Source organism: Bradyrhizobium sp. HKCCYLRH3061, assembly GCF_051168015.1.
Taxonomy (GTDB): domain Bacteria; phylum Pseudomonadota; class Alphaproteobacteria; order Rhizobiales; family Xanthobacteraceae; genus Bradyrhizobium.
On sequence record NZ_JBNPUE010000010.1, the window covers coordinates 1 to 54,946 of the forward strand.

The 54,946-nt window shown below is 66.1% G+C and carries 58 protein-coding genes and 1 riboswitch (1 of these 59 cut by a window edge); of the genes, 23 read left to right on the plus strand and 35 right to left on the minus strand.

The genetic code is table 11. The features are described from left to right. Positions 1-97 precede the first annotated feature (97 nt). The 3 genes from ACQR2C_RS17315 to metX are packed head-to-tail and all read right to left on the minus strand — an operon-like array spanning position 98 to position 2,427. Positions 98-433, minus strand: coding sequence for a GIY-YIG nuclease family protein (locus ACQR2C_RS17315; RefSeq protein WP_434881692.1), 336 nt, complete (start codon positions 431-433; stop codon positions 98-100). 59 nt (positions 434-492) lie between these two features. Beyond that, entirely contained in the window at positions 493-1,155 is a 663-nt protein-coding gene (metW, locus tag ACQR2C_RS17320; protein ID WP_316183684.1) for a methionine biosynthesis protein MetW, read from the minus strand. A 3-nt stretch (positions 1,156-1,158) separates the two neighbouring features. Then, a complete protein-coding gene (gene metX, locus ACQR2C_RS17325) occupies positions 1,159-2,427 on the minus strand; it encodes a homoserine O-acetyltransferase MetX (protein ID WP_434881693.1) in 1,269 nt (422 codons plus the stop codon). 82 nt (positions 2,428-2,509) lie between these two features. Next, positions 2,510-2,589, minus strand: a riboswitch (SAM riboswitch). A 195-nt stretch (positions 2,590-2,784) separates the two neighbouring features. On the opposite strand from metX, the gene ACQR2C_RS17330 reads away from it, so the two are divergent. The 3 genes from ACQR2C_RS17330 to ACQR2C_RS17340 are packed head-to-tail and all read left to right on the plus strand — an operon-like array spanning position 2,785 to position 5,685. Further along, entirely contained in the window at positions 2,785-3,618 is an 834-nt protein-coding gene (locus ACQR2C_RS17330; RefSeq protein WP_434837980.1) for a chorismate mutase, read from the plus strand. A gap of 37 nt (positions 3,619-3,655) precedes the next feature. Beyond that, positions 3,656-4,753, plus strand: coding sequence for a histidinol-phosphate transaminase (hisC, locus tag ACQR2C_RS17335; RefSeq protein ID WP_434881694.1), 1,098 nt, complete (start codon positions 3,656-3,658; stop codon positions 4,751-4,753). Then, positions 4,750-5,685, plus strand: a complete 936-nt coding sequence (locus ACQR2C_RS17340) for a prephenate/arogenate dehydrogenase family protein (protein WP_316183686.1) — start codon at positions 4,750-4,752, stop codon at positions 5,683-5,685. Before hisC ends, ACQR2C_RS17340 begins: the two co-directional genes overlap by 4 nt. A gap of 2 nt (positions 5,686-5,687) precedes the next feature. Here the strand turns inward: ACQR2C_RS17340 and ACQR2C_RS17345 are convergent, their stop codons facing one another. Next, complete coding sequence (locus tag ACQR2C_RS17345; RefSeq protein WP_434881695.1) at positions 5,688-6,872, minus strand: DUF2125 domain-containing protein; 1,185 nt, start codon at positions 6,870-6,872, stop codon at positions 5,688-5,690. 99 nt (positions 6,873-6,971) lie between these two features. Between ACQR2C_RS17345 and ACQR2C_RS17350 the strand changes: the two genes are divergently transcribed. Further along, on the plus strand, positions 6,972-7,568 hold the full coding sequence (locus tag ACQR2C_RS17350) for a gamma-glutamylcyclotransferase (protein WP_434881696.1): 597 nt from the start codon (positions 6,972-6,974) through the stop codon (positions 7,566-7,568). A gap of 3 nt (positions 7,569-7,571) precedes the next feature. Here ACQR2C_RS17350 and ACQR2C_RS17355 read toward each other — a convergent pair whose 3' ends face one another. From ACQR2C_RS17355 to ftsE, 4 genes are all read right to left on the minus strand, one after another. Further along, entirely contained in the window at positions 7,572-8,339 is a 768-nt protein-coding gene (locus ACQR2C_RS17355) for a lysophospholipid acyltransferase family protein (protein ID WP_434881697.1), read from the minus strand. 12 nt (positions 8,340-8,351) lie between these two features. Next, entirely contained in the window at positions 8,352-9,065 is a 714-nt protein-coding gene (locus tag ACQR2C_RS17360; RefSeq protein ID WP_434873097.1) for a YdcF family protein, read from the minus strand. A 255-nt stretch (positions 9,066-9,320) separates the two neighbouring features. After that, positions 9,321-10,289, minus strand: coding sequence for a cell division protein FtsX (locus ACQR2C_RS17365; protein ID WP_315805714.1), 969 nt, complete (start codon positions 10,287-10,289; stop codon positions 9,321-9,323). Then, on the minus strand, positions 10,282-10,941 hold the full coding sequence (gene ftsE / locus ACQR2C_RS17370; protein ID WP_315805713.1) for a cell division ATP-binding protein FtsE: 660 nt from the start codon (positions 10,939-10,941) through the stop codon (positions 10,282-10,284). The genes ACQR2C_RS17365 and ftsE overlap by 8 nt, the downstream gene beginning before the upstream one ends. A 214-nt stretch (positions 10,942-11,155) precedes the next feature. On the opposite strand from ftsE, the gene ACQR2C_RS17375 reads away from it, so the two are divergent. Further along, the gene (locus ACQR2C_RS17375) at positions 11,156-12,010 is read left to right on the plus strand and encodes an MJ0042-type zinc finger domain-containing protein (RefSeq protein ID WP_434881797.1); all 855 of its coding nucleotides are present in this window, start codon (positions 11,156-11,158) and stop codon (positions 12,008-12,010) included. Between the two features lie 54 nt (positions 12,011-12,064). After that, a complete protein-coding gene (locus ACQR2C_RS17380; RefSeq protein ID WP_315805711.1) occupies positions 12,065-12,445 on the plus strand; it encodes a response regulator in 381 nt (126 codons plus the stop codon). 832 nt (positions 12,446-13,277) lie between these two features. On the opposite strand, the gene ACQR2C_RS17385 is transcribed toward ACQR2C_RS17380, so the two are convergent. Beyond that, a complete protein-coding gene (locus ACQR2C_RS17385) occupies positions 13,278-14,147 on the minus strand; it encodes a LysR family transcriptional regulator (RefSeq protein WP_434881698.1) in 870 nt (289 codons plus the stop codon). A gap of 456 nt (positions 14,148-14,603) precedes the next feature. On the opposite strand from ACQR2C_RS17385, the gene ACQR2C_RS17390 reads away from it, so the two are divergent. From ACQR2C_RS17390 to ACQR2C_RS17410, 5 genes are all read left to right on the plus strand, one after another. Next, entirely contained in the window at positions 14,604-15,680 is a 1,077-nt protein-coding gene (locus ACQR2C_RS17390; RefSeq protein WP_434864167.1) for an LLM class flavin-dependent oxidoreductase, read from the plus strand. Further along, positions 15,677-16,189, plus strand: coding sequence for a flavin reductase family protein (locus ACQR2C_RS17395; protein ID WP_434848140.1), 513 nt, complete (start codon positions 15,677-15,679; stop codon positions 16,187-16,189). Before ACQR2C_RS17390 ends, ACQR2C_RS17395 begins: the two co-directional genes overlap by 4 nt. Positions 16,190-16,206: 17 nt before the next feature. Continuing rightward, on the plus strand, positions 16,207-17,697 hold the full coding sequence (locus tag ACQR2C_RS17400; protein ID WP_434881699.1) for a sodium:solute symporter family transporter: 1,491 nt from the start codon (positions 16,207-16,209) through the stop codon (positions 17,695-17,697). 61 nt (positions 17,698-17,758) lie between these two features. Next, positions 17,759-18,049 carry a hypothetical protein gene (locus ACQR2C_RS17405; RefSeq protein ID WP_315805706.1) on the plus strand — a complete coding sequence of 97 codons (291 nt, stop codon included), beginning with the start codon at positions 17,759-17,761 and terminating at the stop codon, positions 18,047-18,049. Positions 18,050-18,110: 61 nt separating this feature from the next. Beyond that, positions 18,111-19,439, plus strand: coding sequence for an LLM class flavin-dependent oxidoreductase (locus tag ACQR2C_RS17410; RefSeq protein WP_434881700.1), 1,329 nt, complete (start codon positions 18,111-18,113; stop codon positions 19,437-19,439). Positions 19,440-19,547: 108 nt separating this feature from the next. On the opposite strand, the gene ACQR2C_RS17415 is transcribed toward ACQR2C_RS17410, so the two are convergent. The 7 genes from ACQR2C_RS17415 to ACQR2C_RS17445 all read right to left on the minus strand — a co-directional run bounded on the left by ACQR2C_RS17415 (position 19,548) and on the right by ACQR2C_RS17445 (position 26,063). After that, a complete protein-coding gene (locus tag ACQR2C_RS17415) occupies positions 19,548-20,717 on the minus strand; it encodes a mandelate racemase/muconate lactonizing enzyme family protein (protein WP_434881701.1) in 1,170 nt (389 codons plus the stop codon). Positions 20,718-20,751: 34 nt separating this feature from the next. Then, positions 20,752-21,459, minus strand: coding sequence for an SDR family NAD(P)-dependent oxidoreductase (locus ACQR2C_RS17420; protein ID WP_434881702.1), 708 nt, complete (start codon positions 21,457-21,459; stop codon positions 20,752-20,754). After that, positions 21,456-22,526, minus strand: a complete 1,071-nt coding sequence (locus ACQR2C_RS17425; RefSeq protein ID WP_434874378.1) for an ABC transporter substrate-binding protein — start codon at positions 22,524-22,526, stop codon at positions 21,456-21,458. Before ACQR2C_RS17425 ends, ACQR2C_RS17420 begins: the two co-directional genes overlap by 4 nt. Positions 22,527-22,547: 21 nt before the next feature. Beyond that, complete coding sequence (locus ACQR2C_RS17430) at positions 22,548-23,387, minus strand: ABC transporter permease (protein WP_316218854.1); 840 nt, start codon at positions 23,385-23,387, stop codon at positions 22,548-22,550. After that, complete coding sequence (locus tag ACQR2C_RS17435) at positions 23,380-24,207, minus strand: ABC transporter ATP-binding protein (protein ID WP_315805700.1); 828 nt, start codon at positions 24,205-24,207, stop codon at positions 23,380-23,382. The genes ACQR2C_RS17430 and ACQR2C_RS17435 overlap by 8 nt, the downstream gene beginning before the upstream one ends. Before the next feature lie 70 nt (positions 24,208-24,277). After that, positions 24,278-25,222 carry a dihydrodipicolinate synthase family protein gene (locus ACQR2C_RS17440; protein ID WP_315805699.1) on the minus strand — a complete coding sequence of 315 codons (945 nt, stop codon included), beginning with the start codon at positions 25,220-25,222 and terminating at the stop codon, positions 24,278-24,280. A gap of 25 nt (positions 25,223-25,247) precedes the next feature. After that, positions 25,248-26,063, minus strand: coding sequence for an IclR family transcriptional regulator (locus ACQR2C_RS17445; RefSeq protein ID WP_315805698.1), 816 nt, complete (start codon positions 26,061-26,063; stop codon positions 25,248-25,250). A gap of 219 nt (positions 26,064-26,282) precedes the next feature. Between ACQR2C_RS17445 and greA the strand changes: the two genes are divergently transcribed. Both greA and ACQR2C_RS17455 read left to right on the plus strand, forming a co-directional pair. Further along, positions 26,283-26,765 (plus strand): transcription elongation factor GreA, encoded by a 483-nt coding sequence (greA, locus tag ACQR2C_RS17450; protein ID WP_434881703.1) that lies wholly within the window; start codon positions 26,283-26,285, stop codon positions 26,763-26,765. Positions 26,766-26,794: 29 nt separating this feature from the next. Further along, the gene (locus ACQR2C_RS17455) at positions 26,795-27,259 is read left to right on the plus strand and encodes a metallophosphoesterase family protein (RefSeq protein ID WP_316181256.1); all 465 of its coding nucleotides are present in this window, start codon (positions 26,795-26,797) and stop codon (positions 27,257-27,259) included. Between the two features lie 57 nt (positions 27,260-27,316). On the opposite strand, the gene ACQR2C_RS17460 is transcribed toward ACQR2C_RS17455, so the two are convergent. Beyond that, positions 27,317-29,665: a phosphocholine-specific phospholipase C gene (locus ACQR2C_RS17460; protein ID WP_316181255.1), complete on the minus strand. Its 2,349-nt coding sequence runs from the start codon at positions 29,663-29,665 to the stop codon at positions 27,317-27,319. A gap of 199 nt (positions 29,666-29,864) precedes the next feature. On the opposite strand from ACQR2C_RS17460, the gene ACQR2C_RS17465 reads away from it, so the two are divergent. Further along, positions 29,865-30,707, plus strand: coding sequence for a MurR/RpiR family transcriptional regulator (locus ACQR2C_RS17465; protein WP_434881704.1), 843 nt, complete (start codon positions 29,865-29,867; stop codon positions 30,705-30,707). 21 nt (positions 30,708-30,728) lie between these two features. Here ACQR2C_RS17465 and ACQR2C_RS17470 read toward each other — a convergent pair whose 3' ends face one another. Continuing rightward, the gene (locus ACQR2C_RS17470) at positions 30,729-33,344 is read right to left on the minus strand and encodes a TIGR02302 family protein (RefSeq protein WP_434881705.1); all 2,616 of its coding nucleotides are present in this window, start codon (positions 33,342-33,344) and stop codon (positions 30,729-30,731) included. 834 nt (positions 33,345-34,178) lie between these two features. Here ACQR2C_RS17470 and ACQR2C_RS17475 point away from each other — a divergent pair. Next, positions 34,179-34,421: a DUF1902 domain-containing protein gene (locus ACQR2C_RS17475; RefSeq protein ID WP_434881706.1), complete on the plus strand. Its 243-nt coding sequence runs from the start codon at positions 34,179-34,181 to the stop codon at positions 34,419-34,421. Further along, positions 34,418-34,612 (plus strand): type II toxin-antitoxin system HicA family toxin, encoded by a 195-nt coding sequence (locus ACQR2C_RS17480; protein WP_434881707.1) that lies wholly within the window; start codon positions 34,418-34,420, stop codon positions 34,610-34,612. Before ACQR2C_RS17475 ends, ACQR2C_RS17480 begins: the two co-directional genes overlap by 4 nt. Before the next feature lie 220 nt (positions 34,613-34,832). Here ACQR2C_RS17480 and ACQR2C_RS17485 read toward each other — a convergent pair whose 3' ends face one another. The 9 genes from ACQR2C_RS17485 to argH all read right to left on the minus strand — a co-directional run bounded on the left by ACQR2C_RS17485 (position 34,833) and on the right by argH (position 42,630). Next, on the minus strand, positions 34,833-35,615 hold the full coding sequence (locus ACQR2C_RS17485) for a GIY-YIG nuclease family protein (protein ID WP_434881708.1): 783 nt from the start codon (positions 35,613-35,615) through the stop codon (positions 34,833-34,835). A 283-nt stretch (positions 35,616-35,898) separates the two neighbouring features. Further along, entirely contained in the window at positions 35,899-36,588 is a 690-nt protein-coding gene (locus ACQR2C_RS17490; RefSeq protein ID WP_434881709.1) for a DUF6602 domain-containing protein, read from the minus strand. Between the two features lie 346 nt (positions 36,589-36,934). After that, complete coding sequence (gene argC / locus ACQR2C_RS17495; RefSeq protein WP_434881710.1) at positions 36,935-37,909, minus strand: N-acetyl-gamma-glutamyl-phosphate reductase; 975 nt, start codon at positions 37,907-37,909, stop codon at positions 36,935-36,937. Positions 37,910-37,959: 50 nt separating this feature from the next. Further along, the gene (locus ACQR2C_RS17500) at positions 37,960-38,253 is read right to left on the minus strand and encodes a hypothetical protein (protein WP_434881711.1); all 294 of its coding nucleotides are present in this window, start codon (positions 38,251-38,253) and stop codon (positions 37,960-37,962) included. A gap of 135 nt (positions 38,254-38,388) precedes the next feature. Then, positions 38,389-38,712 carry an addiction module antidote protein gene (locus ACQR2C_RS17505; protein ID WP_434864156.1) on the minus strand — a complete coding sequence of 108 codons (324 nt, stop codon included), beginning with the start codon at positions 38,710-38,712 and terminating at the stop codon, positions 38,389-38,391. Positions 38,713-38,714: 2 nt separating this feature from the next. Beyond that, on the minus strand, positions 38,715-39,011 hold the full coding sequence (locus ACQR2C_RS17510) for a type II toxin-antitoxin system RelE/ParE family toxin (protein WP_434881712.1): 297 nt from the start codon (positions 39,009-39,011) through the stop codon (positions 38,715-38,717). Positions 39,012-39,285: 274 nt separating this feature from the next. Then, on the minus strand, positions 39,286-40,551 hold the full coding sequence (lysA, locus tag ACQR2C_RS17515) for a diaminopimelate decarboxylase (protein WP_434881713.1): 1,266 nt from the start codon (positions 40,549-40,551) through the stop codon (positions 39,286-39,288). Positions 40,552-40,862: 311 nt separating this feature from the next. Then, complete coding sequence (lptM, locus tag ACQR2C_RS17520) at positions 40,863-41,156, minus strand: LPS translocon maturation chaperone LptM (RefSeq protein WP_434848155.1); 294 nt, start codon at positions 41,154-41,156, stop codon at positions 40,863-40,865. An 82-nt stretch (positions 41,157-41,238) separates the two neighbouring features. Next, on the minus strand, positions 41,239-42,630 hold the full coding sequence (gene argH / locus ACQR2C_RS17525; RefSeq protein WP_434881714.1) for an argininosuccinate lyase: 1,392 nt from the start codon (positions 42,628-42,630) through the stop codon (positions 41,239-41,241). Between the two features lie 98 nt (positions 42,631-42,728). Between argH and tlpA the strand changes: the two genes are divergently transcribed. Beyond that, positions 42,729-43,418 carry a thiol:disulfide interchange protein TlpA gene (tlpA, locus tag ACQR2C_RS17530; RefSeq protein WP_434881715.1) on the plus strand — a complete coding sequence of 230 codons (690 nt, stop codon included), beginning with the start codon at positions 42,729-42,731 and terminating at the stop codon, positions 43,416-43,418. 10 nt (positions 43,419-43,428) lie between these two features. Here the strand turns inward: tlpA and ACQR2C_RS17535 are convergent, their stop codons facing one another. The 6 genes from ACQR2C_RS17535 to ACQR2C_RS17560 all read right to left on the minus strand — a co-directional run bounded on the left by ACQR2C_RS17535 (position 43,429) and on the right by ACQR2C_RS17560 (position 47,305). Continuing rightward, positions 43,429-43,626 (minus strand): putative motility protein, encoded by a 198-nt coding sequence (locus ACQR2C_RS17535; protein ID WP_315718145.1) that lies wholly within the window; start codon positions 43,624-43,626, stop codon positions 43,429-43,431. 77 nt (positions 43,627-43,703) lie between these two features. After that, on the minus strand, positions 43,704-44,582 hold the full coding sequence (locus ACQR2C_RS17540) for a 3-hydroxybutyryl-CoA dehydrogenase (protein ID WP_315718147.1): 879 nt from the start codon (positions 44,580-44,582) through the stop codon (positions 43,704-43,706). 99 nt (positions 44,583-44,681) lie between these two features. Beyond that, entirely contained in the window at positions 44,682-45,626 is a 945-nt protein-coding gene (locus ACQR2C_RS17545) for an electron transfer flavoprotein subunit alpha/FixB family protein (RefSeq protein ID WP_316237107.1), read from the minus strand. After that, positions 45,626-46,375 carry an electron transfer flavoprotein subunit beta/FixA family protein gene (locus tag ACQR2C_RS17550; protein WP_316237108.1) on the minus strand — a complete coding sequence of 250 codons (750 nt, stop codon included), beginning with the start codon at positions 46,373-46,375 and terminating at the stop codon, positions 45,626-45,628. The genes ACQR2C_RS17545 and ACQR2C_RS17550 overlap by 1 nt, the downstream gene beginning before the upstream one ends. Positions 46,376-46,492: 117 nt before the next feature. Beyond that, on the minus strand, positions 46,493-47,065 hold the full coding sequence (locus tag ACQR2C_RS17555; protein ID WP_315805679.1) for a cob(I)yrinic acid a,c-diamide adenosyltransferase: 573 nt from the start codon (positions 47,063-47,065) through the stop codon (positions 46,493-46,495). Between the two features lie 45 nt (positions 47,066-47,110). Further along, positions 47,111-47,305, minus strand: a complete 195-nt coding sequence (locus ACQR2C_RS17560) for a twin transmembrane helix small protein (protein WP_015664263.1) — start codon at positions 47,303-47,305, stop codon at positions 47,111-47,113. Between the two features lie 130 nt (positions 47,306-47,435). Between ACQR2C_RS17560 and ACQR2C_RS17565 the strand changes: the two genes are divergently transcribed. Continuing rightward, the gene (locus ACQR2C_RS17565; protein ID WP_316217986.1) at positions 47,436-48,329 is read left to right on the plus strand and encodes a YihY/virulence factor BrkB family protein; all 894 of its coding nucleotides are present in this window, start codon (positions 47,436-47,438) and stop codon (positions 48,327-48,329) included. Here the strand turns inward: ACQR2C_RS17565 and ACQR2C_RS17570 are convergent. Both ACQR2C_RS17570 and gluQRS read right to left on the minus strand, forming a co-directional pair. Next, positions 48,256-49,398 (minus strand): ATP-binding protein, encoded by a 1,143-nt coding sequence (locus ACQR2C_RS17570; protein WP_409998000.1) that lies wholly within the window; start codon positions 49,396-49,398, stop codon positions 48,256-48,258. The two genes, ACQR2C_RS17565 and ACQR2C_RS17570, sit on opposite strands and share 74 nt — an antisense overlap. Positions 49,399-49,955: 557 nt before the next feature. Further along, a complete protein-coding gene (gene gluQRS, locus ACQR2C_RS17575; protein ID WP_434881716.1) occupies positions 49,956-50,828 on the minus strand; it encodes a tRNA glutamyl-Q(34) synthetase GluQRS in 873 nt (290 codons plus the stop codon). Between the two features lie 121 nt (positions 50,829-50,949). Here gluQRS and ACQR2C_RS17580 point away from each other — a divergent pair, with 121 nt between their 5' ends. The 5 genes from ACQR2C_RS17580 to ACQR2C_RS17600 form a co-directional block, all read left to right on the plus strand. Next, positions 50,950-51,603: a DNA-3-methyladenine glycosylase family protein gene (locus ACQR2C_RS17580; protein WP_434881717.1), complete on the plus strand. Its 654-nt coding sequence runs from the start codon at positions 50,950-50,952 to the stop codon at positions 51,601-51,603. Positions 51,604-51,711: 108 nt separating this feature from the next. Further along, positions 51,712-52,803: a DUF2855 family protein gene (locus tag ACQR2C_RS17585; protein ID WP_434881718.1), complete on the plus strand. Its 1,092-nt coding sequence runs from the start codon at positions 51,712-51,714 to the stop codon at positions 52,801-52,803. Between the two features lie 75 nt (positions 52,804-52,878). Continuing rightward, entirely contained in the window at positions 52,879-53,853 is a 975-nt protein-coding gene (locus ACQR2C_RS17590) for a peptidyl-alpha-hydroxyglycine alpha-amidating lyase family protein (RefSeq protein ID WP_316217991.1), read from the plus strand. A 232-nt stretch (positions 53,854-54,085) separates the two neighbouring features. Further along, positions 54,086-54,643: an HNH endonuclease gene (locus ACQR2C_RS17595; protein WP_042340571.1), complete on the plus strand. Its 558-nt coding sequence runs from the start codon at positions 54,086-54,088 to the stop codon at positions 54,641-54,643. A 240-nt stretch (positions 54,644-54,883) separates the two neighbouring features. After that, positions 54,884-54,946: the 5' end (the start) of a putative bifunctional diguanylate cyclase/phosphodiesterase gene (locus ACQR2C_RS17600; RefSeq protein WP_434881719.1), read on the plus strand. 1,899 nt of this gene lie beyond the right edge of the window; only the first 63 of its 1,962 coding nucleotides appear in the window; the start codon lies at positions 54,884-54,886; its stop codon lies beyond the right edge, outside the window.

The window sequence follows — 54,946 nt, forward strand, 5'->3', positions numbered from 1 at the left end:
CCAAAAACCCACAACAGTTGAGCCTCGCAATATGCGGAAGCTGAACCGGACAGCCGTGGGCTTGTCCCGGCCATCCACGTCGCTCCGCAAATACGATTTACATTGTGATCGTATCGAAGAGATCGTCCCAATCTGGATTAGTTGCAATGATCAGCCCGACCTTCCAGGCACGTGACCAATGCTTGATGTTGTGCTCGCGCTGGATCGCGCTCTGAATGTCGTCGAAGACTTCGAAGTAAACGAGCCGCTTCAAACCATATCGCGTAGTGAAGCCGTCGACGAGGCCAGATCGGTGCTGATACACCCGGCGCACGAGATCACTGGTCACACCGACGTACAGCGTGCCATTCGGACGATTGGTCATGAAATACACGTAGCCGCTCGCCATGTCGTCATACTGCAAGACGTGGATGGCCGGGACAAGCCCGGCCATGACGTAGGGAGAGAGCGAGGACCAAACTTCGGCAGCGCCGCGGGGCTGCGCTCGGTTCCCTACCGCCGCTCACCCCTGCTCAGCAGAAACACCCCCTGCTCGCCGAACATGTTCCAGAACCACCAGGGCATGGCGACGCGCAGGGGACGGCCGTAACTATCGAGGGCGACGGCGCGCTCCATCTTGACGCCGATCTCGTCGCAGAGCTGCACGAAGTCCTTGATGGTGCAGAAATGAATGTTCGGCGTGTCGTACCAGGTGAAGGGCAGATTGTCGGTGCGCGGCATGTGGCCACCGACCAGCAACTGCAGCCGCAGCCGCCAGAAGCCGAAATTCGGAAAGGTGACGATGGCGCGGCGGCCGATGCGCAGCAGGTTCTCCAGCACGACCTTGGGCTGCCGCGTCGCCTGCAGGGTCTGCGACAGAATCACGTAGTCGAACGCGTCGTCCGGATAATCGACGAGATCCGTATCGGCGTCGCCCTGCACGACCGCGAGCCCCTTGGCGACGCAATGGTTGACGCCCTCGCGGGACAGCTCGATGCCGCGGCCGTCGATGCCGCGGCTTTCCAGCAGTTGCAGCAGATCGCCATCGCCGCAGCCGATGTCGAGCACCTTGGAGCCGCGCTCGACCATGCCGGCGACCAGCAGATGATCAGGCCGATAGGCCAGCACCTCGCCGCCAGTGAAGCCGTTCAGCGGCAGCACACCCTGCATGCTCATGGCTCAGTCTCCCTTCGCATGGGCAAGCCCGCGCGCCTTGCCGGCGGAATCGAGAAACGCGCTGGCGATCTCGAAGAACTCGGGGACATCGAGCAGGAACGCGTCGTGGCCCCGGTCGGTCTCGATCTCGGCGAACGACACCCGCGCGCTGGAGGCGTTGAGCGCATGCACCAGCGCGCGCGACTCCGCAGTCGGAAACAGCCAGTCGCTGGTGAACGACACCACGCAAAAACGGGTCTTGATGCCGCGAAACGCCGCCGCCAGCACGCCGTCATGGTCGCCGGCGATGTCGAAATAATCCATCGCCCGCGTCAGATAGAGATAGGAGTTGGCGTCGAAGCGCTCGACGAAGGACGATCCCTGGTAGCGCAGGTAGCTCTCGACCTGGAAATCGGCGTCGAAGGAGAACGTCGGCAGCTCGCGGTCCTGCATGCGGCGGCCGAACTTGCGATGCAGCGCGGCGTCGGAGAGGTAGGTGATGTGCGCAGCCATGCGCGCCACAGCCAGGCCGCGATGCGGATGCGTGCCCTTGTCGGCGTAACGGCCGTGATCCCAGTCGGGATCGGCCATCACGGCCTGGCGGCCAAGCTCGTGGAAGGCGATGTTCTGCGCCGAGTGGCGCGTCGCGCAGGCGATCGCGAGATTGGCGAACACGCGCTGCGGATAGGCCACCGTCCATTGCAGCGCCTGCATGCCGCCCATCGAGCCGCCGACCACGGCGAACAGCGTGTCGATGCCGAGATGGTCGATCAGCATCGCCTGCGCGCGGACCATGTCGGGGATGGTGATGATCGGGAAATCGAGCCCCCACACCTTGCCGGTGGCGGGGTTCAGCGAGGCCGGCCCGGTCGAGCCCATGCAGCCGCCGATCACGTTGGAGCAGATGATGAAATAGCGGCCGGGATCGAGCGGGCGGCCGGGGCCGACCAGCGTCTCCCACCAGCCGGGCTTGCCGGTGACGGGATGGCGGTTGGCGACGTGCTGGTCGCCGGTCAGCGCGTGGCAGACCAGCACCGCGTTCGACCGGTCGGCATTGAGCTCGCCGTAGGTCTGGTAGGCGATCTGGAACGGCGACAGGTCGACGCCGCAATCGAGCCTGAGCGGCTTGTCGGCGCCGAACTGCGCCACCGGCGAGCTCGGATGATCGACCTCGTGCGAGCGCTCGTCGGGCGCGACCGTGCGCAACGCGGATGTAGGCGTCGCGGATTTGGACGTCGCAGATTTGGACGTCGCAGATTTGGACTTCGGCGTCAGACCTGTCATGTCTCTCACCCCAGCCATCCGGCCAGGGCTCCCGAACCACGTGACACATCAGGCCATGAAAAACCCGGCCTGAACTGGGGTTCGGCCGGGATCGATAACGTCCCCGGCCTGTTTAGCGAGTTTTTTAACGTGGCTGCAAGCCGGCCGGCTCAAATGACCACGGAACGGGCAGAAACTAGTCCCGCGGGCGCTATTCGTCAAGGCAAGCTGGGGTTGACCGTTGGTCGGGCGCTCTGCCGCAGGTCAGCCAAGCCTGGATGGCGCAAGGTAAACTTGCTGTTGCGCAGGTCCGCGGCATCGGAGAGAACGGCATCCGTTCCTTTGGCCGCAGGTTTTCCCGTGGCCTCGCGAAGAGTGACACGGACCATGTCGAACCCGCCGCCCGCCCCGCCCTCGCTCGCCGATCTGCGCAAGGAGATCGATGCCATCGATGAGCAGGTCCATCAGTTGCTGATGAACAGGGCCGACATCATCGACCGGCTGATCAAGGTCAAGAAGACCCAGGAGGTCGGCTCGGCGTTCAGGCCCGCGCGCGAGGCCGACATGATGCGCCGCCTGGTGCAGCGCCATCGCGGCATCCTGCCGCTCGACACCGTCGAGGGGATCTGGCGCGTCATCGTCTCGACCTTCACCTATGTGCAGGCGCCGTTCTCGGTGCATGCCGACGTGTCGGTCGGCGAATCCGCGATGCGCGATTCCGCCAGGTTCCATTTCGGATTCGTGGTGCCCTACGTGCCGCATTTCAGCGCGCAAGCCGCGGTCGAGGCCGTGGCGCGCTCGAAAGGCGATCTCGCGCTGGTGTCGACGACCTCCGGCCATACGCCGTGGTGGATCACGCTCGAGCCCGTGGGCGCGCCAAAGATCATCGCGCGGATGCCGTTCATCGAGCGCGCCGACCATCCCGCCGCGCTGCCGGTGTTCGCGGTGTCGCGCGTCGCCGACGATGCGCTGGTGCTCGAGGTCGAGACCTGGAGCATCCGCGTCTCCGGCTGGAATGCGCAGGTGTCGCGGGCGCTGTCGCCGCTCGCCGACGTCATCGCGGTGCCCGATACCGCCTTCGACGGCGCCGCACTGCTGGTATCGATCGAGTCGCCGTCGAACCTCGACAAGATCAAGGCTGCCCTGATCGCGGCGGGCGCCTCGGTACGCTCCGCCGCCCTCGTCGGCGGCCATGCGAAACGCTATACGGTTCCGAGCTGAGACGCCCCGCGCCAGTGATAATTTTCCGGAGTTGATGATGAACCGCCCCGTGCTGAACCCCGGCATCCTCGATATCGCGCCCTATACGCCGGGCAAGAGTCCCCAGCCGGAGCCGGGCCGCAAGGTTTTCAAACTGTCGGCCAATGAGACCCCGTTCGGCCCCTCGCCGAGGGCGATCGAGGCATTCAAGAGTGCGGCCACTCACCTGGAAGATTATCCGGAAGGGACTTCACGGGTGCTGCGCCAGGCGATCGGCCGCACCTACGGCCTCGATCCCGACCGCATCGTCTGCGGCGCCGGCTCCGACGAGATCCTCAATCTGCTGGCACACACCTTTCTCGGCCAAGGCGACGAGGCGATCTCGACCGCGCACGGCTTCCTGGTCTATCCGATTGCGACCATGGCCTGCGGCGCCAGGAACGTGGTTGCCGCGGAGACGGAGTATCGCACCGACGTCGACGCCATCCTTGCCGCGGTGACGCCGCGCACCAAGCTGGTCTGGCTCGCCAACCCGAACAACCCGACCGGCACCTACATCCCGTTCGACGAGGTCAAGCGGCTGCGCGCCGGCCTGCCGTCGCAGGTCGTGCTGGTGCTCGACGCCGCCTATGCCGATTACGTCTCGCGCAACGACTATGAGTTCGGGCTCGAGCTGGTCGCCACGACCGAGAACACCGTGGTCACCCATACGTTCTCGAAGATCCACGGGCTCGCGGCGCTCCGCGTCGGCTGGATGTTCGGCCCGGCGCATATCGTCGATGCGATCAACCGCATCCGCGGGCCGTTCAACGTTTCCTCGCCGGCGATGCTCGCGGCGGTCGCCGCGATCGAGGACACCGCGCATCAGCAGATGTCGAAGACGCACACGGAAACGTGGCGCAACTGGCTGACCGAGGAGATCGGCAAGCTTGGGCTGAAGGTGACGCCGAGTGTCACCAATTTCATCCTGATCCACTTCCCGACCGACAAGGGCAAGACCGCGGTCGAGGCCGACGAATTCCTGACCCGGCGCGGCCTCGTGCTGCGCGCGCTCGCCAACTACAAGCTGCCGAACGCGTTGCGCATGACGATCGGCACCGAGGAGGCCAATCGTCTAGTCGTGGAGGCTCTCAGCGAATTCATGAGGGCGACATGAGCGTCGCGGGGCGATTCGAACGCGTCGCGCTGATCGGCTTCGGCCTGATCGGCGGCTCGATCGCGCGCGCGGCGCGGCTGCAGGGCGTGGCCGGCGAGATCGTCACCACGGCGCGCTCGGAGAAGACGCGCGCGCGTGTCGCCGAGCTTGGCGTCGTCGACCGCGTCGTCGCGAGCAATGAAGAGGCGGTCAAGGACGCCGATCTCGTCATCCTCTGCATTCCCGTCGGCGCCTGCGGTCCGGTTGCGGCCGAGATCGCGCCGCATCTGAAGCCGGGCGCCGTCGTCTCCGACGTTGGCTCGGTGAAAGGCGCGATCGTGCGCGACATGGCGCCGCATCTTCCGGCGAACGTCCACTTCGTGCCGGCCCATCCGGTGGCCGGCACCGAGAATTCCGGGCCGGATTCCGGCTTCGCCGAGCTGTTCATCAACCGCTGGTGCATCCTGACGCCGCCCGACGGCGTCGATGCCGGCGCGATCGATCGTCTGCGTGCGTTCTGGACGGCGCTCGGCGCCAAGGTCGAGATCATGACGCCGGACCATCACGACCGCGTGCTCGCGATCACCAGCCACCTGCCGCATCTGATCGCCTACACCATCGTCGGCACCGCCGACGAGCTGGCGCAGGTGACCGAGTCCGAAGTGATCAAATTCTCCGCCGGCGGCTTCCGCGACTTCACCCGCATCGCCGCCTCCGATCCGACGATGTGGCGCGACATCTTCCTGAGCAACAAGGATGCCGTGCTCGACATGCTCGGCACCTTCACCGAGGACCTGTCGAAGCTGACGCGGGCGATCCGGCGCGGCGACGGCGAGGCGCTGTTCGATCACTTCACCCGCACGCGCGCGATCCGCCGCGGCATCGTCGATATCGGCCAGGATTCGGCGGCGCCGGATTTCGGCCGGCCGCTGCCGCAGTTGAAGAAGAGCTGAGGTCAGAACAGCGGCGGGACACGGGCGACCTTGAACGGACCGAGCACGACGACGCCGTCGGAGAACCGCAGCGGGAAGGTCCGCGCCTTGCGGCCTTCGAGGGTGGCCTCCTTGCCGAGCGCATTGATGCCGAGTGCGACGCCGACATTGGCGTTCTGCTTGACGATCTTGCCGAGGCCAGGAATGGCGCGGTCGAGCGCACCGAGCAGGTTGTTGACGTCCTGCGACTTCACACCGGGCGCCACGCGGTCGAGCGTTCCCTGCGGCACGCCGTTCTCGAGCATCTTGTCGAGGCCGAGCGCCGGGATGACCTTTTCGATCCCGGCGACCGTCATCTGCACCTCGCCATCGATGTTGCCGTTGGCGGTCAGGCTGAGCGTGCCCGAGGCAACGGCGAGCAACTCGCCCTGCTGGATGCGCGATTGGACGATCTCGACATGACCGCCGGCGGCCTGGATCTCGCGAAACCGCTCCGGCCAGGGTTTGGGCCGGAAGTCCTTGAGCCCGGTGACGCGGGCCTGGATGTCGGCATTGAACGGTTCGGCCAGCAGCGGATGACCGCCCTGGATGCTGCCGTTTTCGATCTGCAGCGCAGTCTCCAGCACCGGATGATCGGACGGCGTGCCGTCGGCGAGACGGCCGTGCAATTCGGCATGATCGGCGCGCGCTGCGGGCACGGCGGTGTTGCCCTCGATGCGGTCGATGGTCGGTTGTTCGAACACGAGGTCGGCGCGCTGCGGCGGCCCCGGGAGGCCGCGGACGCTGGCCTCGCCGACGCGCCAGTTCACGGAGAACGACGCCGGTCCACGACCATCGGCAATCGTCGCGGGTCCCTTGAACTCCGCGATGATCCGCTTCGGGTCCCAAACCTGGGCGACGACGAGGATCTCGTCGAGCTTCGCATTCATCAAGGGCGTACCGGCCGCCTGCGAAAACAGCGCCACGCTTGGATCCGTGCAGCGGACCTCGAGCCGGAACGGGAAGCCCGCGACCGAGCGCTTCGCGCAGTCATAGACGCGTCCCGATTTTGCTTCGCGCGCACGCCAGGCGTCGGCCTGGACATCCACTTGCGAAGCGGCGAAGAACCAGAATGCGCTCCACGCAACAGCGGCGATCAGGAGCAGGACGGGAGCGATGAAAAGCCCCCAGCGAGAGCGCCTGCGCGGCGGTTGCGGCGAACGAGACATGCAGGACACCCTTTGGGCAGCAATTTTGGCAATTCGGCGATCACGGATTGTGTATCTAAATTAACAATTCGCGAGCACCGTACTTAGGCTTCCGCATTGATGTCCGCAATGACCCTCTCCGAACCCGACCTTCCCCACGGCGACCTCTGGGTCTTTGGCTACGGCTCGCTGATGTGGCGGCCCGGATTCGCCTTTCTCGAGCAGGTGCCGGCTCGGCTGATCGGCGAGCATCGCGCGCTGTGCGTCTACTCGTTCGTCCACCGCGGAACGCCGGAGAAGCCGGGCCTCGTCCTCGGTCTCGATCGCGGCGGCGCGTGTCGCGGCATTGCGTTTCGGGTCGCAGCAGACAAGCGCGACGAGACCATCGCCTACTTGCGGGAACGTGAGCAGGTGACCTCGGTCTATCGCGAAGTGACGCGCTCGGTGTGGCTCGAGAACGAGGCGCGCGAGCGGGTGAGCGCGCTGGTCTATGTGGTCGATCGCGGCCATGTGCAATATGCCGGCCGGCTGTCGCCGCAGGAGCAGTTGCGCCATGTGCGCCAGGGTCACGGCCAGTCCGGCGCCAATCGCGACTACGTGATCTCGACCGTGAAGGCGATCGAGGCGCAGGGCTTTCGCGATACGCAGTTGCATCGGCTGGCGACGATGCTGCACGATGACGGCCACTCGCTGCATCCTGCGCCAGGCAAGACATAGCCCTCAAGCCTTCACCGGCGCCCGCACCCCGCCAAACAACTGCGCCTGTTCCGCTTGCCCCGCGGCGACGAGCCGGCCGGTCGCCTCTTCGATGACACCCTGAATCCGCGCCATGAACTCATCGCGCGGCAGGCCAGGCGGCAGCGGATCGAGAAACTCCACAACGAGCGTGCCCGGATAGCGCAGAAATGTGCGGCGTGGCCAAAACAAACCCGAATTCAGGGCCACCGGCAGGCAGGGTACGCCGCAATCCGTGTAGATCAAACCGACGCCGCCCTTGTAGTCCGGCGGTGCGCCCGCCGGGCGCCGGGTGCCTTCCGGGAAGATCACGAACTGACGGCCATGCTTCACCTCCTCCGCCGCCCGCCGCATCACCTGCTTCAACGCGCGGGCGCCGGCGCTGCGGTCGATCGCGATCATGTCCGCCTTGACGAGATACTGTCCGAACAAGGGAATCCGCAGCAGCTCGCGCTTGAGAACGAAGAACGGCGCATCGAAGAAATGCAGCAGCGAGATCGTCTCCCACATCGACTGATGCTTGGCGGCGACGATCAGCGGCCCCTTCGGGATCTTCTCGACGCCGCGATATTCGACGCGGATGTTGCAGACGACGCGCATCAACACGATGTTGCTCTGCGCCCACCAGTTGGCGACGCGCAGCAGCGCCTTGCGGGGCATCGCCAGGGTCGGCAACGCGATCAGCGCCCAGAGCACGAAGTTCGGGTAGAACAGGATGTTGAACAACAGCGAACGCAGGAAGATCGAGACCATCAGAAACCCAGTTCAATTCGCTTGCGCCGTCGTCGGTCGGCGCGACACCGAGCCGGTTGGCGGATCGACCTCGGGCGCGAGATCGAGGCCGAGATCGGCCAGCCGCAGCCGCATCTCGGCGGCGACATATTTGGCATATTCGGACAGCAGAAGTCGCACCGTCGGCGCGCTGGTCCACCACGGCTCGTCGCGCCATTTCTCGCCGACGACGGCATAGGGAATGAGATCCATGCCCGGCATCGCATGCGACAGTTCAACGATGGCCCGCGGCATGTGATAGTTCGACGTCACCACGATCAGCGACTTGAAGCCGCGCTCGCTGGCCCATCGCCGCGTCTGCGCGGCGTTGCTGCGGGTGTTGATCGCGGAATAATCCAGATCGACGCAGCAGTTGATGAACGATCGCGCCTCGGGCAGCGACCGGGTGATGTCGCTCGCCTCGTTGGTCGGGTGCACGCCGGAGATCAGCAGCCGCCGGCCATAGCCTCCCGCCAGGAGTTCCACCGCGTCCGATACGCGTGACGAGCCGCCGGTCAGGACCACGATTCCGTCCGCCTTGCGCTCGGGCTGGATCTCGGCGCCCCGCAATTGCGAAAGGAAGCCGACGAAACCGACCGCCGCGACGAAAAAACCGACCCCGAGCGTCGCCACGGCGCCCGCGACCGTCCGCCACACCGCCACGGTGAGCGGCAGCTTTCGCCTGCTATGGTCGGTCTCCGGCTCCATGCAACGCCTGGCTTGTCCTTGCCTGCCTGCGCGCGGCGCCATGCCGTCGCGCGATCCCGTCGTTCAAGTCCGGGAACGCAGGCAGGTTTCGCCGGCCTCCCGATCACGTTCGCTCGCCGCCGATCCTGGCGCGCGACCTCCGCCGTGTTCGTGACCCAGCTCACCCCGTCCTGCCTCACCCCGGCGCAGACGATTTTAGGCGGTTTTCGGGCCAAGTGAAATCCGCAACGAGACGGCTGGGGATAGAAGCCGCCATCAGTCGATGCTCGCCAGCGTCGTGAACAGGGTCCGGCGTGCGGCCCAGCCGGTCACCGCGGCGATCACCACGGCCTGCAGCGCGATCGCGACATAGCCGAGCGGGCGCAGCGAGAACGTCCCCAGCAACGCCGCGAACTGATCGCCGACGGGGGTGCCGGAGAACCAGTTGGCGATCGACTCAGAGAATCCGAATCCGAGCATCGCAAGGCCGCCGCCGATCACGCCCCCCTCCAGTCCGAGCTGCAGGAAGTGCCGCAGGAAGTGATTGGCGATGTAGCGGTCGCCGGCGCCGACGAAGTGCAGCACCTCGACGATCGGCCGGTTCGCGGCCATCGCGCCGCGGGTCGCGAACGACACCGAGATGATGGTGGCCGCGATCACCAGCACGAGAATGCCGAAGCCTGCAAACAGGGTCGCGCCGGTCATCGAGCGCATCCGCTCGATCCAGGCGCGATGGTCGTCCACGCTGGCGGTCGGCGCAACCTGGGTCACGCGGGTGCGCAGGGCGTTGAGATCGAAGCTGGTGCCGGGCTGGACGCGCGCAATGATCACGCGCGGCACCGGAAGCTCGTCGAACGACAGGCCGCTGCCGAGCCACGGCTCCAGCAGCTTGCTGGATTCCTCCTTGGTAAAGGGCCGGACCTCGACGATGCCCGACTGCCCCCGCATCGCGTCCGTCACCAGGGCAATGTCACGCTCGATGTCGCGGCCGGTCTTGGGACGGACCTGGACCGTGATCTCGCTCGCCACCTCCGACTGCCACTCGGCCGCGGACTCGCTGACCAGCAGCACGCCACCGGTCGTGATCGAGGCCAGGAAGGTCATGATCGCGACCACGGCGACCAGCGCGCGGCCCGCGATCGAGGCGCGCGGCACGATCGGCGACACGATGCGGGCCTGCGCCGGCAGTTGCGGGCGGTCGTCGCCGAGATCGACCAGAAGGCCGCGATCGTCTACGCTACTCATAGATGTGCAATCGTCCCTGATGCAGCACCAGCCGGCGGGCCTCGTATTGGTCCATCAGCGTGATGTCATGGGTTGCGATGATCACCGCCGTGCCCGAGCGGTTCAGCTCGATGAATAGCCGCAGAAGGCGGCGACCCAGTGTCGGATCGACATTGCCGGTCGGCTCGTCCGCGAGCAGCAGCTGCGGCCGCGAGATCACGGCGCGCGCGATCGCCGCGCGCTGCTTCTCGCCGCCCGACAGGATCGGCGGCAGCGCATCCATGCGCTCGCCGAGGCCGACCCATTTCAGGAGGTCGATGACCTCCTTGCGGTAGCTCGACTCGTCGCGGCCCATGACCCGAAACGGCAGCGCCACGTTCTCGTAGGTCGTCATGTGGTCGAGCAGCCGGAAATCCTGCAGCACGATGCCGATGCGCTTGCGCAGATCGGCGATCTCCTCCTTGCTGAGCAGCGAGATGTCGTAGCCGAACAGATTGACCAGGCCGCGGGTCGGCCGCAGCGACAGGAACAGCAGCTTCAGCAGCGAGGTCTTGCCGGCGCCCGACGGGCCAGTGAGAAACTGGAAGGAATGGGCCGGAACCTGGAAACTGAGGTCGCGGAGGATCTCCGGCCCCAGTCCATAGCGCAGCCCAACATTTTCGAACCGAACCAAAGCGTCAGCTCCGTTCGACCGCGTGCGCGGCAGACCCGCACGCTCCAAGCTCAGCGGTACGATGGCCCGATTGAGCGCCCGTTATGGTTTCCGGTTCGTTAACGGTCGCCGTGTACCATTGGCGCGATTGAGTTCCGAAGTTCGTCGACATGGCGGTCCTTGTAGCACGAACTGTCGGAAACAAAGCGGCAATGGCCGTTGGAGAACCGGCGCGATGTTCATCGTTTGCCCTCATTGTACGACATCTTATGCCATCGACTTGGCAACCCTGGGTATGGCCGGCCGCAGCGTACGCTGTTCCCGTTGCAAGGAGGTCTGGCTGGCGCGACCGGAGGATGCGGTCGAGGCGCCCGCCCCCATGCCTGCCATGGCGGAGGCCGGCGCGGCCGCCGCGCCGCGTGACGCCGCCGACGAGTGGGAAGCCCTCGCCCGCCAGGAAGACGACGACGAACGGACACCCGATGTGGAAAGTCCGCCGCTGGCCGCCGGCTGGCCCGAGGACGCGCTCGCCGAGCCCGAGGACGACACCGAAGAGGCCGAGCAGCCGGTGCAGAGCGGGGCTTCGCGCCTCGCCGGTCTCCGCACGCTCATCAGGCGCCCGAAATTGCCGGATGTCCCAGGCAATAGGCTGTTGAACCTGCCGGTGCTGACGGCCGCCATGGCGGCGCTCACGATTGCGCTGGTGGTGTGGCGCGCCGACGTCGTCAGGCTGCTGCCACAGACGGCGTCGTTCTACAAGCTGGTCGGGCTCGAGGTGAACCTGCGCGGCCTGAGCTTCAAGGACGTGAAGGTCGCGACCGAAACCGTCGACGGCAAGCCGGTGCTGGTGATCGAGGGGACGATCGTCAGCCTGACGAAGAAGGCGGTCGACCTGCCGCGGCTGCGCTTCAGCGTCCGTGACGCGCAGGGCACCGAGATCTACGCCTGGAACACCCTGCTCGAGCAGACCGCGCTCAAGCCCGGTGAGCGCACGACGTTCAAGTCGCGGCTCGCCTCGCCCCCTCCCGAAGGCCGCAATATCGATATACGGTTCTTCAACCGGCGCGATCTCGCCGCCGGCAGTGCATGATGGTTCCGGTCTCGTGGGTCGCCCGCGGGGCCCACGACACGGAGACGAAACGACATGTCGCGCGTGCTGATCGCCGACGACGAAGATTCGATGCGGACCTTGGTCGCGCGCGCCATTGCCATGGATGGACATGAGATCGTGACGGCGCAGGACGGTGCCGAGGCGCTCGACATCCTGACGCGCGAGGCCGGCGCCTTCGACCTGTTGCTGACCGACATCCAGATGCCCATCATGGACGGCATCGCGCTGGCACTGTCGGCAGCACGCGATTTTCCCGACCTCACCATCCTGCTGATGACCGGCTTTGCCCATCAGCGCGAGCGGGCGTCGAATCTCAGCGCAATCGCTCACGACGTCATCACCAAGCCGTTCTCGGTCGCCGACATCCGCACCGCGGTGGCCGATGCGCTGGCGTCGAAGGCGGCGAAGGCGTAGGCGCCTGCGCGAAGCGTCGCCTGCCAGACGCCGGATGGCTCGCGCATTGGGATCTGCCCTTAGCTGCGATCCGTGGTCTTCCTGCATTCCTTCGCTGCCGTCCCTGCGAACGCAGGGCCCCATAACCACCGGCGGCTGTTGAAACACGACGCTGGTCCCCCATCGTGTGCAATGACATCGTCCTGTGGCTATGGGTCCCGGGTCAGCACCACGCCGTCGCTTCGCGCCGTCGTGGCTTGCCCGGGACGACAGTTACATTTTGGCGCACGCCTGCATTCCCGCGGCGTATCTCGCCCGAGCTCTGCCGGTCGTCGTCGCCCTCATCAGGTCGGAGGGCGCAGGGAATGCCGGGTGAAGGCCTCACCCATGGCCCGCCTGCGAAAAAAATGCAGGCGGCAGGTACCACAGGTTCAGCCGAACATCCGGCATTCCCTGCGCGACGGGCTTACGCTTACTTCGCGCTCTCCCCGGGGACCGGCTTGATTGCCCCCGTCATCAACGCAGCGCGTCAAGCGCTGGCGTCGACTTGACCTCGGCACCGGGAGGTCAGGACCACACGACTTCACGTCCGCAAGCTGCCGTTCGTCCGCGTAGCAAGCTACGCTGCGGCACCTCGCGGCCATCGCCTCCCCGCCTCGCGTGTCGTGACGATCGCGCGCAACGCCCCTCCGAGTGAGGCGGGATGCGTGGGAACATCGTCCTGATTTGCCCGACGACACAAGGCCGCAACGGTGCGGCAAACTGGCTCGACGGGCAGTTCACGCAGAGCTGTCATGAGCAGATTGCCCGTCGGGCAGTCATCGCCCCTCACCGCGCAGGCGCGCGGCCGGAGCTATTCCACGTGCGCACCGAACAGCGCCACGAACCTGTCGATGTCGTGCTCACGCAGGCCGAACAGCCAATAGCGCACGGGAATCTCCGGCGTTCCGATCCGCACGAGCCGCCCCGACGCCAGCCACGGCTGCGCGGCGCGATCCGACACGAAGCCGATATGGCGGCCGCCAAGCAGCGCCGAGATCACCGCCGTGCTCGACGACAGCTTGAGGACGGGATGCGCCACACGCTCGGGCTCGACCCGGTGAGAGACGAGCGCCGCGGTCAGCGTCTGCGTCAGCTCGCCGTGCTCCCACAACAAGGGCGCCTGCTCGGCCAGCGACTTCCAGCTCAGATCGGCCGGCACGTGCTGCGCCCGCTCGGGATGAGCGCATAGCACCAGTCGGTCGGCGAACACGGCGACCTGGCGGAACTGCGGGTGGCTCGGCATGGCGCTGGTCACCCCCGCATCCGCCGTTCCCCGCATCACATAAGCCGCTACCTCGTTGACGCTGCCACGGACGAGATCGACACCGAACGCGCCGGGACCATTGTCCCGCGCCAGAAGATGCGGCATCCAGAAGTCGTAGGCACTGGCGGTGCATGCCACCAGCGCGGACGGTGAGGCGGGACGCCGGCCTTCGACACGGCGCATCGTCAGCTCGATGTCACGCAGGATCCGCTCGGCCTCGTTCAACAGCACCTGTCCGGCCTCGGTCAGCATCAGCCGGCGCCCGGAGCGGTCGAACAGCGGGACGTCGAGCTTCTCCTCCAGCTTCTTGATCGAGACGCTGACCGCCGATTGCGTGAGGCCCAGCCGCTCGGCAGCATGGGTGAAGCTGCCAAAATGAGCGGCTTCGAGGAAGATCCTCATTTGCTCGAAGGTCATGGACTCTCCTGGGCCTCGGCGACGTCCGGCTCGCCGCCGAATGCGCTCCCACGGACAAATTCGAACCAGTTCCCGAGCCGGCCTGCCGTCAAACCAGTCACTCCCATCGCTTTCGATGAATTCGTTTCATCCTCGCAGGGACCAGCATCAAAAGCGGCGCCGCATCATTCATACACTTCAGTGCGCATGAACTGAATGAATAAGTAGTTCCGATCTGCTTTCGCCGCAGGCACTTCAGGACGTTTTATCGATCAATCACGCCGCTATTTTCAGCACCGACCGCATACGCCTGCACGCGACCCGGTTTGGCAAGACGCTTGCTAATTACTTCGCACGAAGGCTTTCGAGCGAGGACAGCGAGGATATGCCGCCTGCACCTTCTGCGACACCCACCGACGAGGCACCGATCCATGATCGTGCTCCGCGCGCCTCCTTCGCAGCATGCGGGGTCGCGTGATGGAGTTCGGCATCTGGCTTCCCGTCTATGGCGGCTGGCTGCGTTCGCTGGACGCACCGACCGGCCCTGACGTTGCCGCCTGTCTCGCGATCGCCCAGCAGGCCGAAGCGCTCGGGTTCGACTTCCTTTACGCCTCGGAGAACCTGCTCAACTGCATCCATGGCCCGAGCGAGAGCGTCGCCGACGCCTGGAGCATTCTGGCGGCGATCGCCGCCGTCACCAGCAAGGTCGGGCTTTGCGGCGCCATCAAGCCCGGCTTCCGCTCGCCGTTCCTCGTCGCCCGGATGCTCGACACGCTGTCGAAGATCGCGGAGCGCAGGCTCGGCATGAATATCGTCTGCGGCTGGTGGAAGGAGGAGTTCGACCTGTCCGGCGTCGACTGGCTGGATCATGACGGACGTTACGACCGCGCCGGCGAATTCCTGCGCACGCTCTATGGCCTGTTTCAGCCGCCTGCCGAAATTGCCGGGACGGGCGCTCCGCCTGGAGAGGCGCAGCCGGTCGAGCTCAAGCAGCCACCGACCTATGGCCTTGACCAGAACGCCCTGCCGGAGGTGTGGATCGCCGGCCACTCCGGCCGCGCCATGCAGATGGCGGCGGAATGGGGCCATTGCCTGTTCCTCAATGGCATGGGCGACGAGGAGCTGAAGCGGCGCATCGAGGCGGTACGTCAGGAGGCCAACAGCTGGGGCCGGACGATCCTGATCGCAGCGAATGCCTACGTCATCGCGACCGAGACGACCGAGCAGGCAAGGCAGCGTTGGAAGACGGTCGTAGGTCGCCGCAATTCACAGACGATCGACTTCTTCCGCAAGGTGATCGGCAGCTCCGGTGCCGCCGCCTGGGCCGCGCTCGGCGAGGAACAGATGGTCGATTCCAACGCCGGCTTCGAGCTCGGCCTGATCGGTTCCTTCGAGGACATCCGCAACCGCATCCCCCAGCTGCAGGCCTTGGGCCTCGATCGCATCGTCTGTCAGTTCGACGACCCGATGCGTGACGCCGGTCCGTTCATGAAGCAGGTGATCCGCCCGCTCAGGGACAATCGCACACTCGCTTTCGAAGGTCAGATGTCATGAGCGCGCTCGAAGCCACGATCACTTCCGCCGGCGACATACGACAGGGCTTCAAGGACGTGTTCAGCCAGCTCGCATCCGGCGTCTGCATCGTGACGTTCCGGCGCGGCGGACAGCTCCATGGCTTCACGGCCACCTCGGTCACGTCGGTCTCGTTGCAGCCGCCACGGGTGTTGTTCTGCGTCGCGCAGAACAGCCAGAGTTACGCCTGCCTCGGCGTCGGTATGAGCGTTGGGATTTCCGTCCTCAGCGCCGGCCAACGGGCATTGTCCGATCGCTTCGCGAGCAAGCTCGCACCCGGCTCCTATGATGACGTGGCGACGATCGAAGGCGCCGGCCAGGCGCCGCTGATCGCGGGCGCTCTCGGACAGCTGGGCACTGCCATCGTCGATCTGATCCCGTCCGGTGACCACGCCATCGTGCTCTGCGACGTGACCTCCGCCCATGCGGGCGGCGGCGCGCCGCTGCTCTACCACGCCCGCAACTATCACACGCTTCACCAAAGTTCCTGAACCCCGGAGAAATCGCAATGGACAAATCGATCTTTGCCGCGATGCCGAGCCTGACGCCGACCCTCGGGTATGCGTCGATGATCGGACTAGGCCTGTTCTCACTCGCCCTGTCCTATGCCGTGAAGAGCTTGCTCGTTCGAAACACTCACGACTTCATCATCGCCGACCGCCGAGTCGGCTTCGGTTTCGGCGTCGGTTCGGTGATCGCCGTCTGGACCTGGGCCATGGCGGTGATGATGAGCTCGGCGATGACGTATCAATGGGGCCTCTCCGGCCTGTTCTGGTTCGTGGTGCCCAACGGCTTCGCGGTCATGGCGATGATCCCGTTCGCCCGCATCCTGCGCAAGAACATGCCGGAGGGCTACACGATCTCCGAGTTCATCGAGTACCGGTTCGGCAGATCGAAGGCCGCGACCGCAATCGTCACCGTGACGATGATCTTCGGAATCATCCTGGAGATCCTGATCAATCTCAAGGGCACCTCCGTCGTCGTCTCGACGGTGTTCGGGATCGACTGGAAGGTGGCGACCGTCGTCGGCATCATCTGCGTGCTCGCCTATTCATACTTCGGAGGCTTGTGGACGAGCGTGATGACCGGAACGCTCAACACGCTGATGATCACCGTGCCGGCCGCGATTGTCGTGGCCGCGGTGTATGCCGCGATCCCGGGCGGATCGGAAGCTGTCTTCAACGCCGCCGGCGCGGCCGATGCCCGCAACCTGTCGGTGCTGCGTCCCGATGCCGCCGCGGGCTTCGGCATCACGCTCGCGTTCGGCCTCCTCGCGGCAACGGTCTCGGACCAGACATTCTGGCAGAAGGTCTGGGCCATCAAGAGCCGCGACGTCGGCCGCGTGTTCCTCTGGTCGGGCGCGCTGTTCTATCCGATCCCGATCTGCCTGGGCATGCTCGGCCTGGTCGGCATCGCCTATGGCCTCAAGCCGGCCGATTTCGGCGGCGACATCGTCGCGGTCGGCCCCTACATCGTCTCCCATATCGGCCTCGGTCTGACTCTGGTCCTGCTTTACGTGCTCGTCATCCTCGCCGCCTGCTACTCGACCATCGACGGCGCCAGTGCCGCGCTGTCCTCGGTCGTCGCCGTCGACATCGTCAAGCGCTACTTCCCGCAGACCTCCGAGAGCAGCCTGTTCGTGATCACCAAGCTTTCGGTCCTGCTCGGCGGCATCATCGCGACCCTCATCGTGCTCTCCGGCCTCGACTTCACGACATTGGTGCTGACGACCTATGCGCTGAAGACCTCGATCCTGCTGCCGCTGGTGCTGTCCATCCTGTGGCCGAAGACCAACATGATCGGCTTCGTCGGCGGCATCGCGCTGGCGATCGGCGTGGGCATGCCGATCTACGCCACGGCCGGCGAGCTGATCGGAACGCTGTCGATCGTCGCGATCAGCGGGCTGACCGTCGTCATCGCGGGTCTGATCGGCGGCGAGAACTTCGACCTCACCGGCCTGCGGCGTATCGGCGACGAGGTCTCTGCCCCGGCCGAATAGCTGCGCGAGGCGCGCCGGTCCTCGGCGCGCCCGTCCCTCTGACATCCCAAAGGAGCCAACCATGTACGTCCTGATCACCATCGTCGGCATTCTCGTCACCCTGTTCTTCCTCGCTGGATTCTGGCGCGGCCTGCAGAACGCCATCGCCGAATATCGCAGCGGCGCCGCCGAGCCGACCGACGTGCCCGACTATGGCTATGGCGGGCTGGCAGCGATCTCGGTGATCGCGTCCGCCGTCATCATTGCCGGCGTCGGCTTCACCCCCGCGATGATCTATGCCGGCCCGCTGCTTGCGCTGGTGACGGCGGCTGGATGCGGGCTCGCCTTCTTCGTCGAGCAGAAGAGCGCCTGATCACCGACCACCCGAAGTTCATGACGGACTGGACGAGTTCCGGACGCAAGGAGAGCATTGCATGACGACGACCACGAGGAAGAAGGCTCATCTTCTGGGATTCATCCAGCACGGCGTGAACAGTCACGCCACCGGAATGTGGCGCCACGTCAGGGACAAGATCGGCTGGGATTTCGCCCGGCCGGAATACTGGCAGCACATGGCCCGCACGATGGAACGCGGGATGTTCGATGCCATGTTCATCGCCGATGAGCTCGCGCCCTACAACACACACGAGGACAGCTCCGACGCGATCGTGAAATGGGCTGTGCAGTGCCCGACCCACGAGCCGTCGACGATCGTGCCGATCATCACCACCGCGACCAAGCATCTCGGCGTCGGCGTCACCCTGTCGACGGCGTTCGAGCATCCCTATTCGATGTGCCGCAGGCTCTCGAGCCTCGATCACCTCTCGGGCGGCCGCGTCGCCTGGAACATCGTGTCGTCCTACTCCAAGAGCGAATGGGATGCCTATGGTCACACCATGACCGAGCGCAGCGGCCGCTACGACCGGCTCGAGGAATACATGGAGGTCTGCTACCAGCTGTGGGATTCCTGGGAGCCGGATGCGATCATCGCCGACAAGGTGTCCGGCATCTATGCTGATCCCGCCAAGATCAAGGTCGTGAACCACGAGGGCAAGTACTACAAGTGCCATGGCCGGCATTTTTGCGCGCCCTCCCCGCAGGGACGGCCGGTGCTATGGCAGGCCGGCTCATCCAACCAGGGCCGCGACTTCGCCGCCAAGCATGCCGAGGCGATCTTCGCCGTGCATCCGAACGTCGACCGCATGAGGCAATATGCCGGCGATCTGAACGAGCGGCTCGCCGGCAAGTTCGATCGCAAGCCGGGTTCGGTGAAGCTGATCTACGGCCTGCAGACCGTGGTCGCGGAAACACGCTCGGAGGCGCAGGAGAAGTACGCGCGAATCAAGGAGTGCATTCCGCCGGAGGGCGCGCTGGCCTGGATGTCCGGCCATTTCGGGCTGGATTTCTCCAAGTTCGACGGCAATGCCATCGTGCAGAACATCGAGGTGCCGGGCATTCAGGGTCTGTTCGAGTCGATCATCTACGCCAAGGGCGGCGCGCCGGTGACGGTGAAGGAGGCGGCGATGATCTACGCGCAGGGCATGGGCATGCCGGTCGCGGTCGGCACCGCCAAGGACATCGCCGACCAGATCGAGCACTACATGGATGACGGCGGCGCCGACGGCTTCATGCTGGCGGCGACCTACACGCCCGGCTGCTTCGAGGAGTTCGCCGATCTCGTCGTTCCCGAGTTGCAGCGGCGCGGCCGGTTCAGGACGCGATATACGGGCACGACCTTGCGGGAGAATCTGCTGGAGGATTGAGTCTGGTGAGCCCCGCCGCCGGGCCGCCCTTCGAGATGCCAGCTTCCGTCATGCTGAAGAGTGCGGCTTGCGGCGCGTCTCGAAGGCCCCTGCTCAACGGCGCGCGGCTCAAGCGCTCAGCGCGCGCATCTCCGCATGCAGATCCGACTTGCCCTCGAAGCCGATGCCGGGGAGTTCGGGCATCGTGATGTGGCCGTCGATGACGTCAACGCCGTCGGGGAAGCCGCCATAGGGCTGGAACAGGTCGGGATAGCTCTCATTGCCGCCGAGGCCGAGGCCGGCGGCGATGTTGAGCGACATCTGGTGGCCGCCATGCGGGATGCAACGCGACGGCGACCAGCCGTAGGTCCTGAGCACGTCGAGCGTGCGCAGATATTCGCACAGGCCGTAGGACAGCGCGCAGTCGAACTGCAGCCAGTCGCGGTCCGGACGCATGCCGCCATAGCGGATCAGGTTGCGGGCGTCCTGGTGGCTGAACAGGTTCTCGCCGGTCGCCATCGGGCCGGGATAGAAATCGGCGAGCGTCGCCTGCAGATGATAGTCGAGCGGATCGCCCGCCTCCTCGTACCAGAACAGCGGATAGTCGCGCAGCATCTTGGCGTAGGCGATCGCTGTCTCCAGGTCGAAGCGGCCGTTGGCGTCGACGGCGAGCTGGTTGCTCGGACCGATCTCGTCGAGCACGGCCTCGATGCGCTGGCGATCCTCCTCGATCGGCGCGCCGCCGATCTTCATCTTGACGACGTTGTAGCCGCGCTCGAGATAGCCGCGCATCTCCCGGCGCAGCGCCGAGAGATCCTTGCCGGGATAGTAATAGCCGCCGGCGGCGTAGACGAACACGCGCGGATCGGCCTTGCGGTTGTGGCGCTCCGCGAGCAGACGGAACAGCGGCTTGTCGGCGATCTTGGCAACAGCGTCCCAGATCGCCATGTCCAACGTGCCGACCGCGACCGAGCGCTCGCCGTGACCGCCGGGCTTCTCGTTCATCATCATCGCCGTCCAGGCCCTGTCCGGATCGATGTTGTCCTTGGTGGCATCGAGCAGCGAGGCGGGATCCGCCTCGAGGAGTCGCGCGCGAAACCGCTCGCGAATCAGGCCCCCCTGGCCGTAGCGGCCGTTGGAGTTGAAGCCGTAGCCGACCACGGGATGCCCGTTGCGCTCGACATTGGTGATGACCGCAACGAGGCTCGACGTCATCTTGGTGAAATCGATATAGGCATTGCGGATCGGCGATGAGATCGGCTTCGTCACCTCGCGGACGTCGACGATACGAACGGTCATGGTCAATCTCCTGATCGTGGTCGCGAGCGCCGCGTCAGAGCGAGGCGCCGGCGCAGATGGTGATGGTCTGTCCGGTGATGGCAGCCGCTTCCGGCGACAGCAGGAAGGCGGTGAGCGCGGCCACTTCGCCTGGATCGACGTACCGGCCCATCGGCGGCAGCACCGGCGCGGTGCCGGCGCGGCTGCGGTCGCGCAGGAACGGCGTGTCCGTGGCGGCTGGCGCGATGACGTTGACGGTGACTTGGCGCGGCGCCAGCTCGATCGCCCAGGAGCGCGCGAGGCCGGTGAGTGCCGCCTTGGTCGCGGCGTACTGGCTGCGGCCGGCCGCGCCGTTGGCGGTGCGGCTGCCGATCAGCACGACCCGCCCGCCCTCGCGCATATCAGGCGCCAGCGCGTTGGCCAACGCTTCAGCCGCGCCGACATGGACGCGCCACATGCCCTCACTGTCGTCAGGTGCGAGCTCGCCGAGCCGGCCGACCCGCATGTAGCCTGCGGCATGGACGAGCGCGGTGACCGTACCAACCTCAGCCAGGACCTCGATGAGCACAGGCGGGTCCGACAGATCAGCCTGCAAGCTCGCAAAACGCGGATGCGACAGCGCCGAGGCTGCACGGTCGATGCCGGTTACGCGCCAGCCGCCGGCAAGCAGGCGCTCGGCAACCGCGCGGCCGATGCCGGAGCTGGCTCCGGTCACCACGGCAAGGCCGCGATCGGTGCTGCTGTCGTGGCTCTCCACCGTCATCCCTTGTACGCAGCCGCCTCGGCCTTCACCTTCACGGCGTCGAAATTGTTGATCTTGTCGATCAGCTCGTTGGTGTAGAGCGCATTGTAGTCCTTGATGTCCAGCCCGTTCATCGCGGCCTCGGTGCGGAACTCCTGCTCGTTGATCGCGCCCATCTTCGTATCGGCATAGGGCGGCGCGTAGAGCTTGATCCGGCGGCTGATCGACTGCAGCACGGCCTTGACCGCCGCGTCCTCGCTGGCACCGCGCGGCGCCGTCTCCGGGTACATCTTGAGAAAGGCCCTGGCGCCGGCGGTCGGATTGGCGAGCAGGAATTGCGACGCCTTGCACACCGAGCGGCCAAAGCCAACCAGGAGATCCCTATCCTTCTCGAACGTCTGCGGCATCGCCATCAGGAACTGACCGCCGACCATCGGGATCGTGGTCGGACGCGGCAGATAGGCCAGCTCGATGCCAGCCGCCTCGATCTGGCCGAAGCCCGTATCGAAATAGGCGAGCGCATCGATCACGCCGCGCTGCAGGGCGACGCCCGCCGGCGTGCCGTTGCCGACCGCGACCCAGCTCACATCCTTGTCCGGATCGAGGCCGAGCGCCTTCAGCACGTTCTTGGTCACCGGATATTCGGTGGCGCCGAAGTCGGACACGCCGATCTTCTTGCCCTTGAGGTCCGTGTAGCTCTTGAGCGCGGAGCCGGGCGGGACGGCGATGTCCCATTTGTACGGATAGGTATATTGATAGAACAGTTTCGCGCCACCCCATTCGCGCTTGGCGAGCAGCGGCAGCGCCGTCGACGGCACGCCGACGCCGATGGTGACGGAGCCGCGGTCGGTCGCGACCTGGACGTTGGCATTGGTGCCGAGCGCCTGGACATCGAGCGAGAACCCTTCCTGCGCGTTGTAGCCGAGCGCCTCGCCGATCACGCAATTGATGATGGTGGCGTTGAGCGCCTTGAGCCCGACACCGAAGCGAATCTTCTTGGCGTCCGCCGCCATCAGGCCGGCCGGGGCGCCGCTCACCAGCAGCGCCGCGCTGGCGCTGCTCTTCAGGAATGACCTGCGCGAAACCATCCTACGTTCCTCCCTGCTGTCCTATTTTTTCCGATTGGCGCCCCAGTGCACGACCTTGGCCTCGCACCAGCGCACGATCCCGTGCAGCACGATGCCGAGCACGCCGAGAATGATCAGCGCGGCGAACACGCCGGCGACATCGGAGACGGCTTGCGCCTGGGTGATGACCACCCCCATGCCGCGCTGAGCGCCCAAGAACTCGGCGACGATCGCGCCGAGCAGCGCGTACACCACCGCCATGTCGAGGCCAGCGAAGATGAAGGGCGCGGCGTTGGGCAGCTTGACGATGCGATAGGTCTCGAGCCGCGACGCCGACAGCGAGCGCATCAGGTCGACGCGCTCCGGCTCTACGGCGCGCAGCCCGGTGAAGCTGTTGATCAGCACCGGGAAGAACGACAGCAGCGCCGAGATCGCGATCTTGGAGCCGTCGCCGAAACCGAACCAGATCACGATCAGCGGCGCGATCGCCACCTTTGGCAGGCTCTGCAGCGCGAACGCATAGGGCATCACGAGACGCTCGATCGCCTCGACCTCGGCCATCAGAGAGCCGATGACGAGGCCGAGCCCGACGCCGATGGCGCAGCCGACAGCGGCGTTGCTGAGCGTGCTCCACAGCGGCAGGTAGTAGCCGAGCGGACTGGCCGGGCTGACCGCGAGCCCCGACCAAAGCGCGCGGACCACCGCTTCAGGCTTCGGCAGGATGTAGGACGGGATGTTCAGCAGGTTGACCGCGGCGATCCAGCTCAGGATCAGCACCGCGAGACCGGTCCAGGCGATCGGCGATCCCAGGCTGATGCCGCGGCGTGGACTCGCTGGCTTCTGCGACATGGCTGACACGGCGACGTTGGCAAGATCAGTCATGGCCATGCTCCTGCGCATTGAGCAGCCCGCGGACCTCCCTGGCGAGCCGCGCATAGTCCGGATGCAGCACGATGTCGTCGAACGACCGCGGCCGCGGAATGGGAACGGCGAGATCGGCCAGGATGCGGCCGGGACGCGCCGACATCACGATGACGCGGTCGGCGAGGAAGATGGCTTCCGAGATCGAGTGGGTGATCAGCAGGATGGTCTTGCGGTTCTCCTGCCAGATGCGCTGCAGCTCGAGGTTCAGACGCTCGCGGGTCAGCGCATCGAGCGCGCCGAACGGCTCGTCCATCAGCAGGATCTCGGGATCGCGCGCCAGGGCGCGGCAGATCCCGGCGCGCTGCTGCATGCCGCCGGACAGCTCATAGGGATATTTGTCGCCGAAATCGCCGAGACCGGTGACGGCGAGCAGACGTTCGATGCGATCGCCGGCCGGCGCATGTTTGCCGCCGACGCGCAAGGGCAGCCCGACATTGTCGCGCACCGTCATCCACGGCAGCAGGTTGGCGGCCTGGAACACGACGCCGACCTTGCGCGAGGGACCGGCGACGGGCTCGCCATCGAGCAGCAGCCGGCCATCGCTGTAGCCGTCGAGACCGGCGAGCAGACGCAACAACGTGCTCTTGCCGCAGCCGGACGGGCCGACCACGCACACGAACTCGCCCGGCTTGATATCCAGCGAGACGCGGCTCAACGCATGCACCGCCGCACCGGAGGCCGAGACATAGGTCTTCGAGACCTGGTCGATCGCGATCAGCACATCGTCCGGCGTGTCAGCAGCGCGCCGTTGCGCATCGTCGACATCCATCATCAGCATGAGCGTCCACCCGGTCTCTTGTTTTTATGATCACAGGCAGCGGCCGTCACCGGCCGTCGCCTCTCGTTGCTCAGGCTGCAGCCTGCACCGTCAGCCCGGCCGCGGCCACTGCGGCGCGGATCGCGGCCATCTCCTCGGCGCTCGGCGCATGCGTCGGCGGCCGCACGGTGGCATCGCGGATCACGCCGGCGACCTGCATCGCCGCCTTCATGCGGCCATGCGCCTCTCCGGTCGGCTCGCCGCCGCCATACACCGCGTCCTTCAACGGATCGATCATGGCCTGCAACTTCATCGCCAGCTTGAGATCACCGGCCGTCACCGCGGCGAACAGATCGTAGATGAGATCCGGAATCAGCGAGGCGAAGCCGACCAACGCGCCGTCGACGCCCTGCACCATCGACGCCAGCAGGTATTCGTCGTGGCAGGTCAAGAGCGCCTTGTCCGGGGCCGCCGCGCGGATTGCCTTGAGGTCGCGGGCATATTTGTTCATCTCGCGGGTGCCGATCTTGAACGCCTGGACGTGGTCGAGCCGGGCGAGCTCGGCGAGCAGCTCGGAGGAGAACGAGGCGCGGGTCCAGGCCGGATAGACGTGCACGATCAGCGGCAGCCTGGTCGCATCGCCGATGGCGTTGAAATAGTCCAGGCAGTGCTCGCGCTTGAAGCCGAAGCGCAGCCAGTGATGCGGCGGCATGATGTCGAGCGCGGTGGCGCCGGCCTCCTTGGCCATCAGCGCATGCTCGATGCCGTCCTTGATGCCTTCGCAGACGACGGAGGAGATCGTCGGGCAGATGCCGGTCAGCGCCCTGGCGACGATGCGCGTCACCTCCGCGCGCTCTCTTGCGGTGAGGCTGAACACCTCACCGGTGTGGCCGTTGGTCATGATGCCGACAATGCCGCGGCGCCTGCCGAGCCACGCCGCATAGCGCGTCAGCTCGGCCTCGTCGATCGAGTGATCGGCGTTGAAGGGGACGGCGATCGCCGGGATGATCCCCTTGAAGTTGGTCATGACGTTCATGTCGGACTCCTGATGAGTTCTGGTGTCATCGGCTGGAAACGGTGGCGGTGGCGCCGCCCATGGCTTCGAGCGCGCGCGACAATTGCGCCGCGGCGCGCAGCAGCGGCGCGACGCCGGTGCGCTCGAACTCATCGGCTGACACGCGCATGGTCGGGGCGGCGACGCTGATCGCTGCGAGCGGCACGCCGTCGCGATCGACGACCGGTGCGGCGAGCACGCACAGTCCCGGTGCATTCTCCTGATTCGAGAGCGCGTAGCCGGCGGCCTTCACCTGGCGCAGGCGCTGTAGCAGCGCGTCGAGATCCGTGATCGTGGTTTCGGTGCGCTTGATGCGCGGCTGCGCTTCGAGCACCTCGATCTGCGTCTGCACCGGCAGCAGCGACAGGATCGCCTGGCCGACAGCGGTGGAATAGACCGGCGCGCGGCTGCCGATCCGGACGTCGACGCCGAGCCGGACGAGGCCCGCCTGGATGCGCTCGACATAGACGATGTCGCTGCCGTCGAGCACCGCGAGCGAGGCGGCCTCGTTCATCTCGCCGACCAGGCTGCGCAGGATCGGGCGGGCCTGGTCGCGCAGCTCCGAGCGAGCGATCGCGTTGAAGCCGAGGTCGAGGCATTTCAACGTCAGGCGGAAGCGCCTGGTGTCGCCGACCTTCTCGACATAGCCGAGCATCACGAGGGTGTTGAGCAAGCGGAAGGTGGTGCCCTTGTCGAGCGTCGCGCGGCGCGCGACGTCGGCGAGCACCAATTCGGGCGCGTCGCTCGTGAAGGCGTTCAGCACCTGAAAACCCTTGGCCAGCGACTGCACGACGCTTTTGCCAGCCTTGCTGTCCTCGTCCACGGGGGAGCTCCGCGTTTCCTGCTTGGCGCCGGGCCTTGACGACCCGCATCTTGTCTTGCCATGGTTCGGATTGCGAACTATAGTTCGAATATTAGAACGCGCCCAGCCGCATCTGTCAAGCGCGCTCGCACGCCGTATGCGCACGGCTTGAAATCCGCACAGCCGGCATGATCTCTCCTGGGGGCCGCGATATCTCGCGGCCTTTTTCAGGAGTCCCGCGTGAGCGTCGCATTCACCAAGGAAGAGAGCGCCGAGACGGCGGCCGAGACGCAGCTGCCCGACCGGCCGGTCTCGCCGCATCCGAACCTCGTCACCGACGCCGGCCTCAAGGCGCTGGAGGCGCAGCTGCTTCAGGCGCAGACGGCCTATGAAGCGGCGCAGAAAATCGAGGACGTGAATGAACGGCGGCGGGAGTCGGCGCTGCCGCTGCGCGACGCACGCTACTTTGCAGGGCGTGTGCGGACCGCGCAGGTGATGCCGGCACCGGCCTCGACCGATCAGATCGCGTTCGGCAGCACCGTGACGTTCAAGCGCGGCGACGGCCGCGTGCAGACCTACACTATCGTCGGCGAGGACGAGGCCGATCCGAAGCGCGGCATGATCTCCTACGTCTCACCGGTGGCGCGGCTGCTGATGGGCAAATCGGTCGGCGACGTCGTCGAGGTGACCGGACAAGAGCTGGAGATTCTCACGATCGCCTGAGGCGATGCCCATCACCCCGGCGGGAAACGATGCTCAAGGTTGGAATCATCTCCGACACTCATGGGCTGCTACGACCGGAGGCCGTGCGACGTCTGGCCGGCGTCGACCACATCATCCACGCCGGCGATATCGGCCGCCCCGACATCGTCGAGCAGCTTCGCTCGATCGCGCCGGTGACTGCGATCCGCGGCAACATCGACACGGCAGACTGGGCGAATGCCTATCCTGCGACCGAGACCATCAGGCTCGGCACACGTGCCGTCCATGTCGTGCATGACGTCCACGATCTCGCGATCGATCCTGCAACGGCGTGTATCGACATCATCGTGTCCGGCCATTCGCATCGCGCGGGCGTCGAGACACGCGACGGCGTGCTCTACCTGAATCCGGGCAGCGCAGGACCGCGCCGCTTCAGGCTGCCGATCACGCTGGCGACGCTGGATATCTCCTCAGCCAGCCTGTCGCCCGTGATCCACGACCTCGGCAGCGCCTGACGCAAAGCGAAAGGGCGCCCATGGGCGCCCTCCCCGAACTCAGATGAGATCCATCGATCAGAAGCGATCGGCCAGCGCCATGCCGGGATCGCTGAACGAGGGACGGCCGGTCTCGACGTGGCCAGCGACGCGGCGATAGAAGCTGTCGTCGGTGTCGCTGGTGACGACGAAGTCGTACCACAGGCCGGACTTGCGCAGGTGCCAGTACAGCTCGCCGTGGCGTCCGGGTGCCGACACCTTGACGGTCCACGAGGTCGACGGACCGCCATGGCTCGGCCCCGGGAAGAACGTCGGCGCGCCAAAGCCGAAGCCCGGAGCATCGAAATCGGGCGCCGAGCGGAAGCCGGGCACCGCGCCGAAGCCCACCGGATGGAAGCCGGGCAGCGGACCGAAGCCCGGACATTGCGGCTCCAGCGCGGCCGAGACCGAGGCGGTGACGGCCTGCAATGGCCCGTAGATCTCGTTCGACTTCACCGTGAAGCTCACGCGGGCATGGCCGTCATTGCGCAGCTGCATGTGCAGGCCGCCCTCGAAGACGTTGTAACCGACGAAGATCTCGGGGTTGGCGGCATTCGACGGCCTGACCTTGTCGAGGTCACCCTTGAAGTGACGGTGGAAGCCGTTCGGGCCGAGCACCCAGAGATCATACAGGCCATCGCTGCCGACGCTCCATTCGTCGTCGATCATCTTGCCGGCCTCGACGGTGTAGCGGCGCGGAATGAGATCGAGACGCTGCTTGTCGTAGACGTGGAACACGGCGCCGGCAAAGCCGGTGTTGGCGAACAAGAGCTTCACCTTGCCCGCGGCGGCGTCGACCTTCGCGGTGGCGTGCAGGATGTAGGGCAGCGGGCGCGAATAGCGCGCGCCGCTCTCCTGGAACAGCGGCTGCGGCGTCGCGGGCGCAACCGGCGCCGGCAAGGTCTTCTGATGCGCGTCCGACGCCTGCCAGTTGCTCTGGTCGGGCAGCTCCGGGAAGCGCGGATCGTTGGGGCTGGCGAAATCGAACGCCGAGGTGAGATCGCCGGAGACGGCGCGGTGCCACGGGCTGATCGCCTCGACCTTGATGCCGAAGCGCTTCTCCAGGAAGCGGCCGACCGAGGTGTGGTCGAACACCTGCGAGTTGACCCAGCCGCCCTTGCTCCACGGCGACACCACATACATCGGCACCCGCGCGGACAGACCCCAGGGGCGGATGTTGCCGCTGACCGTGTCGGTCGCGGTCAGCACGTTGCCGACGGTGTTGGAGAAATACTCGCCGTCGAGCGGCAGGGTCGCCTTGCCCATCAGCTTGCCGTTGATGTCGTAGGACGGCACCGCGGGGGCCGGCAGATGATCGAAGAAGCCGTCATTCTCGTCGAAGGTCAGGAAGAAGACGGTCTGGCTCCAGACGTCGGGATTGGCCGTCAGCGCTTCCAGCACCTGGTCGGTAAAATTGCCGGCGCGGGTCGGGCTGCCGCCGCCGGGATGCTCGGAGTTCGCCTGCGTCGGCAGGATCCACGACACCTGCGGCAGGGTGCCGGCCATCACGTCGGCCTTCAGCCGGTCGAGATAGTCCGGACCGCCGGTCAGGCCGTGCACGTAGTTCGGGTCGTTCGGCTGGGCGTGACGGAAGCTCGAGAACGCCAGACAGCCGTGCATTGCGCCGGTCCAGTTGTCGTTCATGTCCTGATAGATGTGCCAGCTCACGCCGGCCTTGTTGAGCAGATCGGGCAGCGTATCCCAGGCGAAGTCGCTGCCGACATATTTGTAGTTGGCCTGCGGCTGCGGCTGGCCGGCGACCCAATTGTGCGGGTTCGGCCAGCAGCGCAGGTTGTTGGGCTCGGAATCGTTGGTGGTGGAGTTGATGCCCTGGGCGCGCAGCGCCGGGTTGAAGTTGGAGCCGGACCAGAACACGATGCGGTTCGGATCGGTGCCGGTGGTGATGGAAGCGTGGTAGGCGTCGCAGATCGTGAACGCTTCGGCGAGGGCGAACTGGAACGGGATGTCGTCGCGGCCGAAATAGCCCATCGCATAGGGCGTCTTGTACTTCGCCCAATAGCCCATCTTGCCCTGATTCCACGCCGCCTGGCTGTCGCCGAAGGAGTGCGGCGTGCCATAGCCGACCAGCGCGTTGGAGGTCGTGGAGTCGCGGTGATAGGGCGGAATCTCGCGGCTGCCGTCGGACTGGAACCAGACCGGCTTGCCGCTCTCGAGCGGGATCGGGAAGCGGTCGCCGAAGCCGCGCACGCCGCGCAGCGTGCCGAAGTAATGGTCGAACGAGCGGTTCTCCTGCATCAGGATGACGATGTGCTTGACGTCCTGAATGGTGCCGGTCCGGCGCCGTGCCGGAATGGCGAGCGCCTGGCGGATGCTGGCGAAGGCAGCCGCCGCCGTGGCGCCTGCCAAGAAATCGCGACGTGTTGTCATGCTGATACGACCTTTTGAAATCCTGAAGACCATCGTCAGGATTGGCGGGGCGAGCCCGGCCTGCTCCTGCGAACGTCCCTGGCGTATCAGCGCGGCTTGACAGCGCTGTGAAATTTTTATTTACGAAATGAGTCTGAATGAGATTTCCTCAGTATCGGGGCGCAGCGTGACGGAATCGACCTTTCGTTCTGGACCGGGCGTGAACGGCATCCTGGCCCGCGTGCGTGAGCTGCAGAACGAGCTGCCGCCCAAGGCCAGGCAGATCGCGGAGCTGGTCATCGCCCGGCCGGAGCCGTTCATCCACATGTCGATCACCGAGGTCGCGGAAGCCTGCGGCGTCAGCGAGGGGACGATCGTGTCGTTCTGCCGGCGGGTCGGGGTGCGCGGCTTCCAGGAGCTCAAGATCATGCTGGCGCGGGACCTGATCGAGCCGGTCAGGCTGATCCAGGAGGACCTGCATCGCGGCGACGATCCGGCGACGGTCACCGACCACATCTTCGCGGCGCATGCCGCCTCGCTGCAGGAGACGCGGCGGCTGCTGTCGATGGACGCGCTGGCGCAGGCGGCGAAGCTGCTGCGCGCGGCGCGGCGGGTCGAGATCTACGGCATCGGCAGCTCGGCGCCGATCGCGCAGGACCTGTCGTACCGGCTGCTGCAGCTCGGGCTCGCAGCCAATGCGATCGTCGATTCGCATGTCCAGGCGGTCAGCGCGGGCATGACCGGGCCCGAGGTCGCGACCGTCACCGTGTCGCATTCCGGCAGCACGGTCGAGACCGTGCTGGCGACGCGGCTGGCGCAGGCGGCGGGCGCGCGGACCATCGGCATCACCCGGCTCGGCAAGTCGCCGCTGGCGGCGCATTGCGAGGTGCTGCTCTACACCGTCGCCAACGAGACGCGCTACCGGCCGGAGGCGATGAGCAGCCGCGTCGCGCAGCTCGCGATCATCGACACGCTGGTCAGCTGCTGCGCGCTGACCGACACCGAGCGCTCCGTCGACCGGCTGCAGCACGCGGCGCGCATCCTGTCCGAGAAGCGCTACTGACATCCGCGCCGCGCGCGCGAACTAATAGTCCTTCAGCAGTCGCTCGATGTAGTCGAGCTCGAGCTGCGGCCGCGACTGATCGCCGAGCCGGCGGCGCAGCTCCTCAAGGATGCGGCGGACGCGCTGCACGTCGATCTCGCCGGGAATCTTCTGCGAGAAATCGTCGATGTCGCGGCCGGGATGCATCGGACGCCCGAGCGGATCGGTCTGCTGCGCGCCCTGCTGGCGGCCGGCGCGCTGGCCCGGGCCGTCGCCGGGCTGGTCGCCATCGCCCTGCTGCATCGCCTCGGCGAGGCTCTGCGCGCCCTTCTTCAGCGCATCGAGCGCCTTGCCCTGCGACTCCACCGCGCCGTCGGCGTTGCTGTCGCCGAGCTGACTGCCGGCATCGCCCATCGCGCTGTCGGCATCGTCGAGCCCGTCGCCGGAATCGCCCTGGTCGCCTTGATCACCGGGCTCGCCTTGCTGGCCCGGCTGCCCCTTCTGGCCTTTCTGACCCTTCTGTCCCTTTTCGCCCTGCTGGCCCATGCCGCGCTTGGCGAGCTGCTCCTGCAACTGCTTCAGCCGGTCGCGCAGCGCCTGCTGGTCCTGCTGCAGGTCGCCCATGCTCTGGTCCTGGTCGCCCTGCTGCTTGTTGCGGTTGCGCCGCGAGTCCTGGCCCTGCTTGAAGGTCTTGTCGCGGAGCTGCTGCTGCTTGCGGATCATGTCGCCGAGCTCGTTGAGCGCCTGCTCCATGTCCTGGTCGCCGCCCTGGTTGGGCTGCGCCATCTGCAAATTCTCCAGCATCTGCTGGAGCTGCTCGAGCAGCTCGCGCGCGCCCTCCTTGTCGCCCTGGCGCGACAGCCGCTCCATGCGGTCGATCATGTTCTGCAGGTCCTGCTGGCGCAGGATCTTGGTGTTCTGATCGAGCGGCCGCTGCGCCATCTGCGGGTTGTTGCGCAGCTGCTCGGCGAGCTGGCGCATGTAGTTGTCCATCGCCTTGCGCAGGTCCTCGGCGAGCTTCTTGATCTCCTCGTCGCTGGCGCCGCGCTCCAGCGCCTGCTTCAGCGCGTCCTGCGCCGCGCGCAGCGCCTTGTCGACGTCACTGATGTTGCCGTCCTCGATGGTGACCGCGAGCGCCCACAGGCTGGCGACCACCTCGCGCAGCGCGTCGTCGGTGCGCGCGCCCTCGAGCTGCCGCGTCACCGCGCGCAGGCCGAGATACTGGCCGAGCTCCGGCGAGAACAGCTCAGGCGCGATCGCCAGCGCGTCGAGCGCGGTGAACACCTCGCCATTGCGGTTGCCGTCGAGCGCCAGCAGGCGCCGCTGCTCGATCAGCGCCCGCGCGAGCGGCTTGGTGAACAGCCGCTCCGGCAGCCTGGTCTCGAACGGCTCGCTGGTGCCCTCGTTGCCGGCCTCGTCCTTGGCGGTCAGCGTCAGCGTGACGTCGGCGCCGGCATAGGGGTCCTCGCTCAGATCCTTGACGGTCTGGCCGACGCCGTTGCGGGTGCGCGCGTTCGGCAGCACCAGCGGAAACTCCGGCGGCTGGAACAGCGGCCGCGCCGCGGGCGCATCCGCCGTCTTGGCGTCCGGCTTGGCCTCAGGCGCACGCGCGGCGACCTTGGCGCGGGCTTCGGTGACGCCGTAATCGTCCTCGATCTTGTAGGACAGTTTCAGCGAGCCGCGCGCCTGGCGCTCCGGGTCCTTGGCCATGCTGATGACCGGCGGCTTGTCCGGCGTCGCCGAAAACACCCATTGCGGCTGCCCCGACGGCGCGCGCACATGCACGGTGCCGTCGGCCTTGATGGTGTAGTGCTTCTCGGTGGTGCCCTTCGGCGCGGCGTCGCCGGCGGCGACCTCGTTCGCCGCGGCCTCGGTGACGCCGCCACCGGTGATGACGTCGAGCGTGCCGCCGCTGGAGCGGATGATCAGGGTCGAGCCCGCGGGCACCACGATCGGGCCGTTCGCCGGCACCGCGCCTTCCTTGTTGGCGGCGGAGAGGATGATCGGCGGCTTCGCGGTGTAGAGCGGCGGCTTGATCCAGGCATCGACGCGGACCGTGACCGGCGTCAGCACGCCGTTCCAGTCGAACGCGGAGGCAATGCGCATCGGCCGCTCGTCGCCGGCCGCAAACCAGGTCGCGACCAGCAGCACGACGACCAGCGCACGCACCGCCCAGGGATCGTGCAGCAACAGCCGCGGCCGCGGCGTGCCGGCGCGGATGCGCTTGACCGAAGCCAGCGTGCGCTCGCGCTGCGCCTGCCACAGCGCCTGCGCGATCGGATCCTTGGTGGTGAGCGTATCGGTGAGCGCGGTGGCCGGTCGATGCGCGATGCCCGAGCCGCGGTCGAGCCGCGACAGGCCCTCCTCGCGGCTCGGCCAGCGGTAGCGCAGCATCGGCACGGCGGCGCCGAGCAGCAGCAGCAGGAACAGCGCGACGCCGATCATGCGCGCCGCGAACGGCAGGCCGAGCCACAGCCCGGCCCAGGACACGATCAGGAACAGGCCGACGACCATCAGCAGCCGCGCCAGATGCGGCCAGCCGCGCTCCCAGGCGATGGCGTACTGCGCCCGCTTGAGCGCCTGCGTCAGCTTGAGCCGCGCAAGGCCGTCGGGAGTGCTGCTTGCCGGCGGGGCCGGCTCGTTGCTGAGGCCGCTCAACGATTTCTCCAGGTTGCCCGGATGTTCACCCTATCACAAAGGCATCCATGAGGCACGTGCCGTGCCAAGACTTTCCCGCCTGCTCAGTCGATCACACGGGAGTGTGACCGGGGGCGGGTTCCCGGGGAGTTACGGGTGCGGCGGCCGAATGTGTGGCGCAGGCGCCTGCCTCAAACTCCGTCATTGCGAGCGCAGCGACCGCCTTCGCCCGATGGGCTTCGGCGGACAGGTCGCTGCGCTCGCAATGGCGCCTGTGGCGAACATCCCGCCGCGCATCATCAAACACTTCCACGGAGAAATCATCAGCAAGACAAGCCCCATCACCCCCGCGACGCCATCCGCGCCCGAGTGATGCCCGACATCTCACCCTCCTCGAACAGAGGGCGCAGGGAAGACCGGGCGCCGGCCGGCGCCCATGGTCCGCGTGCAGCAAAAAAGCACGCGGCAGAACCACAGGCTCAGCCGAGATCACCCGGCCTTCCCTGCGCGATGGTGTTACGACTTATACGCGCTCTTCCCGGGGACCGGCTTGTTGGCCCCGTCGCGGACGACACGTCATCGCCCACTTGGCATCAGCACCGGGATGCCAGAACCACGCGACTTCATCGTCGCACCGGGATCGTTCGTCCGCGCGAGCAAGCCCGCGCTGCGTCCCCATGCGCCCACCGCATCCCGCACCCGACGTCCGTGACGATCGCGAAGCGCCCCCTCAGCGGGACGGGATGCGGGGAATAGAGCATGATTTCGGATAAAGCGCAAGCGCAATCTTCGTTGCGGGGTTGATTTTTCAAAACGGCGCGCCACAACATGCATCGAGCAGAGGAGCACGCCGAAATGTCGACGATCGTCGTTCGCGCGACCTGGGACCCGGAAGCCAGCTATTGGGTCGCCGAAAGCCCTGATGTGCCGGGCCTCGCCACCGGGGCGGCAACGCTCAACGAACTGGCCGCCAAGCTTCCCGGCATCATCCAGGACCTGCTCGAAAGCCCCGACAGCCCCGATCTCGCCGAGACCGAAATCCCCGTTGAGATCATCGCCTCCATCTCGACGAAGGTTCGCGCCCACGTCGCCGCATGAAGAGCTTCACGCCCGAGCTCAAAAAGATCCTGCGCGAAGCCGGCTGCGAATTCGTCAGGCATGGACGCGGCGACCATGAGATCTGGCAAAGCCCGATCAACGGCCACCGCTTCGTCGTCGACAATTCCATTCCCTCGCGCCATCTTGCCAATGCCGTTCTGAAACAAGCTGGATTGCCGAAGGCGTTCTGACGTCTATCGGCAACCGTACTAACGCGACGATCTTTAGTGCACCGTGACGCGGGACAGACCGGACAAGCGCATGACCGATCACCGCGGACAAACATGGAGACACAGGCGTGCGCAGAAAGAGCTATTCTGTCCGCATAGTGTTAACGTCGAACAGTTATGGCCGGATGTGGGAAGTTGCCCCGGCCCCGCTCGGGTGGTTAGGAGCGCTCTTAGCTTGGCATCAACCATGCGAGGCCGAACGTTTCCCCTGTACCGCAATAAAGGACCTGATGTCGTCCGTCAGCCGAAACCACTCGCGGTGATGGCGAGAGGCAGCGAAGCGTGTGTGAAGTTCGCGCTCAAGGGACGGCGGCCCCTGGATCGTCAGATGGACGGTGGGTTCGACATGTGATGCCGTCCGCAGCGAGCTCAGTCTGCGCTCAAGGCAGGTCGTGTATCCAATCTTTACGAATTCTGGATTGTCCGTGCTGATCAGATAGACCAATGGCGCCGACGGTGTCTTTTCGGTGCGGTAGATGTCGTTGATGACGCGCCGGCACTGCCGCCGCACATCCTCGTCAAAGCAGTCGCTGCGAGCCGGCCGTTGCTCTGGATAACCGAAGGACAAACGTGCTGCGACGGTTTTCGCGTGCGCGGACGACTGGGAGCGCGCCACCGGGATTCCGGCGTGACTTTCCCGTAGAGACTGAACCATCGACACGACTTCGTCGATGGAGCCAATGGCATGCTGCTTAAGCTGCCTGTCTTCGACTTCGGTATCATCGATCCCATCGTCCTCCGACAGCTCTAGTTCCATCTCGGTTGGGTCGAACCGGCTCCACAGCCACCGACGTGCCGTTTCCTTCTTGGCTTTTCGGAGCAACTTCTTCGCCGCCGCCCGAGGCAGGTCACGCAAATCATCAGTGTCGCATAAGATGATCCAATCTTCCGGGAGAGAAAGCGGAGCACCAAGATGCTCAAGCGTGTCGGACAGGGTTTCAATGGCCTCGCTTGCCTCTGGCACTCCCCCCTCCATTCCGGCGAATACGCGACATGGCTTCAACAGCTTCGATACTCGTCAAAACCCCGAGTCGTGTCATCAGCCCGACCTCATCGGGTTGGGGATAGTCAAGTTGCGGCCGATCCTGGAAGCTGATCACTTCCTGCATTCGGCGCTCAGGTATCGATCTCTCTTTGAGTTCGAGACCAATTTCGCGCAAAATAAAAGACGTTGGTGCTTTACCCTCTGTCACAGTGAAGTCTTCCAGCGCGGGGTGGCGCCGCGTGGGCCTAATCCACTTACAATATTAATCGGAATTCCATTCCTTTGGCATGTACGCATCCAAATCCATCGCGTGCACCGCGAAGTTCTGCTGGGCTTTGAGTATGTGGCTGTATAGGTTCAGCAATCCGTCCCCCTCTCGCCCGAAGAGTTCGGCGGGCACCTTGAAGGCGCGCCGCCCTGCAAACCAGTTTTCCTTAAGAAGGCAGACACCGTGCACGTGGGAGTTGCCATCGTCCAAACATTTCCGCAGCTTGTCACAGAAATGTTGGTAGGTCGGGCCAAGCCCCTTCTGCGAGAACGCGACGATGTAATTGCGGGGCGGTGTCGTCTCTGTCTGTTTCGTCATCACGGTTCGCGCAGGCTTACCGGCCTCAAGAACAGTTACAGGCACAATGTATTTCTTCTGAGAGCCAACCTTGCGCATTTGTGTAATGGCGTCCATCGAACTTTTCAGCTCATCTTTTGTCAGAACTGACTTAACTTCGATAGTGGCGAAAACAATCTCTGCCGGAAATAGTCCAGAGCCGAACTCGGATAGCAACGGGGAATTGTAGAAATTGTCATAGATAACGATGTCAGTTTGCCGACTCACTTCACCATGCGCGGAAATGACGACACCCGTGCCTATGGAAAACCGCTTGGGAAGAGTGCGTTCGAGGATGTTCTTGATGATTTCTTCGGCGATGCGCCCGCGTTCGCCGAGGTGCGGCATCAATCGCGCCATAGCTAGCTGCGATTGGTCAGCTATGACCTGAAGTGCCGACATATAATTAAGGTGCGGCGTCGCGGCTGGCTGAACGTTCTTTGGATTTCGTGCCATAGCTGCCCATCACGATTCGAGAAATAGAGCAGACTGTAGACAGTCTAACGACTGCGACAAGTAGCCAACTAATTGTCTAAGCGACTCTTATACCAGCCGTCCAGAATACGGTGGCGCTGCAAAACACTTAAAGACTACAGTGACGGTGCAACGAAATTGCGGGTGGTGCTTTCTCCCGACGAGCCGTTGCATGCCTAGCTTGCCCGATGAGCTACAGTCACCATCTCCCAAAAGACTGTCACGGCCAAACCGGCGCCCCCTCCAGTCCCGTCGTCTCCTTCAGCCCGCACATCAAATTCGCGTTCTGCACCGCCTGCCCGGCGGCGCCCTTGCCGAGATTGTCGACCACGCCCAGCGCCATCACCAGGTTGCGGTCGGGGTCGGCGGCGTAGCTGACGAAGGCGAGGTTGGAGCCGGTGGCCCATTTGGTCTGCGGCGGCGTGTCGGTGACGCGGACGAAGGCGCTGTTACGATAGAAGCGGCGGGCGGCGTCCAGGCACTGATCGGTGGTGGCGCGGCCGCGGGCGTAGATGGTGGCGAGGATGCCGCGGGTCATCGGCACCAGATGCGGCGTGAACACGAGGCCTGTGGCGCTGCCGCCGCTGATCCGCGCGATCGTGCTTTCGATCTCGGGCATGTGGACATGCTTGAGCAGGCCGTAGGGGATCAGGTTCTCGTTGCTCTCGGCGTAGCCGAACTTGGCTTCGCCGCCGCGGCCGGCGCCGGAGATGCCGGTCTTGGCGTCGATGACGATGTTGTCGGGCGAGATCAGTTGGGCGGCCAGCAGCGGCGCCAGCGGAGTCAGCGCCGCCGCCGGGAAGCAGCCGGGATTGGCGATGCGGGTCTTGCCCGCGATCTCGCTCGGCCAGACGTCGGCGAGGCCGTAGGTCCAGCCGTCGGCGTAGCGGTGGTCGCCGCCGATGTCGACGATCTTCACGCTGCCTGGCACGCGCGCCAGCGCCTCGCGCGAGGCGCCGGTGGGGAGCGAGGCGAACAGCACATCAAGCGGCGGCAGGCGCGCGGGATCCCACTTCTCGATCACGAGATCGGCGAGTTTTGCGGGCACGCCGGGGAAGCGCTCCGCCAGCCGCTGGCCGGCGCTGCCCTCGCCCGCGGCGTAGACCAGCTCGAACGCGGGATGCCCCGCGACCAGGCGCATCGCCTCGCCACCGCCAAAACCGCTGATCCCGACAATGCCGATGCGAATGCTCATGGGTGGGGGTCCTGATGCTTGCTCAAGGGAGAATTTCGGGAGCGCGACGCTTACTCTGAATGCGACGCCCATTTCGATCGTGTTGAATTGAGAATGGGCCTCATTTCATCATTGATATCAGCCGCAGATGAATGTCCGTCCGGGAAGACTTCAAGCGCGCCGACGGTGCTGGCCTCGGGCAGCAGCAAGAAGAACGCCTCACGCATATAGGCAATCGCGTAGAGGCGAAAGTTGGTATCGAGGGCATCCAGGTGGCGACCGATCATCATCACGAGCTGCGATGCGGGAGCGCCGACCTCGGCTGCGTTGCGCAGCGCTCGAACCAGGGTCGGATCGAGGTTCATCCTGTTGTTTCCGGTTTTTGGACGCGCACGAAACCTAAGGGAGTTGCTGGGCCCCTGTGTGAAACTCACGACTGCCTGCTGCCGTTCGTCTCCATCAGTCCGAGCGGCAGCGAAAATTTCTTGCAGTCACTGGGGTCACCGCAACGCCGCGGCTTTCGTCTTCGGCTTGGCGCGGGCCGGCTCGGCCGTCAACCGGATTCCCATCGCATTGATGATCCGCAGGACGGTCGCGAACTCCGGGTTGCCGTTCTCGCCGAGGGTCTTGTAGAGACCCTCCCGCGTCACGCCGGCGGCCTTGGCGACCTGGCTCATGCCCTGCGCGCGGGCGACGAGATTGAGCGCGTCGCGGACCTCGGCGGGATCGCCGTCGGCGAGCACGAGGTTGAGATACTCGGCACGGGCGGCCGGGGTGCCGAGATGCTCAGCGGCGTCGAATTTCTTGAGCTTGCTGACCTTCATCCTCAATCCTCCAATGTCGCCGCGAGGTCGTGGGCCTTCTTGATGTCCTTGTCCTGGGTCCGCTTGTCGCCGCCGCAGAGCAGGATCACGACGGTCTTGCCGCGTCTCGTGAAGTAAATGCGGTAGCCGGGGCCGTAGTCGACGCGTAGCTCGCTCACCGCACCACCAACTGACTTGGCATCGCCGAAGTTTCCGGCAGCCACCCGGCTGATCCGCCGGACGATGTGCAAACGGGCGCGCTGATCGCTCAACGCAGCCAGCCAACGCGAGAAGCCGGGCGTTTCGCGAACGTCGACCATATGGGGAGTGTAATCTATGGATTACAAAGACGCAAGTACACGATGTGCGAGGCTGGACTAGGCAATCGCGGCAGAACGGCTGCTAATGAGTTACTCTGTCATGCTCGGGCTTGTCCCGCCTGCGCGGCCGTAGCCGCTTCGGCGCGGCGAAGGCCCGGGCATCCACGTCCTTCCCAGGATGCCGGACGACGTGGATGGCCGGGACAGGCCCGGCCATGACGATGTGGAAACGGATGAGCGCGACAGCGCGAACGGCTTGCGCGGCAGCACCCCTTCACAGCCACGGCGCCGGCGTGTCCATCGCGATCAGTTGCTCGACCTCGATGCGCGGGCGGATCACGGCGGACTGGTCGCCCTTGACCAGCACCTCGGGGACCAAAGCGCGGGTGTTGTAGGTGCAGGCCTGCACGGCGCCGTAGGCGCCTGCGGTCATGATGGCGAGGAGGTCGCCCGGCTTGGGCTCGGGCAGCGTGCGGTCGAGCGCGAGGTAGTCGCCGCTTTCGCAGACCGGGCCGACGACGTCGGCCACGAAGGCGGGCGCGTTCGGTGCGGGCTCAAGCACCGGGAGGATGTCGTGATGCGCCTCGTAGAGCGTCGGGCGGATCAAATCGTTCATCGCGGCGTCGATGATGACGAAGTTCTTGGCCTCGCCGTGCTTCACGTAGATTACCTTGGCGACGAGGATGCCGGCATTGCCGACGATCATGCGGCCGGGCTCGAACATCAGGGTGCAGCCGAGATTGTGGCTGACGCGCTTGACCATCGCGGCGTAGGCGGCCGGCTCCGGCGGCACGGCGCGGTCCATGTGATAGGGGATGCCGAGGCCGCCGCCGAAATCGACATGGGAGATGTCGTGGCCGTCGGCGCGCAGGGTCTGCACGAACTCGGTGAGGATGCGGAACGCGGTTTCCATCGGGCCGAGATCGGTGATCTGGCTGCCGATATGGACGTCGACGCCGGTGACCTTGATGCCCGGCATCTTGGCCGCGCGGGCATAGACGCGGCGGGCGTGCTCCAAGGGAATGCCGAACTTGTTCTCCGACTTGCCGGTGGAGATCTTGGCGTGCGTGCCGGCATCGACGTCCGGGTTGACGCGCACCGAGATGCGGGCGGTGTGGCCGGTCTCCACGGCGAGGCGCGCCAGCAGGTCGAGCTCGGGCTCGGACTCGATGTTGAGGCAGTGGATGTCGGCCGCGAGCGCGGCGCGCAGCTCGGTCTCGGTCTTGCCGACGCCGGAGAACACGATCTTGCGCGACGGGATGCCGGCCGCCAGCGCGCGCTTCAGCTCGCCGCCGGAGACGACGTCGGCGCCGGCCCCACACTTTGCCAGCGTGCGCAGCACCGACTGGTTGGAATTGGCCTTCATCGCGTAGCAGATCAGCACGTCCTGGCCGGCGAAGGCGTCCGCGAACACGCGATAGTGCCGCTCCAGGGTGGCGGTGGAGTAGCAGTAGAACGGCGTGCCGACGCGGGCGGCGAGGTCGGAGAGGTTGACGTCCTCGGCGTGCAGCACGCCGTCGCGGTAGTCGAAATGGTTCATGGGTCTAAGTCCGCGCGCGGGGCTGCGAGATGGGTGATTGTGGCGGCGAATTGCCGGGAAATGGGGCGGAATGTCAATTCGTGGACGGCCCCTTCCCCTGAAGGGAAGGTGGCCGCGCACGCGCGTTCGGAGCGTGGTGCGCAGCTATTGCTACGCCGTCATGCCCGGGCTTGACCCGGGCATCCACGTCTCACCGAGGATGCCGAACGGGATGGATGGCCGGTCAAGCCCGGCCATGACGAGGGGAGGTGTCCGGGCCTCGATCGTTGGGCCGGTGCGGACCAAGCGACGTCGCCGAACCGTCGCACGTCCTATTTGCTGTCGAGCAGCGGATCCAGGATGAAGGGTTTCTTCTGGCCGCGCGAGGCGGCGGGGGCGGCGTCGGCGCCGTAGCCGGAGTTGAACAGGCCGGGCTTGTTGGCGTTTTCCGTCGCGGTGTCGGCGGGGGCGGCCGAAAGCTGCGGCGCCGGCGGGGAGTTGGCCGGCAGGTCCAACGGGCCCTTGCGGCCGCAGGCGGCCAGCAGCAGGGCTGTGGCGCCCAGGACGAGGACGACCCGGGCGGCGGAGGTTGGACGGCGAGCGCTAATCACGTGTGAGATCCCCATGCGGGCGGCACCATACAGAGATTGGATCGGCCTGACGAGTGCGGGAGTGCCACGCCGGGCCGATCAAATTTCAGACGGAGCCCTACTTTCGCTGTTTTTCCAGCCGCTTCAGCCAGGCCTTGGCCTGCGCGGCGACGTTCTTCGGCGCGGTGCCGCCGTAGCTGGTGCGGCTCTTCACCGAGGATTCCACTGAGAGCACGCCGAGCACCTCGGCCGTGATCTTCGGCTCGACCTCCTGCATCGCCTTGAGCGGCAGCTCGTGCAGCGCCACGCCCTGCTTCGACGCCAGCGCGACGATGCGGCCGGTGACGTGATGGGCCTCGCGGAACGGCATCTTCAGCGTGCGCACCAGCCAGTCGGCGAGGTCCGTGGCGGTGGCATAGCCCTCGCCGGCCGCGGCCTTCATGCGGGCCTCGTCCGGCACGAGGTCGAGCGCCATGCCGGTCATGGCCCGGATCGCAAGCGACAGCGCCGCGAACGCCTCCATCGCGCCCTGCTTATCCTCCTGCATGTCCTTCTGATAGGCGAGCGGCAGGCCCTTCATGACGATCAGGAGCGCGTTCAGCGCGCCGATGACGCGGCCGGTCTTGGCGCGGACGAGCTCGGCGGCGTCCGGATTGCGCTTCTGCGGCATGATCGAGGAGCCGGTGGTGAACTTGTCCGACAGCTTGATCAGGCCGACCAAGGGCGAGGTCCAGATCACGATCTCCTCGGCGAAGCGCGACAGGTGCACGGCGCAGATCGAGGCGGCCGACAAGGTCTCCAGCACGAAGTCGCGGTCGGACACCGCGTCGAGCGAATTGGCCATCGGGCGGTCGAAGCCGAGCGCTTCCGCCGTGGCGTGGCGGTCGATCGGGAACGAGGTGCCGGCGAGCGCGGCAGCGCCCAGCGGGGATTCGTTGAGGCGCTTGCGGGCGTCGAGGAAGCGGCCGCGGTCGCGCCCGGCCATCTCGACATAGGCGAGCAGATGGTGGCCGAAGGTCACCGGCTGGGCGGTCTGCAGATGGGTGAAGCCGGGCATCACCGTGCCGGCATGGTCGAGCGCGCGGGAGGCGAGCGCGTGCTGGTAGGCGGCGAGCGCCGCGTCGATGTCGTCGATCTCGTCGCGCACGAACAGGCGGAAATCGGTCGCGACCTGGTCGTTGCGCGAGCGCGCGGTGTGCAGGCGGCCGGCGGCGGGGCCGATCAGCTCGGACAGCCGGCTCTCGACATTCATGTGAATGTCTTCGAGCGCCCGCTTGAACTCGAACGAACCCTTGGTGATCTCTGACAAAATCGTGTCTAGACCCTTCCCGATATTTTTCGCATCACCCGCCGTGATGATGCCCTGGGCGGCGAGCATGGCGGCGTGCGCCTTTGAAGCGGCGATATCCTGCGCGTAAAGGTAGCGATCGACGTCGATCGAGACGTTGATGTCCTCCATGATCTCGTCGGGACGCTCCGAGAACCGTCCGCCCCACATCGTGTTGCTCATGCCTGAACCGCTTCCAAGACCTTGCTGATCGCCACGGGATGGGACACACCGTCCGGACTCCCGACATTCGCGCCTCTGATAGCCGCAACCGACCCGAGATGACAAACGATAAGCCGAATACGTCCCCTGCCCGCCCCGCTTCCTCGCGGCGAACGCTGCTCGCGGCCGGTGCCGTGGCGGTGGTCGCCGTGGCCGGCATCGCCGCGGTGACCTTTGGCGGATTGCTCAGGGGACGGCCGGCGGGCGACCAGGCCTGTCAGGCGGCGGTCGCGACCGCCAAGCGGATCGCGCCGCTGATCAAGGGCGAGGTGGCGGCGCTGACGGCGGCCACCGTGCCGCTGCGACTGCCGGACCTCGCCTTCGAGGATGGCACGGGGGCAGCGAGGAAGCTGTCGGATTTCCGCGGCAAGACGGTGCTATTGAACCTGTGGGCGACCTGGTGCGTGCCCTGCCGCAAGGAGATGCCGGCGCTGGACGGGCTGCAGGCCAAGCTCGGCAGCGACGCCTTCCAGGTGGTCGCGGTCAACATCGACACCCGCGATCCGGAGAAGCCCAAGGCGTTCCTGAGCGACGCCAAGCTGACGCAGCTCACCTATTTCAGCGATCCGAAGGCCAAGGTGTTCCAGGATCTGAAGGCGGTCGGCCGCGCGCTGGGCATGCCGACCTCGGTGCTGGTCGATGCCCAGGGCTGCGAGATCGCGACCATCGCGGGACCTGCCGAGTGGGACAGCGCCGACGCGGTCAAGCTGATCCAGGCGGCGACGACGAAGGCCGCCGCGGGGCTTTAATCAGGGACTATCAGGCGGCGATGTTGAGGTTGCCGCCGACGCCGGGGCCGGCATTGGCGAGCGACAGCGTCTGCTGCGCGCCGCCGAGCAGCGTCAGGACGGCGTCCTTCTGGGCGTTCAGGTTCTGCTTCAGCACCGACGTGGCGACCTGCTGCTGTGTCGCACTCGCCTGCTGCGCCATGACCGCAGCCACCAAGCTCATGTCCATACGCATATACCTCGCTACCGGCACGCTAACCGAGGAGCCTTAACGAAGCGTATCGGTGGCGCCCGACAGCGGTAAAATCAGCGGGTCGGCACGGGTTTGGGGCCGCGATAGTCGTAGAAGCCGCGCTGCGTCTTGCGGCCGAGCCAGCCGGCCTCGACGTATTTCACCAAGAGCGGGCACGGCCGGTACTTCGAATCCGCCAGCCCCTCGTGCAGCACCTGCATGATGGACAGACAGGTATCGAGGCCGATGAAGTCGGCGAGCTCCAGCGGGCCCATCGGGTGGTGCGCGCCGAGCTTCATCGCCGCGTCGATCGCCTCGACATTCCCCACGCCCTCATACAGCGTGTAGATCGCCTCGTTGATCATCGGCAGCAGCACGCGGTTGACGATGAAGGCCGGGAAATCCTCGGACACGGCGACCTGCTTGCCGAGCCGGCCGACGAACTCCTTGGCCGCCTCGAAGGTGGCGTCGTCGGTGGCGATGCCGCGGATCAGCTCGACCAGCTCCATCAGCGGAACCGGGTTCATGAAATGAATGCCGATGAAGCGCTCGGGGCGGTCGGTGCAGGCGGCGAGCCGGGTGATGGAGATCGACGAGGTGTTGGAGGCGATGATCGCCTCCGGCTTCAGCACCGCGCAGAGATCGTGGAAGATCTTGCGCTTGACGTCCTCCTTCTCGATCGCGGTCTCGATGACGAGATCGCAATCGGCGAGGCCATCGAGAGTTTCGCTGATCGAGATATGGCCGAGCGCCTGATTGCGGGCGTCCTCGGAGATCACCTTCTTCGCGACCTGGCGGGTCAGATTGCCGTTGATGGTCGCCATGCCCGATTTCAACCGATCGGCGGTGACGTCGTTGAGCACCACGTCGAGCCCGGCCAGCGCGGCAACGTGCGCGATGCCGTTGCCCATCTGTCCTGCGCCGATCACTCCGAGCTTGTTGATCTGAGCCATGTTGTCATCCACCCGAACGGCACGCCTGCTGCGCCCGTCCATGCCCTTGGAAGTGAGAACACCGGCCGCCGCGGTCCCATGCGGCCGGTGTCTTGAGCGTTACTTGCCGAGCTTGGCGAGCGCGTCGGTCAGCTCGGGAACCGCCTGGTAGAGATCCGCCACCAGGCCGTAGTCGGCCACCTGGAAGATCGGCGCGTCCTCGTCCTTGTTGATCGCGACGATCACCTTGGAGTCCTTCATGCCGGCCAGATGCTGAATGGCGCCTGAAATGCCGACCGCCACATACAGTTCCGGCGCGACGACCTTGCCGGTCTGGCCGACCTGCCAGTCGTTCGGCGCATAGCCGGCATCGACCGCGGCGCGCGAGGCGCCGACACCGGCGCCGAGCTTGTCGGCGAGCGGCTCGATGTACTTGGCGAAGTTCTCGCGGCTCTGCATCGCGCGGCCGCCGGAGACGATGATCTTGGCCGAGGTCAGCTCGGGACGATCGCTCTTGGCGACCTCCTCGCCGACGAAGCTCGACAGCGCCGGATCACCGGCCGCCGCCACGCTCTCCACCGACGCGCTGCCACCTTCGCCCGCGGCTGCGAACGTGGAGGTGCGCACGGTGATGACCTTCTTGGCGTCCTTCGACTTCACGGTCTGGATCGCGTTGCCGGCATAGATCGGCCGCTCGAACGTGTCGGGCGCCACGACCTTGATGATCTCCGACACCTGCATCACGTCGAGCAAAGCGGCGATGCGCGGCATCACGTTCTTGAAGCGCGAGGTCGCCGGCGCGACGATCGCGTCGTAGTTCGCGGCGAGCTTGACCACGAGATCCGCGAGCGGCTCGGCGAGATCATGCGCATAGGCAGCATCGTCGGCGAGCAGCACCTTCTTGACGCCGGCGAGCTTGGCGGCGGCGTCGGCCGCGCCCTTGGCGCCCTGACCCGCGACCAGCACGTCGACATCGGCGCCGAGGGCTGCAGCCGCCGTCAGCGCCTTGTTGGTCGCGTCCTTGACGGACGCATTGTCGTGTTCGGCAATCAGCAGCGTGGCCATCAGAGCACCCCCGCCTCGGTCTTGAGTTTGTTGACGAGCTCGGCGACGTCCTTGACCTTGACGCCGGCCTTGCGGCCCGCGGGCTCAGCGGTCTTGATCACCTCGAGCCGCGGCGTGAGATCGACGCCGGTGTCGGCGGCGGTCTTCTCGGCGATCGGCTTCTTCTTCGCCTTCATGATGTTCGGCAGCGACGCGTAGCGCGGCTCGTTGAGGCGGAGATCGGTGGTGACGATCGCCGGTCCCTTCAGCTTCACGGTCTGCAGGCCGCCATCGACCTCGCGGGTAACCTTGAAGTCGGACCCTTCGACCTCGAGCTTGGAGGCGAAGGTCGCCTGCGCCCAGCCGAGCAGCGCCGCCAGCATCTGGCCAGTCTGGTTGCTATCGTCGTCGATCGCCTGCTTGCCGAGGATGATCAGGCCAGGCTGCTCTTCCTGGGCGACCGCCTTGAGGATCTTGGCGACTGCGAGCGGCTCGACATTGCCTTCGGCCTTGACCAGGATGCCGCGGTCGGCGCCCATCGCGAGCGCGGTGCGGATCGTCTCCGAGGCCTGCGCGGGCCCGATCGAGACCACCACCACCTCGGTCGCCTTGCCGGCTTCCTTCAGCCGCAGCGCTTCCTCGACGGCGATCTCGTCGAACGGATTCATCGACATCTTGACGTTGGCGAGTTCAACGCCCGATCCATCGCTCTTGACGCGGACCTTGACGTTGTAATCGACCACCCGCTTGACCGGCACCAGAACCTTCATCGATCCTCTTTCGCTCTAAATTGTCCGGGGTTGACCTTTCGGGCGCGGAACCTAAAGCGCCCATCCCCCCCGGTCAACGCGCGACGGGCGAAAAAAGCAGGCCCGCACGCCCCCGGGTTAACGGTTTTGCCCCGGCACCCACAACACGTCGCCGGCGCCGTTCCGGTTCGCCGCCCTGCTGGCGACGAACAGGAAATCCGACAGCCGGTTCATATAACGAATGGCAGCCTCGCTGACCGGCTCGTCCGGCTTGCCGGCGAGTTCCGTCATGATCCGTTCCGCCCTGCGGCAAATGGTACGCGCCACATGCAGATGCGCCGCCGCCGCGGTCCCTCCGGGCAGCACGAACGAGGTCAATGGCGCGAGCCGCTCGTTCAGTGTGTCGATGTCGCGCTCCAGACGGTCGACCTGGCTCGCGACCACGCGCAGCCGCTCCGCCTTGCCCTCGCGCTGCGGCACCGCGAGATCGGCGCCGAGGTCGAACAGATCGTTCTGGATCAGGCCGAGCATCGCATCGATTTCGGGCGCATCAGCCAGATGCAGCCGGACCACGCCGATCGCGGCGTTGGTCTCGTCCACGGTTCCATAGGCGGAGACGCGCAGATCGTATTTGGGACGCCGCTCGCCATTGCCGAGCGCGGTCGTGCCGTCGTCACCGGTCCGCGTGTAGATGCGATTCAGGACCACCATGCTGCGTTCTCAACGTCCGTTTCTCGACGCCTCGGCGTCTCGGTCTCAGCGCCCCATCGCCCAGATCGCCGCCATGGCAATGACGACCGCGACGAACTGCAGGATCACCCGCCAGCGCATCAGCTTCTGCGACAGGTTGGGCGAGCCGCCCCGCGTCATGTTGACGAGGCCGAGAAACAGCACCAGCGCGACCGCGCCGACGGCGATGGGAAGGATGAATTTACCGAGAAGTGAAGCCATTCGGGCTAGATAACACCGCAGACGCAGGAGCGCCATGCCGGATCGGACCGCCAGGGGCTGCAACTTCTGGCTTTTGGGCCCGTAATATCGGATTGTACAAATCACATCGTTTCGCGGAGTGCAGGAACAGGTGAAGGCGCTTCGCTACATCTTCCACGTCGTCATGGACGCGTTCTACACCTTCCTCGCCGACGACGGCTGGGCGATCGCCAGCCATATCGCGCTGTCAACCCTGATGGCGCTGTTTCCGTTTCTGATCGTCCTGACCTCGCTCGCCGGCTTTCTCGGCTCCAAGGATCTGGCCGACCAGGCTGCCACCCTGATGCTGCAGACCTGGCCGGCCCAGGTCGCGGATGCGCTGACCGGCGAGATCCACGACGTGCTGACCACGACCCGGACCGACGCGCTGACCATCGGCGCCGTGCTCGCGGTCTATTTCGCCTCGAACGGCGTCGAGGCGCTGCGGGTCGCGCTCAACCGCGCCTATGGCGTGATCGAGCAGCGCCGCTGGTACTGGCTGCGGCTGGAATCGATCGGCTACACCCTGGTCGCCGCGATCACGGCGCTGGCGATGTCGTTCCTGATCGTGCTCGGGCCGCTGATGCTGGCCACCGCCCGGCGCTACCTGCCGCTTGCGGTCGAAGCCAACGAGCGCTTCGTCAACCTGTCGCGCTACGGCATCACCATCAGCGCGCTGATCGTGGCGCTGTTCATCCTGCATGCCTGGCTGCCGGCGGGCCGGCGCAGCTTCATGCAGATCATGCCCGGCATCGTCTTCACCTTCGTCGCCTCGCTGGTGTCGGGCATCGTGTTCGGCCAGTATCTGGCGCGGTTCGCCAACAACTACGTCACGATGTATGCGGGGCTCGCATCGGTGATCATCGCGCTGGTGTTCCTGTATTTCATCGCCGCGATCTTCGTGTATGGCGGCGAGTTGAACGCCTCGATCATCAAGTCGCGGCTGCCGCGCGGCGTGTCGCTCCAAGAAGCGCAGTCGCTAGTGCCCGCGGCGAAACGGGCTTGAGCAGGAACGCGTCGGCGCCGGCGGCGCGCGAGGCCGCCTCGTCCTCGCCGCGTCCGGAGACGCCGATGATCGGGATCGTGCCGTGGGGCGCATCCAGCTTGCGGATACGGGCAATCGCCTCGACACCATTGATGCCGGGCAGCACCATGTCCATCAGCACCGCATCGTAGCTGCCGGCCATGATCCGCTCCGGTGCGGCCTCGCCGCGGCCGATGAACTCCGCCTGGTGGCCGAGCTCGTTGAGGATCGTGTTGAGCACCACGCGGCCGAACGGATTGTCCTCGACGCCGAGGATGCGCAAGGGCCGCGTCGGCCCAAGGGTGACGCCATCTTCCGAGCCGCCCGCCGTGGTGTGCGGCGCGGCCGCCACGGTCAGCGCCACGGTCAGCGTGAAGGTCGTGCCGCCGCCTTCATGCGGCGCCACCGCGACGTCGCCGCCCATGGCGCGCGCGATTTGCCGAACCGAGGACAGGCCGAGGCCGGCGCCCCCGAAGCGCGAGGCGATCGAGACATTGGCCTGGCTGAACGGGCGGAACAGCCGCTTGATCTCCTGCAGGGTCAGGCCGATGCCGGAATCGGAAACACGGAAGGCGACCGCGACCTTGCCCTTGGCGGCGCGCCTGATCGGCCTGCCGCGCCCGGCCTTGCCGGCCAGCGCGATGTCCAGCGCCACGCCCCCCTGCTCGGTGAACTTCACCGCATTATCGATCAGATTTTCGAGTGCGGCGCGTAGCCGCACGGGGTCACCGACGACGAGCCCCGGCAAATCGTCGGAGACACGGACCTTGGCCTCCAGCCCCTTGGCGGCGGCGCGGCCGGACAGCGAGTCCCCGGCGGCGCGCGCCAGCACGCGCAGGTCGAACAGATCCTCGCGCAGCAGCGTCCCCGCGGTCTCCTGCTTGGCGGCATCGACGAACAGGGTCGCCAGGCTCGACAGGTGCTCCGCGCCAGCCTTGATGGTGTCGACCCAGCGCCGCTCGCGCTCGCCGAGTTCGGATGTGGCGAGCAGGTCGCTGATGGCGAGAATGCCTGTCAGCGGCGTGCGGACCTCGTGGGCGAACACCGCCAAGGCGGCTTCGACGACTCCCGCACCTGGTGCGCCAGGCGCGAACGCCGCCCCTTTCGCCGAGACGGGCTTGGCTGATCCAGGTTTGGCTGATCCGGCCTTGGCCGCGCTGCGCCGGCTCCCCGCCATCGCCGTGACCTGAGGAACGTGCTTCTTGAGCGGTCGCGCCTTGGCGCGCTCCCTGGCCGGCGGCGCCTTCGCGGCGGGCGCCTTCGGCTTCCCTGCTTTGGACGAGACCTTCGACGGCGCCATTCCAGAGGGCGTCTTTCCACCGGCCGGCCTCGACGCCGCGGCGGGCCTGGGCGCAGCAGGCTTGGCCGGTCGGGCCCGGCGCCCCGTACTCATGTTCCGAACGCGCTTCATCATGGCCCCTGTGACATGAACTCCGAAAAACGAAGGGGCACTTCTACTGTCATGTCTCGTCGTGCCGCTTTCGATTGAAGCTCCCGATTACCCGCGCCATCGAGCAGCATGGCACGGTCGTTTCCGGGTGTCACGATGCCCCGGAGGTTGTCCCCGCCGGAAACGTGGGAAGACATCGGGCTTGCGGCAGGACGCGGCTAGACCATGCCGATCCTGTGTCGGATTTCCGCCGGCGAGACGCCTTCCGCGCGCAAGGCGCGCAATCCCGTCGCCTGGGTGGACTTGGACAGCTTGTGGCCCTGTGCGTCGCGAATCAGTTGGTGATGCCGATAGGCCGGCGCCGGCAGGCCGAGCAGGACCTGCAGCAGCCGGTGGACGCTGGTGGCATGAAACAGATCCTGGCCGCGCACCACCTCGGTCACCCCTTGCAGGGCGTCGTCGATCACGACGGACAGGTGATAGCTGGTCGGTGTCTCCTTGCGCGCCAGAACCACATCCCCCCACGCCTCCGGCCTTGCTTCGACCCTGCCGCTCTCGCCCGAAGGCCCGGCGCCCTGCTCGTCCCAGGCCAGCCGGCCCACGCGCGCGATCGCCGCGGCCATGTCCAGCCGCAAGGCATAGGGCACGCCACCGGCCATCAGCCCCGCACGTCGCGCTTCGGAAAGCGAGGTCGCCGTCCCCGGATAGAGCGGCGCCCCGTCGGGGTCGCGCGGCCAGGCCCCGTCCGCATCCCGTTGCGCGACCAGCCGCGCGATCTCGGCCCGGCTCTCGAAGCTCGGATAGACCAGCCCCATGCCCCGCAGCCGGTCCAGCGCAGCGCGGTACTCGGCAAGGTGCTCCGATTGTCGCCGCACCGGCTGCTCCCACGCGATGCCGAGCCAGGCGAGGTCCTCATAGATCGCCTGCTCGAACTCCGGCCGGCACCGGGTGGGGTCAATGTCCTCGATGCGCAGCAGCAGCAAGCGGCCGCCGCTCTGCTGCGCGCATCGGACGTTCAACAGCGCCGAATAAGCGTGGCCGAGATGCAGATAGCCATTCGGACTGGGGGCAAATCGGAAAACGGGTGGCATGACATCTTGTCATTGCCGGACTTGAGCTGGCGCGATCCGACAATCATCCTTCAATTACGTTCGATCCGAGATGGATGCACGGGTCAAGCCCGCGCATGACGACGCAGAAAGCTTTAGACACATGACCCTCCATCTCGACAGCCAGGACATTCTCGAGGACGCGGTCCGCGAGCTGGTGAAGCAGGACAACCGCCTCGCTCCGATCCTCGCCGCCACCGGCATGCCGGCGTTGCGGCGGCGGGAGCCGGGCTTTGCCGGGATCGCGCACATTGTCTGCGGCCAGCAATTGTCGACCGCCAGCGCGGCGGCGATCTGGGGCCGGCTGCAGGCGGCGTTCGATCCGTTCGATGCCGACGCGATCCGCCGCGCCCGTGCCGACCGGCTGGGCCGGCTCGGGCTCTCGGCCGCCAAGATCAAGACGCTGAAGCACATTGCGCGCGAACTCGGCGCCGAGCGCCTCAATCTCGACGTTCTCGCCAATGAGGACGCCGACGCCGCGCATGCGACCCTCACCGCGCTGCCCGGCATCGGGCCGTGGACAGCCGACGTCTACCTGCTGTTCTGCCTTGGCCATGGCGATGCCTGGCCGGCGGGCGACCTCGCCGTGCAGGAGGCCGTCAAGGTCGGGCTCGGCCTTGCGACGCGGCCGACGGCGAAGCAGATGATGCCGCTTGCAGAAGGCTGGCGGCCGCTGCGCGGCGCGGCCGCGCATCTGTGGTGGAGCTATTACCGCGTGCTCAAGAAACGCGAGGGCGTCATCACGCCGGCGAACTAACAACTCCGGCGAACGCCGTTTCAAACAAAGTTGGGGTTGCAAAACGGTCATCGATGCCGGCCAGGATCGCGCCACGACGCACAGCAACGACGGGCCGAGGTCTTCAGCATGCAATCGTCCGATTTCATCGTCGCGCGCAGCGACCTGCAGCAGTGCAGGACCATCGTCACCGAGCTTCCCGATGGCGACGCGCTTGCCGCCCAGGCGCTGCTGGTGAAGGTCGACCGCTTCGCCTTCACCGCCAACAACATCACCTACGCGCTGCTCGGCGAGCAGTTGAAGTATTGGCAACTGTTTCCTGCGCCCGGCGGCTTCGGCATCATCCCCGTGTGGGGCTTCGGCGACGTGGTGGCGTCCCGCCATCCTGCCGTCGCCAAAGGCGAGCGCCTGTTCGGCTACTTCCCGATGGCGACGCATCTCGTCATCGAGGCCGCCGACGTCGGCAAGCGCGGCCTGCGCGACGCGGCCGCACACCGCCAGGGCGTCGCGCCGGTCTACAACGCCTATGCACGGGTGGGCGACGATCCCGCCTTTGCCGGACGGCACGGCGATCATCAGGCCCTGCTGCGCCCGCTGTTCATGCTGTCGTTCCTGGTCGACGACTTCCTTGCCGAGCAGGTGCATTTCGGCGCCACGACCGTCATCCTGTCCTCGGCCTCGAGCAAGACCGCGTTCGGTCTCGCCCACCTGCTGCATACCCAGCGCAAGGGCATCCGCGTGATCGGGCTGACCTCGCCGTCGCATGCAGCCTTCGTCCGCTCGCTCGGCTGCTATGACGAGGTGGTGACCTACGATGCGGTCGACAGGCTCGACGCGGGGACGAGCGCGGCCTTCGTCGACATGGCCGGCAATGCCAGTCTGCGCGCCGCGCTGCATCGACGCTACGGCGACAACCTGGTCTATTCCGGCCGCGTCGGGCTGACGCATCAGGACGTCATCGACGACGCAGACGCGCTTCCCGGTGCCCGGCCCACCTGGTTCTTCGCGCCCGACCAGATCAGGAAGCGCGCCAGGGAATGGGGACCCGGCGGCATCGAAAAGCGGCTCGGCGCGGCGTGGCAGGACTTTGCGCCGCGGCTCGACGGCTGGCTGACGATCGTAGATGGACGCGGTCCCGACGCGGTGCAGCGGATCTATCTCGACACGCTGCAAGGACGCATTCCGCCAGATCAGGGGCACATGCTGACAATGACGGCATGAGGCGCTTTCCGCCGGGTGCCGGTCGCGTGTAGCCTTGCGGCAGCTCAGATCAGGCGAATTCCCGGAGGCTGCTTCATGTCCATCACTCTCGGCTCCGGCGAGCACAGCTATCGCGTCGTCAAGGGCTGGGCCAAGCTGCCCGACGGCTGGGCGCTGACCGACGTCGCCTCGGTTGCCGTCGACAGCAAGGACCGCGTCTACGCCTTCAATCGCGGCGCCCATCCGATGATCGTGTTCGACCGCGACGGCAATTTCATCAGGAGTTTTGGCGAGGGGCTGTTCAGCCGCGCCCACGGCCTGTCGATCGACGCGGACGATAATCTCTACTGCACCGACGACGGCGACCACACCGTGCGCAAATGCACGCCCGAGGGCAAGGTGCTGCTGACCATCGGCCTGCCGGAGCGTCCGACGCCCTTCATGAGCGGCGAACCATTCAACCGCTGCACCCACACCGCGCTGTCGCCATCCGGCGAGATCTACGTCTCCGACGGCTACGGCAATGCGCGGGTCCACAAATACACGCCGGACGGCAAGCTCATCAGGAGTTGGGGCGAGCCCGGCTCCGATCCCGGCCAGTTCAACATCGTTCACAACATTGCGACCGATGCCGACGGCTTCGTCTATGTCGCGGACCGCGAGAACCACCGCATCCAGATCTTCGACGGCGACGGGCGCTACGAGACGCAGTGGAACAATCTGCATCGGCCCTGCGCGCTGTGCGCCTGCGGCGCCGGGCGCAAGACCTTCATCATCGGCGAGCTCGGTCCGGGCATGCCGGTCAACCTCAACGTTCCCAATCTCGGCCCCCGGCTCACGATCACGGACGCCGGCGGCAAGCGACTGGCGCGGCTCGGCGGCGAGCATGGCCCGGGGCTGGAAACCGGCCGTTTCCTGGCGCCGCATGGCCTCGCAATCGACAGCCGCGGCGACATCTATGTCGGCGAGGTCGGCGTCACCAATTGGAGCACGAGCTTTCCGGACCGGCCGATGCCGGACGAGGTCAGGATCCATCGCTGTCTGCAGAAGCTGGAGCGCGTCCCTGGCTGACCTTGGCCACCAGCGGATGCTGGCCCCGGCCGAGGACATGCAACTGATTTGCAGTGCAGCGGCTGAGCGCTCTGCCACGGTTCTGACGCGCTTTGACCGCAGCTCGAAAGGCGGGAGAAGCCAGGTCAAACCATGTGTCAAGCCATTCTTGGGGCTTCACAATCCCGTCACGCTGCATGTAGTATGTCAGGGCATGCTGCTTCGCAGCCGTTATGGAGGCCAGGAGCGTTACTTGAACGCACATGTCTCGCAAGGCGGTTGGCCGGTGTTGGTGCTGAACGCGGACTTCCGGCCGCTGAGTTATTACCCGCTGTCTCTCTGGTCGTGGCAGGACGCGATCAAGGCGGTGTTCCTCGATCGCGTCAATATCGTCGAGTACTACGACCGCGCGATCCGAAGTCCATCCTTCGAGATCCAGCTGCCCAGCGTGGTTTCGCTGAAATCCTTCGTGAAGCCGTCGACGCATCCGGCCTTCACCCGCTTCAACGTCTTCCTCCGCGACCGTTTCGCCTGCCAGTACTGCCACTCCGGCGACGACCTGACCTTCGATCACGTCATTCCCCGCAGCAAGGGCGGCCAGACCACCTGGGAGAACGTCGTCGCCGCCTGCTCGCCCTGCAATCTGCGCAAGGGCAATCTGACGCCGCAGCAGGCCAAGATGTTCCCCAAGCAGGCGCCCTATGCGCCGACCGTCCACCAGCTCCATCGCAACGGCCGGCTGTTCCCGCCGAACTACCTGCATGATAGCTGGCTCGACTATCTCTATTGGGACACCGAGCTCGATCCGTAGCAGATCGGCACGTCGTCGGAGCTGGTGCGGACGTCGCCCTGGGCGCGGCGACGCTTTGGCTGTTGCCCGCGCATGCCCCGCCGCCCGATCCGCTGGCCGAATGGCGCGGCCGTCCGGCGGTATAATGGACTGGATTAACCCCGCCTTAGGCCCCTGTTCAGCATGATCGCGCGTTGCCGCGTGGGCCCCATCATGGCTGCCCGCTTCCGTCATTGTTCGAGCAGGCTGTCCGTTCCGCGCATGCAGACCGCAATCCCCGAGTGCAAGGCGGCGGCGCTCGCGAAAGCCCAGGCGGCGAGCTCG

Excerpts from the sequence above, each read along its gene's own strand:
- ACQR2C_RS17580 (WP_434881717.1), top strand. The coding sequence starts at position 50,950 with ATGACCCTCCATCTCGACAGCCAGGACATTCTCGAGGACGCGGTCCGC.
- ACQR2C_RS17415 (WP_434881701.1), bottom strand. The coding sequence starts at position 20,717 with ATGACCGTTCGTATCGTCGACGTCCGCGAGGTGACGAAGCCGATCTCA.
- ACQR2C_RS17380 (WP_315805711.1), top strand. The coding sequence starts at position 12,065 with ATGTCGCGCGTGCTGATCGCCGACGACGAAGATTCGATGCGGACCTTG.
- hisC (WP_434881694.1), top strand. The coding sequence starts at position 3,656 with ATGAACCGCCCCGTGCTGAACCCCGGCATCCTCGATATCGCGCCCTAT.
- ACQR2C_RS17365 (WP_315805714.1), bottom strand. The coding sequence starts at position 10,289 with ATGAGTAGCGTAGACGATCGCGGCCTTCTGGTCGATCTCGGCGACGAC.
- gluQRS (WP_434881716.1), bottom strand. The coding sequence starts at position 50,828 with ATGCCACCCGTTTTCCGATTTGCCCCCAGTCCGAATGGCTATCTGCAT.
- ACQR2C_RS17475 (WP_434881706.1), top strand. The coding sequence starts at position 34,179 with ATGTCGACGATCGTCGTTCGCGCGACCTGGGACCCGGAAGCCAGCTAT.
- ACQR2C_RS17550 (WP_316237108.1), bottom strand. The coding sequence starts at position 46,375 with ATGAAGGTTCTGGTGCCGGTCAAGCGGGTGGTCGATTACAACGTCAAG.
- ACQR2C_RS17390 (WP_434864167.1), top strand. The coding sequence starts at position 14,604 with ATGGAGTTCGGCATCTGGCTTCCCGTCTATGGCGGCTGGCTGCGTTCG.
- ACQR2C_RS17405 (WP_315805706.1), top strand. The coding sequence starts at position 17,759 with ATGTACGTCCTGATCACCATCGTCGGCATTCTCGTCACCCTGTTCTTC.
- ACQR2C_RS17535 (WP_315718145.1), bottom strand. The coding sequence starts at position 43,626 with ATGGACATGAGCTTGGTGGCTGCGGTCATGGCGCAGCAGGCGAGTGCG.
- ACQR2C_RS17425 (WP_434874378.1), bottom strand. The coding sequence starts at position 22,526 with ATGGTTTCGCGCAGGTCATTCCTGAAGAGCAGCGCCAGCGCGGCGCTG.
- ACQR2C_RS17555 (WP_315805679.1), bottom strand. The coding sequence starts at position 47,065 with ATGGTGGTCCTGAATCGCATCTACACGCGGACCGGTGACGACGGCACG.
- ACQR2C_RS17350 (WP_434881696.1), top strand. The coding sequence starts at position 6,972 with ATGTCCGCAATGACCCTCTCCGAACCCGACCTTCCCCACGGCGACCTC.
- ACQR2C_RS17505 (WP_434864156.1), bottom strand. The coding sequence starts at position 38,712 with ATGAAGGTCAGCAAGCTCAAGAAATTCGACGCCGCTGAGCATCTCGGC.
- ACQR2C_RS17420 (WP_434881702.1), bottom strand. The coding sequence starts at position 21,459 with ATGACGGTGGAGAGCCACGACAGCAGCACCGATCGCGGCCTTGCCGTG.
- ACQR2C_RS17455 (WP_316181256.1), top strand. The coding sequence starts at position 26,795 with ATGCTCAAGGTTGGAATCATCTCCGACACTCATGGGCTGCTACGACCG.
- ACQR2C_RS17585 (WP_434881718.1), top strand. The coding sequence starts at position 51,712 with ATGCAATCGTCCGATTTCATCGTCGCGCGCAGCGACCTGCAGCAGTGC.
- ACQR2C_RS17395 (WP_434848140.1), top strand. The coding sequence starts at position 15,677 with ATGAGCGCGCTCGAAGCCACGATCACTTCCGCCGGCGACATACGACAG.
- ACQR2C_RS17330 (WP_434837980.1), top strand. The coding sequence starts at position 2,785 with ATGTCGAACCCGCCGCCCGCCCCGCCCTCGCTCGCCGATCTGCGCAAG.
- ACQR2C_RS17375 (WP_434881797.1), top strand. The coding sequence starts at position 11,156 with ATGTTCATCGTTTGCCCTCATTGTACGACATCTTATGCCATCGACTTG.
- ACQR2C_RS17315 (WP_434881692.1), bottom strand. The coding sequence starts at position 433 with ATGGCCGGGCTTGTCCCGGCCATCCACGTCTTGCAGTATGACGACATG.
- lysA (WP_434881713.1), bottom strand. The coding sequence starts at position 40,551 with ATGAACCATTTCGACTACCGCGACGGCGTGCTGCACGCCGAGGACGTC.
- metW (WP_316183684.1), bottom strand. The coding sequence starts at position 1,155 with ATGAGCATGCAGGGTGTGCTGCCGCTGAACGGCTTCACTGGCGGCGAG.
- ACQR2C_RS17460 (WP_316181255.1), bottom strand. The coding sequence starts at position 29,665 with ATGACAACACGTCGCGATTTCTTGGCAGGCGCCACGGCGGCGGCTGCC.
- ACQR2C_RS17385 (WP_434881698.1), bottom strand. The coding sequence starts at position 14,147 with ATGACCTTCGAGCAAATGAGGATCTTCCTCGAAGCCGCTCATTTTGGC.
- ACQR2C_RS17435 (WP_315805700.1), bottom strand. The coding sequence starts at position 24,207 with ATGCTGATGATGGATGTCGACGATGCGCAACGGCGCGCTGCTGACACG.
- ACQR2C_RS17440 (WP_315805699.1), bottom strand. The coding sequence starts at position 25,222 with ATGAACGTCATGACCAACTTCAAGGGGATCATCCCGGCGATCGCCGTC.
- tlpA (WP_434881715.1), top strand. The coding sequence starts at position 42,729 with ATGACAAACGATAAGCCGAATACGTCCCCTGCCCGCCCCGCTTCCTCG.
- ACQR2C_RS17545 (WP_316237107.1), bottom strand. The coding sequence starts at position 45,626 with ATGGCCACGCTGCTGATTGCCGAACACGACAATGCGTCCGTCAAGGAC.
- ACQR2C_RS17480 (WP_434881707.1), top strand. The coding sequence starts at position 34,418 with ATGAAGAGCTTCACGCCCGAGCTCAAAAAGATCCTGCGCGAAGCCGGC.
- argH (WP_434881714.1), bottom strand. The coding sequence starts at position 42,630 with ATGAGCAACACGATGTGGGGCGGACGGTTCTCGGAGCGTCCCGACGAG.
- argC (WP_434881710.1), bottom strand. The coding sequence starts at position 37,909 with ATGAGCATTCGCATCGGCATTGTCGGGATCAGCGGTTTTGGCGGTGGC.
- ACQR2C_RS17340 (WP_316183686.1), top strand. The coding sequence starts at position 4,750 with ATGAGCGTCGCGGGGCGATTCGAACGCGTCGCGCTGATCGGCTTCGGC.
- ACQR2C_RS17490 (WP_434881709.1), bottom strand. The coding sequence starts at position 36,588 with ATGCCGCACCTCGGCGAACGCGGGCGCATCGCCGAAGAAATCATCAAG.
- ACQR2C_RS17510 (WP_434881712.1), bottom strand. The coding sequence starts at position 39,011 with ATGGTCGACGTTCGCGAAACGCCCGGCTTCTCGCGTTGGCTGGCTGCG.
- ACQR2C_RS17400 (WP_434881699.1), top strand. The coding sequence starts at position 16,207 with ATGGACAAATCGATCTTTGCCGCGATGCCGAGCCTGACGCCGACCCTC.
- lptM (WP_434848155.1), bottom strand. The coding sequence starts at position 41,156 with ATGGGGATCTCACACGTGATTAGCGCTCGCCGTCCAACCTCCGCCGCC.
- ACQR2C_RS17360 (WP_434873097.1), bottom strand. The coding sequence starts at position 9,065 with ATGGAGCCGGAGACCGACCATAGCAGGCGAAAGCTGCCGCTCACCGTG.
- ACQR2C_RS17560 (WP_015664263.1), bottom strand. The coding sequence starts at position 47,305 with ATGGCTTCACTTCTCGGTAAATTCATCCTTCCCATCGCCGTCGGCGCG.
- ACQR2C_RS17345 (WP_434881695.1), bottom strand. The coding sequence starts at position 6,872 with ATGTCTCGTTCGCCGCAACCGCCGCGCAGGCGCTCTCGCTGGGGGCTT.
- ACQR2C_RS17590 (WP_316217991.1), top strand. The coding sequence starts at position 52,879 with ATGTCCATCACTCTCGGCTCCGGCGAGCACAGCTATCGCGTCGTCAAG.
- ACQR2C_RS17500 (WP_434881711.1), bottom strand. The coding sequence starts at position 38,253 with ATGAACCTCGATCCGACCCTGGTTCGAGCGCTGCGCAACGCAGCCGAG.
- ACQR2C_RS17410 (WP_434881700.1), top strand. The coding sequence starts at position 18,111 with ATGACGACGACCACGAGGAAGAAGGCTCATCTTCTGGGATTCATCCAG.
- ACQR2C_RS17540 (WP_315718147.1), bottom strand. The coding sequence starts at position 44,582 with ATGGCTCAGATCAACAAGCTCGGAGTGATCGGCGCAGGACAGATGGGC.
- ACQR2C_RS17430 (WP_316218854.1), bottom strand. The coding sequence starts at position 23,387 with ATGACTGATCTTGCCAACGTCGCCGTGTCAGCCATGTCGCAGAAGCCA.
- ACQR2C_RS17355 (WP_434881697.1), bottom strand. The coding sequence starts at position 8,339 with ATGGTCTCGATCTTCCTGCGTTCGCTGTTGTTCAACATCCTGTTCTAC.